This is a genomic window from Streptomyces sp. NPDC088097, from assembly GCF_044741845.1.
GTDB lineage: Bacteria > Actinomycetota > Actinomycetes > Streptomycetales > Streptomycetaceae > Streptomyces.
Genome location: NZ_JBIUTJ010000011.1, coordinates 1 through 56652, shown reverse-complemented (window position 1 = coordinate 56652; position 56652 = coordinate 1). Strand labels below are relative to the sequence as shown.

General features: G+C 72.9%; 52 protein-coding genes (1 of these 52 only partly in view). 29 read left to right on the top strand and 23 right to left on the bottom strand.

The features are described 5' to 3' along the window. Positions 1 to 999, top strand: the end of a protein-coding gene (eccCa, locus tag ACIOD1_RS26070; protein WP_365615239.1) for a type VII secretion protein EccCa. Its footprint begins 3048 nt before the window's first position; 999 of the gene's 4047 nt are visible here — the last part of the coding sequence; its start codon lies beyond the left edge, outside the window; it ends in the stop codon at positions 997 to 999. Beyond that, positions 996 to 2405, top strand: coding sequence for a DUF6177 family protein (locus ACIOD1_RS26065; protein WP_401904924.1), 1410 nt, complete (start codon positions 996 to 998; stop codon positions 2403 to 2405). The genes eccCa and ACIOD1_RS26065 overlap by 4 nt, the downstream gene beginning before the upstream one ends. Before the next feature lie 25 nt (positions 2406 to 2430). Here the strand turns inward: ACIOD1_RS26065 and ACIOD1_RS26060 are convergent, their stop codons facing one another. Both ACIOD1_RS26060 and ACIOD1_RS26055 read right to left on the bottom strand, forming a co-directional pair. Further along, the gene (locus tag ACIOD1_RS26060; protein WP_365615233.1) at positions 2431 to 3099 is read right to left on the bottom strand and encodes a response regulator transcription factor; all 669 of its coding nucleotides are present in this window, start codon (positions 3097 to 3099) and stop codon (positions 2431 to 2433) included. A gap of 12 nt (positions 3100 to 3111) precedes the next feature. Further along, positions 3112 to 4311: a sensor histidine kinase gene (locus ACIOD1_RS26055; RefSeq protein WP_401904921.1), complete on the bottom strand. Its 1200-nt coding sequence runs from the start codon at positions 4309 to 4311 to the stop codon at positions 3112 to 3114. Positions 4312 to 4418: 107 nt separating this feature from the next. On the opposite strand from ACIOD1_RS26055, the gene ACIOD1_RS26050 reads away from it, so the two are divergent. After that, positions 4419 to 5426, top strand: coding sequence for an SAM-dependent methyltransferase (locus tag ACIOD1_RS26050; protein WP_401904918.1), 1008 nt, complete (start codon positions 4419 to 4421; stop codon positions 5424 to 5426). 4 nt (positions 5427 to 5430) lie between these two features. Here the strand turns inward: ACIOD1_RS26050 and ACIOD1_RS26045 are convergent, their stop codons facing one another. The 5 genes from ACIOD1_RS26045 to ACIOD1_RS26025 form a co-directional block, all read right to left on the bottom strand. Then, positions 5431 to 6507 carry an NlpC/P60 family protein gene (locus tag ACIOD1_RS26045; RefSeq protein WP_365615227.1) on the bottom strand — a complete coding sequence of 359 codons (1077 nt, stop codon included), beginning with the start codon at positions 6505 to 6507 and terminating at the stop codon, positions 5431 to 5433. A 49-nt stretch (positions 6508 to 6556) separates the two neighbouring features. Then, entirely contained in the window at positions 6557 to 7039 is a 483-nt protein-coding gene (locus ACIOD1_RS26040) for a poly-gamma-glutamate biosynthesis protein PgsC/CapC (protein ID WP_365615225.1), read from the bottom strand. Further along, positions 7036 to 8571 (bottom strand): poly-gamma-glutamate synthase PgsB, encoded by a 1536-nt coding sequence (gene pgsB / locus ACIOD1_RS26035; protein ID WP_401904915.1) that lies wholly within the window; start codon positions 8569 to 8571, stop codon positions 7036 to 7038. The genes ACIOD1_RS26040 and pgsB overlap by 4 nt, the downstream gene beginning before the upstream one ends. Positions 8572 to 8577: 6 nt before the next feature. Beyond that, positions 8578 to 10818 carry a HAMP domain-containing protein gene (locus tag ACIOD1_RS26030; protein WP_401905078.1) on the bottom strand — a complete coding sequence of 747 codons (2241 nt, stop codon included), beginning with the start codon at positions 10816 to 10818 and terminating at the stop codon, positions 8578 to 8580. Positions 10819 to 10961: 143 nt separating this feature from the next. Next, positions 10962 to 12167 carry a CapA family protein gene (locus ACIOD1_RS26025; RefSeq protein WP_365615219.1) on the bottom strand — a complete coding sequence of 402 codons (1206 nt, stop codon included), beginning with the start codon at positions 12165 to 12167 and terminating at the stop codon, positions 10962 to 10964. 218 nt (positions 12168 to 12385) lie between these two features. On the opposite strand from ACIOD1_RS26025, the gene ACIOD1_RS26020 reads away from it, so the two are divergent. Then, positions 12386 to 13270: a hypothetical protein gene (locus tag ACIOD1_RS26020; RefSeq protein ID WP_401904913.1), complete on the top strand. Its 885-nt coding sequence runs from the start codon at positions 12386 to 12388 to the stop codon at positions 13268 to 13270. Positions 13271 to 13369: 99 nt separating this feature from the next. Here the strand turns inward: ACIOD1_RS26020 and ACIOD1_RS26015 are convergent, their stop codons facing one another. Together ACIOD1_RS26015 and ACIOD1_RS26010 are read right to left on the bottom strand one after the other, a co-directional pair. Beyond that, positions 13370 to 14923 carry a M28 family metallopeptidase gene (locus tag ACIOD1_RS26015; protein ID WP_401904911.1) on the bottom strand — a complete coding sequence of 518 codons (1554 nt, stop codon included), beginning with the start codon at positions 14921 to 14923 and terminating at the stop codon, positions 13370 to 13372. A gap of 255 nt (positions 14924 to 15178) precedes the next feature. Then, positions 15179 to 16303, bottom strand: coding sequence for a DUF5937 family protein (locus ACIOD1_RS26010; RefSeq protein WP_365615210.1), 1125 nt, complete (start codon positions 16301 to 16303; stop codon positions 15179 to 15181). A 166-nt stretch (positions 16304 to 16469) separates the two neighbouring features. Between ACIOD1_RS26010 and ACIOD1_RS26005 the strand changes: the two genes are divergently transcribed. Next, on the top strand, positions 16470 to 16679 hold the full coding sequence (locus ACIOD1_RS26005) for a hypothetical protein (RefSeq protein WP_365615207.1): 210 nt from the start codon (positions 16470 to 16472) through the stop codon (positions 16677 to 16679). Positions 16680 to 16749: 70 nt separating this feature from the next. Here ACIOD1_RS26005 and ACIOD1_RS26000 read toward each other — a convergent pair whose 3' ends face one another. After that, complete coding sequence (locus tag ACIOD1_RS26000) at positions 16750 to 17892, bottom strand: beta-eliminating lyase-related protein (RefSeq protein ID WP_365615204.1); 1143 nt, start codon at positions 17890 to 17892, stop codon at positions 16750 to 16752. A gap of 133 nt (positions 17893 to 18025) precedes the next feature. Here ACIOD1_RS26000 and ACIOD1_RS25995 point away from each other — a divergent pair, with 133 nt between their 5' ends. The 11 genes from ACIOD1_RS25995 (at position 18026) to ACIOD1_RS25945 (ending at position 26357) form a co-directional block, all read left to right on the top strand. Further along, the gene (locus ACIOD1_RS25995) at positions 18026 to 18940 is read left to right on the top strand and encodes a DUF2520 domain-containing protein (RefSeq protein ID WP_365615201.1); all 915 of its coding nucleotides are present in this window, start codon (positions 18026 to 18028) and stop codon (positions 18938 to 18940) included. Beyond that, a complete protein-coding gene (panC, locus tag ACIOD1_RS25990; RefSeq protein WP_401904908.1) occupies positions 18937 to 19944 on the top strand; it encodes a pantoate--beta-alanine ligase in 1008 nt (335 codons plus the stop codon). The genes ACIOD1_RS25995 and panC overlap by 4 nt, the downstream gene beginning before the upstream one ends. Further along, the gene (locus ACIOD1_RS25985) at positions 19941 to 21680 is read left to right on the top strand and encodes an L-aspartate oxidase (protein WP_365615195.1); all 1740 of its coding nucleotides are present in this window, start codon (positions 19941 to 19943) and stop codon (positions 21678 to 21680) included. Before panC ends, ACIOD1_RS25985 begins: the two co-directional genes overlap by 4 nt. 2 nt (positions 21681 to 21682) lie before the next feature. Next, a complete protein-coding gene (gene nadC / locus ACIOD1_RS25980; RefSeq protein WP_365615192.1) occupies positions 21683 to 22651 on the top strand; it encodes a carboxylating nicotinate-nucleotide diphosphorylase in 969 nt (322 codons plus the stop codon). A gap of 3 nt (positions 22652 to 22654) precedes the next feature. Beyond that, a complete protein-coding gene (locus ACIOD1_RS25975) occupies positions 22655 to 23464 on the top strand; it encodes a type III pantothenate kinase (protein WP_365615189.1) in 810 nt (269 codons plus the stop codon). Between the two features lie 246 nt (positions 23465 to 23710). Continuing rightward, complete coding sequence (locus ACIOD1_RS25970; protein WP_365615186.1) at positions 23711 to 23905, top strand: DUF397 domain-containing protein; 195 nt, start codon at positions 23711 to 23713, stop codon at positions 23903 to 23905. An 84-nt stretch (positions 23906 to 23989) separates the two neighbouring features. Then, on the top strand, positions 23990 to 24601 hold the full coding sequence (locus tag ACIOD1_RS25965) for a hypothetical protein (RefSeq protein WP_365615183.1): 612 nt from the start codon (positions 23990 to 23992) through the stop codon (positions 24599 to 24601). A 13-nt stretch (positions 24602 to 24614) separates the two neighbouring features. Continuing rightward, a complete protein-coding gene (locus tag ACIOD1_RS25960; protein ID WP_365615180.1) occupies positions 24615 to 24782 on the top strand; it encodes a hypothetical protein in 168 nt (55 codons plus the stop codon). A 75-nt stretch (positions 24783 to 24857) separates the two neighbouring features. Continuing rightward, complete coding sequence (locus tag ACIOD1_RS25955; protein WP_365615177.1) at positions 24858 to 25313, top strand: BlaI/MecI/CopY family transcriptional regulator; 456 nt, start codon at positions 24858 to 24860, stop codon at positions 25311 to 25313. A 9-nt stretch (positions 25314 to 25322) separates the two neighbouring features. Next, positions 25323 to 25853 (top strand): amino-acid N-acetyltransferase, encoded by a 531-nt coding sequence (locus ACIOD1_RS25950; protein ID WP_401904904.1) that lies wholly within the window; start codon positions 25323 to 25325, stop codon positions 25851 to 25853. A 165-nt stretch (positions 25854 to 26018) separates the two neighbouring features. Then, positions 26019 to 26357: an Lsr2 family protein gene (locus ACIOD1_RS25945; RefSeq protein WP_365615171.1), complete on the top strand. Its 339-nt coding sequence runs from the start codon at positions 26019 to 26021 to the stop codon at positions 26355 to 26357. Here the strand turns inward: ACIOD1_RS25945 and ACIOD1_RS25940 are convergent. After that, positions 26336 to 26962 (bottom strand): SCO3374 family protein, encoded by a 627-nt coding sequence (locus ACIOD1_RS25940; protein WP_401904902.1) that lies wholly within the window; start codon positions 26960 to 26962, stop codon positions 26336 to 26338. The genes ACIOD1_RS25945 and ACIOD1_RS25940 overlap by 22 nt on opposite strands. 452 nt (positions 26963 to 27414) lie before the next feature. Between ACIOD1_RS25940 and ACIOD1_RS25935 the strand changes: the two genes are divergently transcribed. Together ACIOD1_RS25935 and ACIOD1_RS25930 are read left to right on the top strand one after the other, a co-directional pair. Beyond that, entirely contained in the window at positions 27415 to 29940 is a 2526-nt protein-coding gene (locus tag ACIOD1_RS25935) for an ATP-dependent Clp protease ATP-binding subunit (RefSeq protein WP_365615165.1), read from the top strand. A gap of 506 nt (positions 29941 to 30446) precedes the next feature. Next, positions 30447 to 31055: a M23 family metallopeptidase gene (locus ACIOD1_RS25930; protein ID WP_365615162.1), complete on the top strand. Its 609-nt coding sequence runs from the start codon at positions 30447 to 30449 to the stop codon at positions 31053 to 31055. A gap of 63 nt (positions 31056 to 31118) precedes the next feature. Here the strand turns inward: ACIOD1_RS25930 and ACIOD1_RS25925 are convergent, their stop codons facing one another. The 7 genes from ACIOD1_RS25925 to ACIOD1_RS25895 all read right to left on the bottom strand — a co-directional run bounded on the left by ACIOD1_RS25925 (position 31119) and on the right by ACIOD1_RS25895 (position 37543). After that, positions 31119 to 32246: a LamG domain-containing protein gene (locus ACIOD1_RS25925; protein WP_401904899.1), complete on the bottom strand. Its 1128-nt coding sequence runs from the start codon at positions 32244 to 32246 to the stop codon at positions 31119 to 31121. Between the two features lie 108 nt (positions 32247 to 32354). Further along, a complete protein-coding gene (gene cseC / locus ACIOD1_RS25920) occupies positions 32355 to 33668 on the bottom strand; it encodes a two-component system sensor histidine kinase CseC (protein WP_365615156.1) in 1314 nt (437 codons plus the stop codon). Continuing rightward, positions 33665 to 34375, bottom strand: a complete 711-nt coding sequence (cseB, locus tag ACIOD1_RS25915) for a two-component system response regulator CseB (RefSeq protein WP_365615153.1) — start codon at positions 34373 to 34375, stop codon at positions 33665 to 33667. The genes cseC and cseB overlap by 4 nt, the downstream gene beginning before the upstream one ends. A 159-nt stretch (positions 34376 to 34534) precedes the next feature. Beyond that, positions 34535 to 35188 carry a hypothetical protein gene (locus tag ACIOD1_RS25910; protein ID WP_365615150.1) on the bottom strand — a complete coding sequence of 218 codons (654 nt, stop codon included), beginning with the start codon at positions 35186 to 35188 and terminating at the stop codon, positions 34535 to 34537. A 38-nt stretch (positions 35189 to 35226) separates the two neighbouring features. Continuing rightward, complete coding sequence (locus tag ACIOD1_RS25905) at positions 35227 to 35787, bottom strand: SigE family RNA polymerase sigma factor (RefSeq protein ID WP_365615147.1); 561 nt, start codon at positions 35785 to 35787, stop codon at positions 35227 to 35229. A 212-nt stretch (positions 35788 to 35999) separates the two neighbouring features. Then, entirely contained in the window at positions 36000 to 36905 is a 906-nt protein-coding gene (locus ACIOD1_RS25900; protein ID WP_365615143.1) for an A/G-specific adenine glycosylase, read from the bottom strand. A 29-nt stretch (positions 36906 to 36934) separates the two neighbouring features. Beyond that, the gene (locus ACIOD1_RS25895; protein WP_365615140.1) at positions 36935 to 37543 is read right to left on the bottom strand and encodes a phosphatase PAP2 family protein; all 609 of its coding nucleotides are present in this window, start codon (positions 37541 to 37543) and stop codon (positions 36935 to 36937) included. A gap of 171 nt (positions 37544 to 37714) precedes the next feature. Here ACIOD1_RS25895 and ACIOD1_RS25890 point away from each other — a divergent pair, with 171 nt between their 5' ends. After that, positions 37715 to 38524, top strand: coding sequence for a hypothetical protein (locus ACIOD1_RS25890; RefSeq protein ID WP_401904894.1), 810 nt, complete (start codon positions 37715 to 37717; stop codon positions 38522 to 38524). Positions 38525 to 38806: 282 nt separating this feature from the next. Here the strand turns inward: ACIOD1_RS25890 and disA are convergent, their stop codons facing one another. Then, positions 38807 to 39931 (bottom strand): DNA integrity scanning diadenylate cyclase DisA, encoded by a 1125-nt coding sequence (disA, locus tag ACIOD1_RS25885; protein WP_365615134.1) that lies wholly within the window; start codon positions 39929 to 39931, stop codon positions 38807 to 38809. 253 nt (positions 39932 to 40184) lie between these two features. Next, on the bottom strand, positions 40185 to 41603 hold the full coding sequence (gene radA, locus ACIOD1_RS25880) for a DNA repair protein RadA (RefSeq protein ID WP_401904892.1): 1419 nt from the start codon (positions 41601 to 41603) through the stop codon (positions 40185 to 40187). 227 nt (positions 41604 to 41830) lie between these two features. On the opposite strand from radA, the gene ACIOD1_RS25875 reads away from it, so the two are divergent. Further along, positions 41831 to 43612, top strand: a complete 1782-nt coding sequence (locus tag ACIOD1_RS25875) for a hypothetical protein (RefSeq protein ID WP_401904889.1) — start codon at positions 41831 to 41833, stop codon at positions 43610 to 43612. Positions 43613 to 43631: 19 nt separating this feature from the next. Here ACIOD1_RS25875 and ACIOD1_RS25870 read toward each other — a convergent pair whose 3' ends face one another. Continuing rightward, on the bottom strand, positions 43632 to 44480 hold the full coding sequence (locus tag ACIOD1_RS25870) for a hypothetical protein (protein ID WP_365615127.1): 849 nt from the start codon (positions 44478 to 44480) through the stop codon (positions 43632 to 43634). 62 nt (positions 44481 to 44542) lie between these two features. On the opposite strand from ACIOD1_RS25870, the gene ACIOD1_RS25865 reads away from it, so the two are divergent. The 4 genes from ACIOD1_RS25865 (at position 44543) to ilvD (ending at position 49097) form a co-directional block, all read left to right on the top strand. Beyond that, complete coding sequence (locus ACIOD1_RS25865) at positions 44543 to 45469, top strand: Ppx/GppA phosphatase family protein (protein WP_365615124.1); 927 nt, start codon at positions 44543 to 44545, stop codon at positions 45467 to 45469. Positions 45470 to 45583: 114 nt separating this feature from the next. After that, positions 45584 to 46408 (top strand): sugar phosphate isomerase/epimerase, encoded by an 825-nt coding sequence (locus ACIOD1_RS25860; protein ID WP_365615121.1) that lies wholly within the window; start codon positions 45584 to 45586, stop codon positions 46406 to 46408. Between the two features lie 89 nt (positions 46409 to 46497). Further along, positions 46498 to 47124, top strand: a complete 627-nt coding sequence (locus tag ACIOD1_RS25855; RefSeq protein WP_365616175.1) for a TetR family transcriptional regulator — start codon at positions 46498 to 46500, stop codon at positions 47122 to 47124. A 122-nt stretch (positions 47125 to 47246) separates the two neighbouring features. Next, positions 47247 to 49097 carry a dihydroxy-acid dehydratase gene (ilvD, locus tag ACIOD1_RS25850; RefSeq protein ID WP_365615118.1) on the top strand — a complete coding sequence of 617 codons (1851 nt, stop codon included), beginning with the start codon at positions 47247 to 47249 and terminating at the stop codon, positions 49095 to 49097. A gap of 57 nt (positions 49098 to 49154) precedes the next feature. Here the strand turns inward: ilvD and ACIOD1_RS25845 are convergent, their stop codons facing one another. Continuing rightward, positions 49155 to 51275, bottom strand: coding sequence for a protein kinase domain-containing protein (locus ACIOD1_RS25845; RefSeq protein ID WP_365615115.1), 2121 nt, complete (start codon positions 51273 to 51275; stop codon positions 49155 to 49157). A 106-nt stretch (positions 51276 to 51381) separates the two neighbouring features. On the opposite strand from ACIOD1_RS25845, the gene ACIOD1_RS25840 reads away from it, so the two are divergent. The 5 genes from ACIOD1_RS25840 to proC all read left to right on the top strand — a co-directional run bounded on the left by ACIOD1_RS25840 (position 51382) and on the right by proC (position 54898). Next, entirely contained in the window at positions 51382 to 51693 is a 312-nt protein-coding gene (locus ACIOD1_RS25840) for a peptidase (RefSeq protein WP_365615112.1), read from the top strand. Positions 51694 to 51791: 98 nt separating this feature from the next. Then, positions 51792 to 52328: a hypothetical protein gene (locus tag ACIOD1_RS25835; protein WP_365615109.1), complete on the top strand. Its 537-nt coding sequence runs from the start codon at positions 51792 to 51794 to the stop codon at positions 52326 to 52328. Between the two features lie 120 nt (positions 52329 to 52448). Continuing rightward, positions 52449 to 53258: an ABC transporter ATP-binding protein gene (locus ACIOD1_RS25830; protein ID WP_401904885.1), complete on the top strand. Its 810-nt coding sequence runs from the start codon at positions 52449 to 52451 to the stop codon at positions 53256 to 53258. Continuing rightward, positions 53255 to 53992 carry an ABC transporter permease gene (locus ACIOD1_RS25825; protein ID WP_365615103.1) on the top strand — a complete coding sequence of 246 codons (738 nt, stop codon included), beginning with the start codon at positions 53255 to 53257 and terminating at the stop codon, positions 53990 to 53992. Before ACIOD1_RS25830 ends, ACIOD1_RS25825 begins: the two co-directional genes overlap by 4 nt. Before the next feature lie 96 nt (positions 53993 to 54088). Continuing rightward, positions 54089 to 54898, top strand: coding sequence for a pyrroline-5-carboxylate reductase (proC, locus tag ACIOD1_RS25820; protein WP_365615100.1), 810 nt, complete (start codon positions 54089 to 54091; stop codon positions 54896 to 54898). Positions 54899 to 54941: 43 nt separating this feature from the next. Here proC and trpS read toward each other — a convergent pair whose 3' ends face one another. Next, positions 54942 to 55940: a tryptophan--tRNA ligase gene (gene trpS / locus ACIOD1_RS25815; protein WP_365615098.1), complete on the bottom strand. Its 999-nt coding sequence runs from the start codon at positions 55938 to 55940 to the stop codon at positions 54942 to 54944. Positions 55941 to 56652 lie beyond the last annotated feature (712 nt).

Below are 56652 nucleotides of genomic sequence, written 5' to 3'. Positions count from 1 at the left end.
GGTGACCCCTCCGACTCCGCCATCGACCGCAAGCTGTCCGAGACCCTGTCCCCGGACACCCCCGGCCGGGTCCTCACCGACGGCAAGCTGTTCGCGCAGACCGCCCTGCCCCGCATCGACTCCGGCATCGGCACCACCGACCTGGCCGCCGCCCTGGAGGCCGCCGCGGGCACCGTCCGCGCCACCTGGCACGGCGAGATCGCCGCCCCCGTACGGGTCCTGCCCGCGCGGCTGCCCGCCGCGCGGCTGCCCTCCGCCGACGAGGAGCCGTACCGGATCCCCGTCGGCGTGGACCAGGACGTGCTCGCGCCCGTCCTCCTCGACCTGTTCGGCCAGGACCAGCACCTGCTGATCCTCGGCGACAACGAGTGCGGCAAGACCAACCTGCTCTCCCTGATCGCCCGCCAGCTCATCGCCCGCCACGGCGAGGACGAACTTGTCTTCGCCGTCTACGACCCCCGGCGCGGGCTGCGCGGCGTGGTCCCCGAGCCCTATCGGGGCGGTTACGCCCACAACGGCAAGGTCGCCGCCGCCCTGTCGGCCGGCATCGCCAAGGAACTCGACAAGCGCCTCCCCGAGGACGGCATCGACCCCGACGCCGTCGCCGGCGACGGACCGGGCTTCGTCGGACCGCGCATCGTGGTTCTCGTCGACGACTACGACATCCTCACCACCGCCGGACAACAGCCCCTCCAGGCCTTCGTCCCCTACCTGCCGTCCGCCCAGGACATCGGCCTGCACTTCGTGGTGGCCCGGCGGGTCGCCGGAGCCTCGCGGGCCCTGTACGAGCCGCTGATGACCACCCTGCGCGAATCGGGCACGACGGCCCTCGTCATGAACGGCGAACGCTCCGAAGGGCAGCTCTTCCCGCAGCTGTACGCGAGCGCCCAACCGCCCGGCCGCGGCACGCTGGTGCGGCGCGGGCGCCCCCACCAGGTCGTGCAGACCGCGCTGGCGCCGACCCCCCTCGACAAGGAAGCCAACGGGGCCCCCTCGTGACCAAGGACGTCATCGCCCTCACCCCGAAGATGCCCGACACCACCGCCCTGCTGGTGGCCCTCGCGGCGGGCGGCCCGGAACTCGACGCCGCCACCGCCGCCGAGGGAGCGGTGATCCAGCTGCTGGGCGCGGGCGGCCGGCCCCTGGTCTCGGTGGAGGCGCCCGTCCTGGTCCAGGTCCCGGGCGAGACCGAACGGCTCCTCGGCACTCCCTGTGCCACCCCGGTGTGGTGGACCGAGACCCGGGCCTCCACCGCCGTCCCCGAGGCCGCCGCCCTCGCCGGAGCCGTGGCCGGGCGTCTCGCCGAGGTGCTCGGGGGCGAGGTCTGGCCGGCCGGGGCCGGTCGGGTCGGCGCCGTCCCGGTGACCTCCGCGGCCTCGGCGGCGCCCGCGCCCGTCGGGGCCCTGCCCACCGTCGACGTGGTCACCGAGTCCACCGCCGTGGTCCTCGCCGACCGCCCGGTGATCGCGCTGACCGCCTGGCTGTCGGACGTCCTGCGCACCACGGCCGGCTTCGGCGCGGCCCTCCAGATCGTCACCCCCGGCCACTGCCGGCTCAGCCCGCTCCTACGGGCCGCCCTCACGGGCGCGCCGAACCGCTGGGTCGTCCAGGACCCGGAGTGCGGCTACTACGACGGCCTGTCCGGGGCGGTCCTGAGCTGGCAGGACGGCACCTTCGCCCCCGCCCGCGACGCCGCCGGGGCGTCCCGGCCCGCCGCCGCCTTCGTCCGCGCCGACACCTCGGGGGAGCGCCTGCTGACCTTGCGGGTGCGCACCGGGCACTCCGCCGAGCGGGAGCTGCTGCTCGGCCGCTCCCTGGAGGCCGCCTGGCGGGCCCTCACCGGGGGACCCCCCGCCGGCTGGGGCACCGCCGAACCCGTGAACCTGCCCTGGTCGCCCCGCCTGCTCACCGACCTCGCCCGGAGTCGCGCCCCCGAGCCGACCCTGATCACGGCCGTCGGCCGGCCGGAGCGGCCCGCGCTGGCCACCGTACGGATCACGCGCACCGCCACCGGGGTCGAGGAGGACATCACCCTCACCCTCGGCCACGGCCCCGACGAGGAACTCCCGCTCGACGCCCTGGAGGGGCTGGCCGACACCCTGGTCACCGGGCACGGCCTGATCAGCATGCTCGCCACGACCGGACCCGGCCGGCGCGACCTCGGCGTGGGCCCGCACCTGGCCGCGCCCCCGCTCCCGGTGTCCTTCACCCTCGGCAGCGCCGGAGTCGCCGAAGCCACCCTGACGGAGGCCCGGCGCCCGCCGCTGGCCCTCAAGCCCGCCCAGGTGGGACCGGCCCGACGGCCCGGACTGCACTACCCGCTGGGAGCGGGCACCGACCCGGCGGGCTGGGACACCCTCGCCACGCTCCTGACCCACCTGCGCACGGCGGTGCCCACGCTCTAGCGCTCGCGGGCGCCGCCCGGCGGGGTCACATCCCGCCGGCGCGGACCAGCCCCGTCTCGTAGGCCAGCACCACGACCTGGACCCGGTCGCGCAGGCTCAGCTTGGTCAGGATCCGGCCCACGTGCGTCTTCACCGTGGCCTCCGACAGCACCAGCCGGGCCGCGATCTCCCCGTTGGACAGTCCCTGGGCCACGAGCAGCATCACCTCGCGCTCCCGGTCCGTGAGCCGCTCGACGTCCTTGTTCCGCGGCTCGGCGGAGGTCGACGGCAGCATCGGCGCGAAGCGGTCCAGGAGCCGGCGCGTGGTGGACGGGGCCACCACCGCGTCCCCGCTGTGGACCGAGCGGATCGCCGCCAACAGCTCCCCGGGCGGCACGTCCTTCAACATGAAGCCGCTCGCGCCCGCCTTCAGCCCGGAGAAGGCGTACTCGTCCAGGTCGAAGGTGGTCAGGATGATCACCTTCGGGTGTTCCTCGGGCTCACAGATCCGGCGCGTCGCCTCGACCCCGTCGAGCTTCGGCATGCGGACGTCCATCAGCACCACGTCCACCTTCGTGGCCCGCAGCACCTCCAGCGCCTCCAGGCCGTTCCCCGCCTCGGCGACGACCTCCATGTCCGGCTGGGCGGCGAGCACCATCCGGAAGCCCGTGCGCAGCAGCACCTGGTCGTCGACCAGCATCACTCGGATGGACATCGGTGAATACCTCTACCTCTTCTTGAGCGGGAGCAACGCGCTGATCCGGAAGCCGCCGCCGGGGCGCGGTCCCGCGTCCAGGGTGCCTCCGACCATACCGATGCGCTCCCGCATCCCGATCAGACCGTGTCCGGCGCCGTCCGCGCCGCCGTCCTCGTACAGTTCGTGCGCCGCGCCCCGGCCGTCGTCCTCCACCAACAGGCCCAGCCCGTCGTCGAAGTAGACCAGCCGGACGCTCGCCCTCGCGTCCGGACCCCCGTGCTTGCGCGTGTTCGTCAGCGCCTCCTGCACGATCCGGTACGCGGTCAGCTCCACCCCGCTGGGCAGCTTGCGCGGAGCCCCCTCGATCTCGAAGTCCACCGTCAGCCCGGAGGCGCGGACCTGCTCGACCAGCACCTCGATCTGTTCCACGTCCGGCTGCGGCACGTAGTCCTCGGAGTCCTGCGGCTCCCCGGTGCGCAGCACGCCCAGCAGCCGGCGCATCTCCGCGAGGGCCTGGCGGCCCGTCCCCGAGATGGTCTGGAGGGCCTCCTTGGCCTGCTCGGGCGCCACGTCCATGACGTACGCGGCCCCGTCGGCCTGGACCACCATCACCGACACGTTGTGCGCGACGACGTCGTGCAGTTCGCGGGCGATCCGGGCGCGCTCGCCGGCCACCGCCACCTTGGCCTGCGCCTCGCGCTCCTTCTCCAGCCGGTGGTTGCGCTCCACGAGCTGCGCGTAATAGGCGCGGCGGGTGCGCACCGAGTCGCCCATCACCCAGGCGAGGGCGAAGGGGACCATCAGGAACAGGGTGAAGAGGAAGGTGTCGCTGCCCTTGTCGACCTGGTCGCCGAAGCGCACCGCGTACAGCGGGGCGGCGGTCAGGCCGATGCCGAACGCGAGCCGCGACATCCGCCGTGACACGTCGGAGGCGGCCGCCACCGTGTAGAGGACGACGAGCATCGCCAGGTCGAAGGTCTGCACCTGGACCCCGAGCGCCAACTGGTAGGCGCCGGTGGCGACGGCCAGCCAGAACATCGGCACGGTCCACTTGCGGCGCAGCGCCAGGACCGCCGTCAGGGTCAGCACGGGCGGCACGGCGGCCAGCCGCGCGCTCGGACCCGAGGGGATGTCGACGACGCTCAGCAGGGACAGCCCGAGCAGGAGGACCGCCCAGAGGCAGTCGACGCCCGTCGGGTGTCTGCGGATGAAGTCGTAGAGGCGCTGCACGTAACCCAGAGTAGGGAACGGAGATAGGTGCTGGAGTCAACCACAGGTGCGATCCCTGCGACGGGGGCGTACTCCCCAAGGTGGAGGGTGAGCTTAGCCTTTGTGGGATGAGCGCTCAGGGTGGTGTCAGGGGTGGTGGGGAGGACCTGCGGCCGGTCCGGTGGGGTGCGGCGATGGAGGCCGCGCTCTACGGTCCGGACGGCTTCTACGTGCGCCCCGGAGGGCCGGGTCCCGCCGGGCATTTCCGCACATCCGTCCACGCCTCCCCGCTGTACGCCGGGGCCGTGGCCCGGCTGCTGGTGCACGTGGACGAGGAGCTGGGCCGCCCGGAGCGGCTCGACCTCGTGGACGTGGGCGCCGGGCGCGGGGAACTGCTGACCGGGGTGCTCGCGGCCCTGCCGGACGAGGTGGCGGCGCGGGTGCGGCCGTACGCGGTCGAGCGCGCGGCCGAGCCCGGGGCGCGGGACCCGCGGGTGCGGTGGGTGGCCGAGCCGCCCGAGGGGACGACGGGGTTGCTGTTCGCCAACGAGTGGCTGGACAACGTCCCCCTGGACCTCGCCGAGGACGGCCGCTACGTCCTGGTCTCCCCGGACGGTACGGAGAGCCCGGGCGGCCCCCTCGACGCCGCGGACCGGGCCTGGCTGGAGCGGTGGTGGCCCGGCGCGGGGGAGGAGGGCCGTCGGTCGGAGATCGGCCGGACCCGGGACGAGGCCTGGGCGGCGGCCGTCGCCACCCTGGAGCGGGGCCTGGCGGTGGCGGTGGACTACGCCCACACCCGCGCGGCCCGCCCCCCGTACGGCACCTTGACGGGGTTTCGCGAGGGGCGCGAGGTCCCCCCCGTCCCGGACGGCGACCGCGACGTCACCGCGCACGTGGCGCTGGACGCCTGCGCGGGGCCGGGCGCCCGCCTGCTCACCCAGCGCGAGGCCCTGACCGCCCTCGGCGTCTCGGGGGCCCGCCCCCCGCTGGCCCTGGCCTCCACCGATCCGGTGGGCTACGTACGGGCCCTGTCGGCGGCCGGCGAGGCGGCGGAGCTCACGGCGCGCGGCGGCCTGGGCGACTTCGGCTGGCTGGTCCAGCCGGTCGGGATCCCGGCATGGCCGGCGGTGGTGTGAGCGCTCAGAGCCGCTTGGCGCTGCGCAGGGTCGTCGCGTAGTAGCCGTTGCCGTCGAGGCGCGAGGCACCGCCCTTGTCGCCGATGGTCGGGCCGTTGGCCTCTTCGCGGCTGGAGATGAAGATCTTGTGGCCGTCGGCGTCGTTGCCCAGGTAGATGCCCGTGTGGTCGAGGCGGTCCTTGGTGCGCTGGTCGAGCTTGAAGAAGACCAGGTCACCGGGCTGGAGCACGTCTATGGAGGCGGGTCGGTCCGCCGCGCCGACCCCCTTGAGGGGGATGACGTCCGTGCCGAGGGCGGAGCGGGCGATGCCGTTCGCGGTGCGCGGGAGGCCGGCGCCGGGGGTGTCGTCGGGCATCAGGGGGTAGCGGGCCCGGTAGCCGAACACGGTGCGCACGAAGCCCGAGCAGTCGATGGCCCGGTAGCGGGCGGGTGTGGGCTGTCGGGTGACGCCGTTGCGGAAGGCGTACGGCTTGCCGAGGTAGTCGTAGAAGTCCGACTGCTCCAGGCGCAGGTCGTTGCCGACGGAGCCGTTGGGGTTGAGCGGGCCGAAGGAGGCGTCACCGGCGTACGGGACGCCCTGCGCGTCCTTCTTCACCGGGGCCTGGTCGCCGTACTGGAAGGCCGTCGCGAAGATGTCCTCCTCGGTGCTCCCGAAGTACTTCTTGAACCACTCCTTGAACCAGGCCTGGCTCTCCGCACCCTGCTTCCACGGTTGCGGCATGAGCCGCACCCAGTCCTCCGTGACGACCCGGGAGCTGGTGGTGGCGGGCTCGGCGAAGGTGCGGCTGGGGCCGGTGAGGGTGGCGGTGCGGGCGCCGTCGGTGAAGGCGGCCAGGACCCGCCCCGAGGCGTCCCGGAGCACCGACCGGGCGGGGCTCTGGACGCGCTCCCACTTCTCGGCCCCGGCCTCGCCCGTCCCGACGCCGCTCTTGCCGGCGACGATCCGCACGGCGGGCGTCTTGGCCTGCTCCTCGGTGCGCAGGGCGTACGTGAGGTAGGCGCTGCCGGCCAGCAGCGTGAGCACGACGGCCGTGTGCAGCGCGGAGCGGTTGCGGCGGCCCTTCTTCGGCGAGGCGGTCATACGGGTCGCTCCGTGGCAGCGGTGGGTGGGGGCGGGGGCGGGGGAGGGGTCAGGCGGCGGGCATGACGCCGAGCAGGATCCCGGCGGTCAGCACGACGTACGTCATGAGCGTGGCGCTGCCGGTGGCCAGCAGGGTGGCGCCCTTGGGCTGGCGCACGAGCTGGTAGGCGATCAGCCCCGGGACGATGAAGCCGAGGGTCTGGTTCGCGTACAGGAGCGGGAACTCCATCTGGAGCACGATCACCACGGTGGCCTGGAGCAGGACGCCGATGAGGACGACCGCGGCGAACAGGCGCTTGCCGTAGAGGATGACGAACTTCTGCGTGAGCAGGGTCAGCACGTACGTCATCACGGTGATGCCGACGACGAGGGCGGCGCGCTGGAGGTCCTCGATGAGGGTCAGCGCGAGCCAACCCGGGGTGATCATGCCGCCGGGGGAGAGGTTGGTCGTGAGGTAGCAGAGCAGGGAGAACAGCAGGCCCAGCGCGATGCCGATCGCGGCGATCTCGGGGGTGAGGACGGCGGGGATCAACGGGGTTCTCCTGGGTTCTGCCACGGCCCCGGCCGGGCGTCCGGGTGGTGCGGATGCGGATGCGGATGCGGGTTCTGGTCGGGGTGCGGTGCCTGGCCGTAGGGGGCCTGCGGGTGCGGTGCCTGCCCGTAGGGGGGCTGGGCGTACGGGGGCTGGGCGTACGGGGCTTGGGCGTACGGGCCCTGTCCGTAGGGGGTCTGGGCGTACGGGTCGTGGCCGTACGGGGTCCGCGCGTACGGGTCCTCGTCGTACGGATCCTCCGCGTACGGGTCGAACGGGCGGGAGAACACCGGCACCGGCGCCGGCGCCGGTTCCTCCCGCGGCGGCGGGTCCTTGCGGGCCGGTTCGCTCTCGTCCGGCGGCAGCTCCGCCAGGTGCTCCAGCAGGATCTCGCCCTGGCCGTGGATGTTGCCGATCGCGACGAGCGAGGAGTCGGCGCCGAGGTGCCCCAGCAGCTCCCGCATGAACTCCTCGCCGTCGCGCTGGTCCCCGCCGAGGTCCACGGCGCGGTCGCGCCACTCGGCCGGGATCGCGTCGATGGCGCTCTTGGCGGGGTGACCGATCACGAACACCTTGTCCGGCTGGAGTTCCGGGACGATCGATCCCATCTGGCCGTTGCGCTCGACGCGGTCGGGACGGCAGTTGATCACCACGTTGAGCGGGCGGTCCACCGCGCCCAGGTCCAGCAACTGGTTGATGTTCATCAGCGTGGATTCGGGGTCGTTGGCCGCGAACACGTTGGCGAAGCGCAGCCGCTTGCCCTCCGGGGCCAGGTAGCGCTCGACCGACAGCACGCCCGGGTCCGGCGGGGCCTCGTACATCCCGGTGAGGGCGGTGGCCCGGTCGACGCCGAGGAGTTCGGCGACGGTGAGCGCGATGGCGACGTTCTCCTTGAAGGTGAACCAGCTGAATCCGCGCAGCTCCGCGTCGGAGACCGTGTCGGGGTCGGCGTAGATCAACTTGCAGTCGCGGGCGTCCGCCTCCAGTTGGAGCACGTCGAAGCGCTCCTTCTCGGCGGTCACGCAGATCCCGCCGTGCGGCATCGAACGCGACAGGGAGCGCGCGATGTCGTCGAGGGTCGGCCCCATCTCGGCGACGTGGTCCTCGCGGACGTTGCACAGGACGCCGATGGTCGACTGGATCAGCTTGGACTGGTTGATCTCCTGGAGCGCCGGCATGACCGCCATGCACTCCATGACCAGCGCGTCCGGCCGGTACGAGGCCGCCCGCCGCACGATGCCGATCTGCTCGACCACGTTGGCGATGCCGAACTTGCGGTAGACCGGCTCCTCGGTGGCGTCCGGGTGGATGAAGCGGGCGGCCGTGCCCGTGGTCTTCGCGACGGTGGTCAGACCGCCGCCGCGCAGGGCGCCCGCGCACAGCCGGGTGATCGAGCTCTTGCCGCGGATGCCGTTGACGAGCACCCGGTTCGGTATCCGGTCCAGGTTGGCGAAGTGCCGGCGCTGCTCCACGATCCCGGCGACCAGCATGACCAGGCAGCAGAAGAGCAGCACGCAGTAGAGGAAGAGCACGGGGGATCAGTTCCTTCCGGCCGGGGCGGGCGGCTGCCCGGCGGCCTGCTTGCGCTGCTGTTGGAGCTGCTGGAGCTGTTGTCGGATGATTTCCAGGCTGCGGGTCACGGCCCCCACCTCGTCGTGGTGGCGCGGGTAGACCACCGAGCGCAGGTCGCCCTCGGCGAGGGCCTCGGCACGCCGGGCCAGTTCGCGCAGCGGGGCGACGACGACGATCTGGAGCCAGCCCAGGCAGGCCGCTCCGACCGCCAGGCCGAGGAGGCCGGCGAGGACGGTGCGGTTCTGGAGGCTGTACTCCTGGATGGCCAGGCCCTTGGTGGACTGCCAGGTGACGACGGTCCAGTCCAGTGGTTCGGCCGCGCCGCCGCCCGCGAAGGGCGCGGCGGCCGCGATGACGTGGTCGCCGCCGCTGCGGTAGAGGACGCTGCCCGGGCGCGCGGACTGGCCGGCCTTCACGTTGGTGCCCTTGACGAGGGCGTCGAGGCGCTCGTCCCCGAGCTTCTCGAAGGCGCGGTAGCCGCCGTTGGAGCCGATGACCCGGTGCTCGGCGTCCACGACCCGGACCTGTCCGAGCCCCGGCCGCTTCAGCAGCCCGTTGAGGAAGTCGATGCGCAGCTCGCCGACGACGGCGGTGCCCTGCTTGCCGGGGATCGGGGCGGTCGCGATGATCACGGGCGAGTTGCCGCGGTCGTCCAGGGCGACGGTGCTCTTGCGGGGTCCCTTCCCCTCGGCGGCGCGGGGCTTGCCGCCCGCCTGGGCGAGGATCTTGCCGTCGGCTTCCAGGACGTACAGGGACTGGTAGCGCAGGTGCTCCGCGCTGGTGCGCTCCAGGACGGTGGTCATGCGGGCGGCGCTGGTGTCGCCGTCCATCAGGGAGGCCACCGACTGGAGGTCGGCCTGGCTCTCGTTGAGGCCGCGGCGGACCCGGTCGCTGAGGGTGTCGGAGCGCTCGCGCTGGTCGCTGACCAGCTGCTGGGGCACCACGACGTCGGCCCCCGCGCGGTTGACGAGCAGGCCCAGCGGCAGGCACCAGGCCAGGAGCAGCAGGGCGCACAGCGCGAGGAGCGTACGGGCGCCCGTGCGGCGCCCCCGCTTGCCGCGGGAGCGCGGCGCGGGGTCGGCGTCGCCCAGGAGCCGGACGCGGAGCCGTTCCAGGGCGGCGCCGATCCGGGCGGCCTCCCCGCCCCGGGGGACGGTCACGGGCCGGGCGAGGTCGCCGCGGGTCAGCCGTCGGCTCTCCAGGAACAGTCCGAGGAGGGGGCGCTGGACGGTGGCCACCAATAGGGCGACGACGAGCGCGCCGACCACCAGCAGGGCTCCGGCCAGGACCATGGCGGCGAAGGCGTCGGAGGTGCGCGCCGGGTTCTGCGCCACGTTGACCATGGCGACGACGGTCAGGTCCAGGCTGGTGGCGCTGGTGCCGACGCCCGCTTCGGTGCCGGCGAGCCCGGCGTAACCGGCGGCGGCGCGGTCACCGCCGTGTTCGGCTCCGATCAGGCTGCCGCTGACCCCGGGGTAGCCGCCGGATCCGGGTTCCTTGGTGCTGAGCGGGTTGGCCCTGGTCTTCTGGGCGGCGCTCTTCGCGAAGGAGACCAGCTGTTTGGAGTCCCGTTTGACGTCGGCGCGCGCCGACTCGGTGACCATCTCGGGCTCGGGGATGCCGTCACTGCTCAGGACGGCGCCGTCGGCACCGACCACGGCGATGGACCGGAACTTGCCGAGGCTGATCCCGGGGAAGCGCAGGCTGCTGGAGGCCACCAGCAGTTGTTGGGGCTGGTCCTTCCAGTTCAGCAGGGCGAGGGTGATCAGCCGGGTCTCGCCGCCGGGGAGTTTGACCATGCGCGGGGCCAGACCGCCTTCGGCGGAGAGCCGGGTGCTGTCGATGGCCGTCAGCGGGAGGTTCTCCCCGCGGGCGGCGACCAGTCGGCCGGAGCCGATCTCGACGACGGCGGTGCCGCGCCACTTCTGGTAGACGGCGCCGATGCGGTCGAGGACGGCGTCCGCGGGCACGGGCTTGCCGGAGGAGAAGAGGGCGGCCGCCCGGTCGAGGTCGCCGACGCTCTCGTCCAGGGAGGCGCGCAGCGCGATGGCACCGTCTTCGGCGAAGTGCTGCTGCGAGGTGAGCACGGCCTTCGGCAGCCGGTCCTCGTGGACGCTGCCGAGGCTGAACGCGGTGAAACCCGCCAGGGCGAGCAGCAGTACCGACAGCACGGTGATCGGGGGCCTGATGCCGCCGAGCAGTGACATGTCTGCCCTGCGGCGGGCCTTGCGCCGCCGTTGGGTGCGGGATGCGGCCACAGCGGGGTCCTTCCTGGACGGGTGGGGCGGGCGGGCGTACGGGTGGGGCGGTCGTGCGGGGGACGTCGCACGGGAGGGGCGGGCGGAGCGGATCAGTCGGGCAGCTCGTGCAGGGGTTCGAGCCCGTCCTTGCCGGCGCCGCGGTTCAGGAGGGTCCCCTGGGTGCGCTCGAAGGCCAGCCGGTAGCGGGCGCGCTGTTCCGGCGTCAGCTTCGTGTCGGTGCGCAGGGCTTCGGCGATGTCGACGAGCCGGTGGTCGCGCGCGGGGGCCGCGGCGGACGCGGTCCGGCCGGCTTCCCCGGTGGCCGCGGCGGCGGGCGGGATGTCGGTGAAGGTGGGCACGAAGCGGGCCCGGACGTCCCAGCCGCCGTTCTTCTCGGTGAAGTCGAACCAGCCGATCGTGCCCTCCTCGGTGAGTCCGCTGGGGACGTCGTGGCGGGCGAGCTGGTTTCCGAGGCCGTAGGCGATCCAGGTGCCGTCGATCTTCTCCATGGGCTGCACGACGTGTCCGTGGTGGCCGAGGACCAGATCGACCGTCGTCTCGCGGGCGATCCGGCCGGCCAGCTCCACCTGCTGGGTGGTGGGGCTGGGCTGGTGTTCACGGCCCCAGTGGACGGAGAGGATCACCACCTCGGCGCCTGCCGCGCGGGCTTTCCTCTCGGCGGCGGCGATGGCGTCGAAGCTGGTCAGGTTGGCCAGCCAGGGCTTCTCCGGGGGCAGTTCGCGCCCGTTGAAGCCGAAGGTGAAGGAGAGCTGCGCGACCTTGACGCCCTTGACGTCCAGGATGAGGGGCCGCCCGGCCTCCTCCTTGGTGCGCGCCGAACCGGTGTGCTTGAGGCCTGCCCGGTCCAGGGTGTCCAGGGTGCGGAAGACGCCTTCGGGGCCGTGGTCGAGGCTGTGGTTGGAGGCCGTGGAGCAGGTGTCGTAGCCCAGGGACTTGATCGTCGTGGCGATCTGGGGCGGGACCAGGAAGTCGGGGTAGCTCTCGAAGGGTCCGCCGGGCTCGCCGAGGACGGGCTCCAGGTGGCAGATGCCGAGATCGGCCTTGCCGATGACGGGCTTGACGCCGGCCATGATGCGGTCGAAGTCGTAGCCCTGGTGTCCGGCGGCCCGCGCGTCCCGGGCGGCCTGCTCGGTGAGCTGGGGGTGGATGAGGATGTCGCCGGCCGCGGCCACGCTGAAGGCGCGCCCCTTGCCCCGGGCCGAGCCGTTCGCGCCCGGAGCCGCTTCCGTACCGCCGAGGAGACCGCAGCCGGCGAGCACGAGGGCCAGTGGGAGGGTCAGCAGCGAGGAGGGCATTCGGGGAAAGACCGAACGGGGTAGGACTATGCGCACTGAGCTATTTTCGGTCAGTGACGACTGGGAAATTCACAAAATACGTAACGATTGTGGCGATCATGGTTTCAATGATCATCGCGACGGTCGCTTATGTGGCTTTTACTGCTGTTCGCCCGTCGCGTGAACAGGCCAAGCCCCCCACTCCTTCCGCTATCCAGCCCTTGGATCTCCTCGAAAGAGTGTCTGGATTCACTTCCGAATTCGCCGCGAAGGGCGGCTACCGGGTGCCGACGCGGCCGGAGCGCGACGCCCTCCTCGCGGGAGTATCAGCCCTTTTCGACGGTGATGTCGAAAATGCCCGTACGCGGCTCAAGGAGGTGGACTACCGCCTCGACACCTTCACCGACGGGCCCGGCGGACACCGCTTCGCGGAGGTCGCCGACGCGGCCCCCCGCCCCGGCTCCGCCAACCGCGGCTGGGGACGCGTCTACGTGGACCTGGGCGCGCCCCCGCGGTGGTCGGTCCAGGTCCCGCACCCCGTCGCCGACCAGGACACCGAACGGCTGGGGGCCGAGGTGCTGCGCGGCGCGCCCGGCGGGGTCATGGTCCTGGCCGGAGCCCACCGCAAGGCGGGTTCCGGCGGGGACGGGGGTGGTGACGCGGGCTCCGGTGAGGACGACCGGGACTCGCCCTCCGGCGACGTGGCCGACATGGCCCACCGCCCCGAATCCGTCTTCCAGGCCGTCGTCGCCGAACTCACCCGCCGCGGCCTGCCCGGCATCCAACTGCACGGGTTCGCGGACTCCTCGGTCCCCGCCGCCGGCGCCGTCGTCTCCACCGGCTCCGGCGAGGTGGCCACCGAGGAAGCCGCCCTGCTGGCGGACCAGTTGGCCGCACGGGGGATCGAACCCTGCCGGGCTTGGTCCGCCTCCTGCAAGCTGTCCGGCCGCACCAACGAGCAGGGCCGGCTCGCCGCGGAGCGCGGGACGCCCTTCCTGCACCTCGAACTGGCCCGCTCCGTCCGGACGCGGCCCGGCCGCGAACAGGAGGCCGCGCGGGCGATCGAGTACGTCACCACGCGGTGGGCCGGGAACGCGACGGAGGCCGCCACCCCGACGGGATGACGGCCCCTGGCGCGCGGCCGGGCGCTCCGGCAGTGCGGACGCTCCGGCTGCGCGGATGCTCCGGCAGTGCGGGCGCTCCGGCAGTGCGGGCGCTTCGGGTTACTGCCGCGTCTCGTGGTCGTGGCCCGGGCGCAGCCCGCCGCCGTTGCCGGAGCCGGTGGACGGCTGCGAGGCGACCGGCCGGCTCAGCGGGGCCAGGTCGTAGGCGTAGTGGCCGACCGCGTTCGCGATGACGTCGACGTTGATGTCGAGCGCCTTCTGGTCGATGTTGCCGATGTCGTCGCCCTTGCCGTGGTAGTTCACGTCGTAGGCGACCCCGGCCTGGCCGCCGAACTTCGCGGCCTGCTCGGCGGTCTTGATGCCCTCGGCGCCCGTGTCCGTACCGCCGGACGGGATGCCCGCCTCGATGAACGGGCCGTAGTCCGAACGGCCGGTGAAGTCACTGCCCTCGTGCGGGATCTTCTGTCCGTCGAGGAAGTCGGTGATCTGCCGCTCCAGCTGCGCCGAGCCCTCCGGGCCGGGGCCCGAGCCGACCTGGTCGGAGTCGTCGCCGTCGTAGACGAAGTAGGCGGCGTTCGGGGAGGCGATCATGTCGAAGTTCAGGTAGAGCCTGATCTGCTTCTTCTGTTCGGGCGTCAGCGAGGCCACGTACGCCTCGGAGCCGAGCAGCCCGAACTCCTCCGCCGACCACCAGGCGAACCGGACCTTGTTCTTGATCTTTGTCTGGCTGCTCGCCAGCCGCTGCGCGACCTGGAGGATGCCGGCCGAGCCGGAGCCGTTGTCGTTGATGCCGGGACCGGCCGCGACGGAGTCCAGGTGCGCGCCGAGGAAGACGGTGTTGTTCGCGTCGCCGCCCCGGGTCTCGGCGACCACGTTGAAGGTCTTGCGGTTCTCGCGGAACTCGCGGATGTCGAGGGTCAGCGAGACCGGACCGCCGGCCGCCTCGGCGGCGAGCTTCTCGCCCTCCTCCTGGCTGACGCCACCGGTGGGGACCTTGCCCGCCTCGGGATCGCCGAGGGTGCCGTTGAGGTCGCCCGCCGTGTTGTTGTAGATCACCGCGCCGACGGCGCCGGCCGTCGCCGCGTTCGCCTGCTTCACGGCGAAGGTGCAGCCACCGCGCTTGACCAGGGCGATCTTCCCCGTGAAGGCGCCCGCGGCGAAGTCGGTGGGCTCGCACCCGGTGGTGCCGTCCGCGTCGACGGGGACCACGGCGACGGGGGCGGTGACCCCGCCGGTCGGGCCGCTGGCCGTGTACGTCATCAGCTTGATCGGGACGTCGCGGCCGGTGGGGCCGTTCACCTTCAGCTTCTCGGAGACGGTCTCCACGTACACGAAGTCGAACTCGTGGCGGGTGACCTCGTAGCCGGAGGCCTTCATCACGGCCTCGACGTACTGGGCCGACTGCACGTGCCCCTTGGAACCGGCGACCCGGGTGCCCTTGTTGTAGTCGGCGAGGGCCTGGAAGACCTTCAGGTGGTTGTTGGCACCCTTGCCGGTCGCCTCCTTCACCAGCTTCTTGGCCAGCGCGTCACCCCGGGCGGCGTCACTCTGCGGGCTCCCCGTGGCGCCGGCGGGGCCGGCCAGGAGCAGGGGGGTGGCGAGGGCCGCGGCCGCCAGTGCGGCGGTGGCTGCGGCTATACGGCGAGAGGGCATGAAGGTCCTTTCACGGCAGGTGCGCAACGCAGGGTGCAGGGGAGTGGGGCAGGTGCGGGGAGGTGGGGCGGCAAGGCAGTGGACGCACGTTAGGCAGCAACAGGGCCGCCCCGGAAGGGCTTTCACTGCTTCCGGTTCGTGAAATCCGCATATCGGTGCGTCTGCGCCGGCCAATTCAGGCCATCGTCCGGCGACCGTCCGGCGATATTCCGGCGGCCGGGTGCCGACCGGGTGCCGGCCGGCGGCCGGAGCGACTCAGCGGAGAATGCCCTCGATGAAATCGGCGCCTATTCGTGCCACCACGGACAGGTCCAACTGGTGCTGGACATAACGCCCTTGCCGCTCGGTGCGCATCAAGCCGGCCTTCTTCAACACGGCCAGGTGCCGGGACACCTCCGGGGCGGACAGCCCGTAGACCCGGGCGAGTTCGCTCGTCGTGTACGGGGCCCGGGCCAGGCTGCGGCACAACCGCATCCGCATCGGGTGCGCGAGCGCCTCCATCCGGCGCTGGAGCAGCTCGACCGACCCGGGGGCGGGGCCGAGCCCGGCCGCGTCCAGCGGGTAGTGCACCACCGGGATCCAGCCCGGCGCGTGCAGGACGAGCAGGTGCGGCCAGCCGAAGTTCGTCGGTACGAAGACCAGCCCGGCCCCGATCGCCGGATCGGTCGCGGTGGTCTGCCCGTTGACCATCTTGTCGGCGGTGATCGTACGGAGCCCCTCGTCCACCCCGAGCGCCCCCGACACCTCCTTCAGGGCGGCCGTCAGCCCCTTGCGGCGCAGCACCTCCGTCTTGTGCCGGACGTCCGCCGTCTGCCGGGGCTCGATCCGCCGCCAGGTCTCGGCGAAGAACGCCTCGTCGCAGTCCTCCAGCAGCCGGCGCAACCAGACCCGTACGGCCGCGGTGTCGTCCAGCAGCCGCAGGGAGAAGTCCAGCTGCCGGGGACCGCGCGCGGCGGCCGCCTCCAGCGCCTTGGTCCGCGCCGCCGGATCGCGCAGCGGGGAGGGTCCGCCGCCCTCGTTGTAGAGGGCCAGCCAGCAGTGCTCCAGGGCGGCCATCACGAACCGGTCGTCGTCCATCCGGTCGAGTACGTCCAGCTCCTCGGCCAGCGTCGCCGCGGGACGGCCGCTGCCGCCGGGGATCCCGGCGAACGCCATGAAGATGTCGGAGAAGGAGCTGCGCCACATGAAGTCGGCCTCCATCAGCCGGCCCGCGAGCGCGGGGTCCAGCGAGGCGGCCGTGGCGGTCGTCCAGGAGTGCAGGGCCGGGTGGTGGGAGGGCTGCGAGAGCGCGTGCAGGGCCATGCAGAGCTCGGCGAGCGGGGACGGCGCGAAGCCGATCCGCTCCGTCGGGAGCCCTGCGATGTCGATGGTCACGCCCATCGCCCCATTCTGGCCGGTCCGGCCCGCGGACGGGAGGGCGGGGGTGGCGTCCCGCCGCCGCCGTCCGGGCGATGGGGGCGGGGGCTCCGCCGCAGGTGGGAGGCGTCGATTGACGGGGCTCGTCAATCATCGCGCCGCCGACCGCCGACGGAGTGAGGCTGGATGCATGACCGCCATCGAGCAGTACCTCGTCGACACCTACAGGGCGGCCCAGCACGGGACCCCGCCACCGCCCCCGCCGGGCCGCGACGACCTCGCCGTGCTGCGCGCGGCCCGCACGGGCGCCCAGTTCCGAGCGGTCCTGGACGGCTGCCCGGCGACCCACCCCTGGCGCCACGCCCTCCACCGCCTCATGGGCGGCCCGGGGACCCGGTAGGGGGCGCCGGGCCGGGGCCGAGGTTCCCCCCGATGTCCGCCCCTGCGGGCCACCCCGTCCCCCCGCCCCCTCAGGCTTCCTCGACGCGCTCCAGGAAGGCCGTCAGGGCGGTGCGGACGTCCTGCGGGGTCCAGGAGAGGCCCGGGGCGGTCACCGTGACTTCCGTGGCCGACAGGCCCGGGGCGCCCTGGGGGGACCACTCCCGGAACAGGACCGTCCCGGTCTCCTCCGCCAGCCGGACCCCCGCCTCCGTGAGGCGGTCCGCCGGGTACGGCAGCCACACCTGGAACTGGTGCGTGTGCGGCACCTCAGGGTGGACCCGGAACCACGGGACGCCGGCCTGCGCGAAGCCCTCCCACAGTGCCCCGGCGACGACCCGCGCCCCTTCCACGTAGGACGGCAGCTTCGGCAGTTCCCGCTCCAGTCCCGCGAGCGCGGACAGGGCCTGCGGGAACTGGCGGAACACCTGGCCCCCGTACCGGTGGCGCCACACCCTGGCCTCCTCCACGAAGCCCCGGGGCCCCGCCAGCGCGGCCCCGCTCAGCCCGCCGAGGGACTTGTAGAAGGAGACGTAGACGGAGTCCGCGAGGGCCGCGATCTCGTCCAGCGGCCTGCCGAAGTGGACGGTGGTCTCCCACAGCCGGGCCCCGTCGAGGTGGACGACGGCCTCCCGCTCGCGGGCGGCGTCCACCACCGCCTCCAGCTCCTCCCAGGACGGCAGCACGAACCCCGCGTCGCGCAGCGGCAGCTCCAGCATCAGGGTGCCGAAGGGCTCCGTCAGGCCGGTGACCTCGGCCGCGGTGGGCAGGCGGGGGTCCTGCGTCGGGTGTGCGGTGCGCAGCCCCGAGACCACCGACAGGGCCCCGCCCTCCCAGCGCTCCGGGTGACTCTCCGGGTGGAGGGCCACCACCGGGTTGCCGGTGCGCCCCGCCCAGCAGCGCAGCGCGATCTGCTGGGCCATCGTCCCCGTGGGGAAGAAGGCCGCGTCCTCGGTGCCGAGCAGCTCGGCGACCCGTCGTTCCAGCTCCTCGACGATCCCGCCGCCGTACAGGTCGCCCGGCTCGTCCAGGTCGTACCCCGCGCCGGCCGCGGCGTCGGTCAGCTCGGCCAGCAGCTCGGCGACGGTCGGCTCCCGCAGCCCCGTGGAGAGGGACCGCTCGGCCCCCCGGCACGCCGCCACCAGCCGTTTCCTGCGTTCCGCGTCATCCGTCATGGCCCCGATCATGCCCCGCCCGTGCCCCGGTCGGGGCCCCCGGCGGCCGCCGGACCGGGGCGGGCCCCAGGGGCTAGCATGGCGACGTATCGTCCGGTACCCCCCGCGGACTGGAACGGAAGGCATTCCCCGCGTGAACTCATCCCAGCAGCCGCGCCCCGCCCGGCTCTCCGTCGGCGTCGTCGGCGCCGGCCGGGTCGGCCCCGCACTGGCCCGCGCCCTCCAGCAGTCCGGACACCACCCCGTCGCCGTCTCCGGGGTCTCCGACGCCTCCGTGCGCCGCGCGGCGCGGCTGCTGCCCGACGTGCCTCTGGTGACCCCCGCGCAGGTCCTGGAGCGCTCCGACCTGGTCCTGCTGACCGTCCCCGACGACGCCCTCCCGGGTCTGGTCGAGGGCCTCGCCGAGACGGGCGCCGTCCGGCCCGGCCAGCTCCTCGTGCACACCTCCGGCCGCTACGGCACCGCGGTGCTGGACCCCGCCCGACGTGCGGGCGCCCTCCCGCTGGCCCTGCACCCCGCGATGACCTTCACCGGGACCGAGGTCGACGTACAGCGCCTGGCCGGCTGCTCCTTCGGCGTGACCGCCCCCGAGGAGCTGCGGTTGGCCGCCGAGGCCCTGGTCATCGAGATGGGCGGGGAGGCCGAGTGGATCGCGGAGGAGAGCCGCCCGCTCTACCACGCGGCCCTGGCGCTCGGGGCGAACCACCTGGTCACCCTGGTCGCCCAGTCGATGGAGCTGCTCCGCACCGCCGGTGTGGAGCGCCCCGACCGGATGCTCGGCCCGCTGCTGGGCGCGGCCCTCGACAACGCCCTGCGCTCCGGTGACGCGGCCCTCACCGGCCCCGTCGCCCGCGGGGACGCCGGGACGGTCGCCGCGCACGTGTCGGAGCTGCGCAGGCACGCCCCGGCCGCCGTCGCCGGCTACCTCGCGATGGCCCGTACGACCGCCGACCGCGCCCTCGCGCACGGCCTGCTCAAGCCCGAACTCGCCGAGGAGCTCCTGGGCGTGCTCGCGGACTCCGCCGAGCCGGAGGGGGAGGCCCGATGACCGGCCCGACCACCGGCCCGCTCCTGTTGGGCACCGCCGCGGAGCTGGAGGAGTTCCCGCGCACCGGCCGCCGGGCCGTCGTCATGACGATGGGCGCCCTCCACGAGGGCCACGCGACCCTCGTCCGCGCGGCCCGCGAGCACGCCGGCCCGGAGGGTCAGGTCGTGGTCACCGTCTTCGTCAACCCCCTCCAGTTCGGGGCGAACGAGGACCTCGACCGCTACCCGCGCACCCTCGACGCGGACCTGCTGATCTCCCACGGGGCGGGCGCGGACGTCGTGTTCGCCCCCGCCGTGGACGAGGTCTATCCGGGCGGCGATCCGCAGGTACGGATCGCGGCGGGGCCGATGGGCGAACGCCTCGAAGGGGCCACCCGGCCCGGCCACTTCGACGGGATGCTGACCGTCGTCGCCAAGCTCCTCCACCTCACCCGCCCCGACCTGGCCTTCTTCGGCCAGAAGGACGCCCAGCAACTGGCCCTGATCCGACGCATGGTGACGGACCTGAACTTCCCGGTCGAGGTGGTCGGCGTGCCGACCGTGCGGGAGGACGACGGTCTCGCCCTGTCCTCCCGCAACCGCTACCTCTCCCCGCAGGAGCGGCGCACCGCCCTGGCGCTGTCCCGCGCGCTGTTCGCGGGCCGCGACCGGCTGGCCGCGCAGGCCGCCCTGCGCGCCCGCGCCGAGGCGTTGCCCACCAGCGACGAGCGCGCCGCGGGCCTGGCCCGGCTCGGCGAGATCCGCGCCTCGGCCGACGCGCACGCCGTCTCGGTCGCCGGGTCCGGCCTGCCGGACGCCGTACGGGCCGCTGCCCGGCACCTCCTGGAGGAGGCGGCCCGGCACGATCCGCCGCTCGCCCTGGACTACCTGGCGCTGGTGGACCCGCGGGACTTCACCGACGTCGGCCCCCGCTTCACCGGGACGGCCGTGCTGGCCGTCGCCGCGAGGGTCGGCACGACCCGGCTGATCGACAACATTCCATTGGAGTTCGGAGCACACCCGTGAGCACCACAGGCACAAGCCCCGCAGGCGCGGGCACCGGGACCGGCATACGGCTGCACGCCCCCGCCCCCGGCTGGTCCGTGGAAGCGGACGTCGTGGTCGTCGGCTCCGGCGTCGCCGGCCTGACCGCGGCGCTGCGCTGCGCCGCCGGGGGCCGTCGTACGGTCGTGGTCACCAAGGCCCGCCTCGACGACGGCTCCACCCGCTGGGCTCAGGGCGGCATCGCCGCGGCCCTGGGCGACGGCGACACCCCCGAGCAGCACCTGGAGGACACCCTCGTCGCGGGCGCCGGCCTGTGCGACGAGGCCGCCGTACGCCTCCTCGTCACCGAGGGTCCCGACGCGGTCCGCCGGCTCATGGCCACCGGCGCCGTCTTCGACACCTCCGCCGAGACCGGCGAGATCGAGCTGACCCGCGAGGGCGGCCACCACCGCCGCCGGATCGCGCACGCGGGCGGCGACGCCACCGGCGCCGAGATCTCCCGCGCCCTGGTCGAGGCCGTCCAGGCCGCCGGGATCGAGACCGTGGAGAACGCCCTCGTCCTGGACCTCCTCCAGGACGCCGAGGGCCGCACGGCCGGCGTCACCCTGCACGTCATGGGCGAGGGGCAGCACGACGGCGTCGGCGCCGTCCACGCCCCCGCCGTGATCCTCGCGACCGGCGGCATGGGCCAGGTCTTCTCCGCGACCACGAACCCGTCGGTCTCCACCGGTGACGGCGTCGCGCTCGCGCTGCGCGCCGGAGCCGAGGTCTCGGACCTGGAGTTCGTCCAGTTCCACCCCACCGTGCTGTTCCTCGGCGCGGACGCCGAGGGCCAGCAGCCGCTGGTCTCCGAGGCGGTCCGCGGCGAGGGCGCGCACCTGGTCGACGCCGACGGGGTGCGCTTCATGCTCGGTCAGCACGAGCTGGCCGAGCTGGCCCCGCGCGACATCGTCGCCAAGGGCATCACGCGGCGCATGCAGGAGCAGGGCGTCGAGCACATGTACCTGGACGCCCGGCACTTCGGCGCCCGGATGTGGGAGCAGCGCTTCCCGACCATCCTGGCCGCCTGCCGTTCCCACGGCATCGACCCGGTCACCGAGCCCATCCCGGTGGCCCCCGCCGCGCACTACGCCTCCGGCGGCGTACGCACCGATCTGCACGGCCGCACCACCGTCCCGGGCCTGTACGCCTGCGGCGAGGTCGCCTGCACCGGCGTGCACGGCGCGAACCGGCTGGCCTCGAACTCCCTGCTGGAGGGCCTGGTCTTCGCCGAGCGCATCGCCGACGACGTCGTCGCGAACGCCGCGGCCGGCAGCGGCCCGGGGATACCAGTCCCCGCGACCGGCCCGCTACAGCCCGTCGAGGCCCGCCACGAGATCCAGCGGATCATGACGAACGGCGCGGGCGTGCTCCGTTCCGCCGACTCGCTGGACACGGCCGCCGCCGCCCTGGAGGACCTCTACGCGAGGGCTCTGGGCGAGCTGGAGACCCACGGGAAGACCGCCGTGCCGGGCGTGGACACCTGGGAGGCGACCAACCTGCTGTGCGTGGCCCGCGTCCTGGTCGCCGCCGCCCAACGGCGCACCGAGACCCGCGGCTGCCACTGGCGCGAGGACCACCCCGACCGGGACGACGCCGCCTGGCGCCGCCACCTCGTCGTCCGGCTCTCCGCGACCGAGAAGCGGGCGCTGGTCGTCACCCCCACCGACTCCGCGGACCTTCCGTCCGTACTCCACCCCCTCAGCCAGGAGCACTGACCGTGAGCACCCCCGAACTCCCCCTGATCGACCAGAACGAAGGCGGCTGCGGCGACGACTGCGGCTGCGGCGAGGGCGAGGAGACCGGCCTCGACCCGGCTCTGGCCCAGCTCCTGGAGGACGCCGGCCTCGACCCGATCGAGGTCGAGGACATCGCGCACATGGCGCTGTCCGAGGACCTCGACGGCGGGGTCGACGTCACCACCGTCGCCACCGTCCCCGAGGAAGCCGAGGCCGTCGCCGACTTCGTCGCCCGCGAGGCGGGCGTCGTGTCCGGGCTGCGCATCACCGAGGCCGTCTTCTCGGTCGTCTGCACCGAGGCCTTCGAGGTCGAGCGGCACGCCGAGGACGGCGACGCGGTCGAGGCCGGGCAGCTCCTGCTGTCGGTCCGCGCCCGTACCCGCGACCTGCTGACCGCCGAGCGCAGCGCCCTGAACATCCTGTGCCGCCTGTCGGGCATCGCGACGGCCACCCGCCGCTGGGCGGACGTCCTGGAGGGCACGGACGCCAAGGTCCGCGACACCCGCAAGACCACCCCGGGCCTGCGCTCGCTGGAGAAGTACGCGGTCCGCTGCGGCGGCGGCGTCAACCACCGCATGTCCCTGTCGGACGCGGCGCTGGTCAAGGACAACCACGTGGTCGCGGCCGGCGGGGTCGCGCAGGCCTTCAAGGCCGTCCGCGAGGCCTTCCCGGAGGTCCCGGTCGAGGTCGAGGTCGACACCCTGGCCCAGGTCACCGAGGTCGTGGAGGCCGGCGCCGACCTGATCCTGCTGGACAACTTCACCGTCGAGCAGACCGCCGAGGCCGTCGCCCTCGTCGCCGGCCGCGCCACCCTGGAGTCCTCGGGCCGGCTGACCCTGGACACCGCCCGCGCGTACGCCGAGACCGGGGTGGACTTCCTCGCGGTCGGCGCCCTCACGCACTCCTCGCCGATCCTGGACATCGGCCTCGACCTGCGCGAGGCGGTGTAACCCGTGCTCCTCACCATCGACGTAGGCAACACCCACACGGTCATGGGCCTGTTCGACGGTGACGAGATCGTCGAGCACTGGCGCGTCTCGACCGACCCGCGCAGGACGGCCGACGAGATGGCCGTCCTGATGCAGGGCCTGATGGGCATGCACCCGATGCTCGGCACGGAGTTGGGCGACGGCATCCACGGCATCGCGATCTGCGCGACGGTCCCCTCCGTCATGCACGAGCTGCGCGAGGTCACCCGTCGCTACTACGGGGACGTCCCCGCGGTGCTGGTGGAGCCCGGCACCAAGACGGGCGTGCCGATCCTGACGGACAACCCGAAGGAGGTCGGCGCCGACCGCATCGTGAACGCGGTCGCCGCCGTCGAGCTGTACGGAGGCCCGGCGATCGTCGTGGACTTCGGCACGGCGACCACCTTCGACGCGGTCTCCACCAAGGGCGAGTACGTGGGCGGGGTGATCTCCCCGGGCATCGAAATCTCGATGGAGGCCCTCGGCGTGCGCGGCGCCCAGCTCCGCAAGATCGAGCTGGCCCGTCCGCGCAACGTGATCGGCAAGTCCACGGTCGCGGCGATGCAGTCCGGCGTGGTCTACGGCTTCGCGGGCCAGGTCGACGGGATCGTCGCCCGCATGGCCAAGGAGCTGGTCGGACCGACCGGGGAACCGGACGAGGTCCGCGTCATCGCGACCGGCGGGCTCGCGCCGATCGTCCTCGGCGAGGCCTCCTCGATCGACGACCACGAGCCCTGGCTGACCCTGATCGGCCTGCGCCTGGTCTACGAGCGCAACGCGCCCACCTTCGAGTGACGCGCGGCCCCCGCCCCCGCCGGCCTCCTCCCCGCAGGCCCGGGGCGGGGGCCGGCGCCGCTTCCCGCGCACGCCTTCCCCGTCGCATGACGCGGGGGTCGGGTCGCCCGTCGAACCACGCGCGGCAGGAGGGGGACGCGTGAGCGAAGCGTATGTTTTTCCCCGAAGTGGCCGGACAGTGCCCCCGTCGGGGATACCGTCTCGCCCGAGAACGACCGCGACCTCGTCCACCGTGGAGGAGACACCATGACCGCGAACGCCCGGCCCGACTGGCGGAAGTCGTCCTACTGCGCGAGCAGCGGCGACGCCTGTGTCTACGTGGCCGCCGCGCCCGGCACCCTGGTGCGGGTCGCCGACCGCGCCGACCCCGCCCACCTGGTGATGGCCACCACGCACGCCGCGTGGGCCGACTTCGTCAGGGCCGTCAAGGAGACCGGCTGACCGGCGGCGGCGGGGCCGCCCTCCGCCGCGCCGCATTCCTCCACCCTCAGGGGATTTTGTCCGATTAGCGCGTATCTTCGGCGCATGCCCACGCCCTACGGATCCCGCGGCGGCATGGCGTTCAGCGCCGCCGAGCTGCGCACGCTCAGGCGCCTCCTCGCCCACGCCCTCCAGCCCTCCTCGGCCGCCCTGCCGGCCGCCGAGGTCCAGGACTGCCTGCGCCTCGCCGCGTCGGTGGACGAAGCGGCCGCGGAGGCGGGCAGGCTCAGGGCCTTCCTCCTCGCCGACCTCGCCCGCTACCGCGAAGCCCTCCCCGGGAGCCTGTCGGGGTACCTGGAGCTCCTCCAGGACGCCCTCGCCGCGGGCTACGAGCCACAGCCCGACGACCTCGCCGCCCTGCGCGCCCTGCGGGCCAACCCGGTCGCCGCCGCCGTCCTGGAGCGGGCCCAGGGCGTCGCCGAGCGCTCCGTACGCCGCCGGCTGTCCGCGACCCCCGCGCCCCGCACCCGGCTGCTGTCCCTGGCCGGAGGCCGCGAGGAGCCCCGCGGCGCCGCGGACCCGCGTCCGCCCCGGCCCGCGCCCAAGGAGCCCCCGGCCCCCGAACGGCCCGGGCGGCCCGTCCCCACCCCCGGCGAGGTCTTCCCGCCGCGCCGCAAGCCCACCCCGCCCCCGTCGTCGGGTCGAGCGGTCGGATAGCTACGCTGGGGGCATGGACTACGTCTCCGCGCTCGTGCCCCCCATCGTGATGGCCGCGTTCTTCATCGCCCTCGTCGTGACGATCGTGAAGAGCCAGGGCGGCGCCAACAAGGCCAAGGAGGACGCCGCCGTCGACGCCGTCCTCTCCCGCGCCGAGACCGCCCGGCAGGCCCAGAAGTAACCGCCGCGCGGTTTCCACCGCGCGTTGCCGCCGAATAGTCGGGCAATTCACCGCAACCCGCACTATCGTGCTGTTGTGCCTCGCCCCCTGGGAGAACTCGAAGACGCGGTGATGACGCGGGTGTGGCAGTGGAACCGCCCGGTCACCGTTCGCGAAGTCCTGGAAGACCTCCAGCAGGTACGGTCCATCGCGTACACGACGGTCATGACCGTTATGGACAATCTCCATCAGAAGGGCTGGGTCCGCCGGGAAGCCGAAGGCCGCGCCTATCGATATACGGCGGTCTCCACCCGCGCCGCCTACTCGGCCGCACTGATGAACGAGGCCTGGTCCACCAGCGACAACCCGGCGGCCGCCCTCGTCGCCTTCTTCGGCATGATGTCCCAGGAACAGCGCGAGGCCCTGCGCAACGCCATCCGCGTCGTCCAGACCGACGCCCCGGATCCGGCCGGCCCCACCGCCTCCGAGAGCGCGCCTTCCCCCGCCCCGGAAGGGGAGTCCGGCGCACACGGGACCGACCCGGGGCGATAACGTCCGGGTATGGGAGAGCTTTCCACCGCAGACACGAAATCAGTGACGATCCGCCGCGCGCGCACCCGTGATGTTCCGGCGCTGCGCCGCCTCCTCGACCAGTACGTGCAGCAGCGGATCCTGCTCGACAAAGCCCCTGTCGTCCTTTACGAGGACATCCAGGAGTTCTGGGTCGCGGAACGCGACTCCGACGGACAGGTCATGGGCTGCGGCGCTCTCCACGTCATGTGGGAAGACCTCGCCGAAGTCCGCACTCTCGCCGTCGACCGCGAGTTGAAGGGTTCCGGCCTGGGGCACCAGGTGCTCGCCAAGTTGTTGGAGACGGCCCGCCTGCTCGGCGTGAGCCGGGTTTTCTGCCTCACCTTCGAAGTGGACTTCTTCGCGAAGCACGGGTTCGTCGAGATCGGCGAGACCCCGCTGGAGACCGATGTCTACATGGAGCTGCTGCGTTCCTATGACGAGGGCGTCGCGGAGTTCCTCGGTCTCGAACGAGTGAAGCCGAACACCTTGGGCAACAGTCGGATGCTTCTGCACCTCTGATGGATCAGGACGGCTTTTCCAGGCCTCTGCCCGCCTGTGGCCTATGTCCGAATCGCGCACGTTTCCCGCCCTGTTGAGGTCCTGAACCTCTCACCGGGGGTTTGTGTTTTCCAGGCAAAAGCGGTTTCCTTTCCGCGTACTGCATTTTCGATGAAAGGAAATCCGGTGGCACAGAAGGTTCAGGTCCTTCTTGTCGACGACCTCGACGGTGGCGAGGCGGACGAGACCGTGACGTTCGCTCTGGATGGCAAGACCTACGAGATCGACCTCACCACCGCCAACGCTGAAAAGCTCCGCGGTCTGCTCGATCCGTACGCCAAGGGCGGTCGCCGCACCGGCGGTCGTGTCTCCGCGGGTCGTGCCAAGGGCCGCGCCGCCGCGTCGGCGGGCAATCCCGACACCGCTCTCATCCGCGCGTGGGCGAAGGAGAAGGGCTACAACGTGAACGACCGTGGCCGCGTTCCCGCCGAAATCAAAGAGGCCTACGACAAGGCCAACGGCTGAGGCGTACGCCTTCGCAGCCGTGCCCGGTGACATTCCGTCGCCGCCGCGGCCACCAGGCGTACGAGATCGGGCCCGACAACGCCCCTCGGGGGCCTGGGCCCGGTACCCCGCCCGGTGACGGGCAGGGCCGGAAGGAACGCCTCGCACCCCGGCTCGGGGGGCCGCAACCACACGGCGGCCCCCTGCGGGACCTCTCCGGACGGCCTCCCCGGCATCAGCTCGGGCGGCGCCGGAGCGGTGATCGAGCCCCCCTCGCCCAAAGCGGCGAGATCCAGGGCCACCCCGCCCCATTCCAGCCAGTCCAGCAGTCCGTCGAGCTCCTCCGCACCGCCCGGAGCGACCAGGAAGCGCATCCTGCGCCCCGACGCCGCCACCGGACCGGTCACGACGGGTCCGCGCAGCAGCGCCGCCCCCGCGTCGGCCGGCAGCTCCAGGACGTCGAACGTGACCCCCGTGACGAGCCGCACGGGCGGCCCGCCCGCGAGGGTCCAGCCGAGCGTCCGCTCGTACCACTCGCGCCACTCGTACCGGCAGACGTACGCGTCCGGCCCGGGAGCGGGACGGGGCGAGGGGACGCGGAGGGAACCCACGGGGTCGAGGACCATGAACGGAGCAACTCCGCGCCCCGCCGCGGGGTTACGCAGCGCACCCGCTCGAATGCGGAACGTAAACATCCGCGGAGTGGAGCGCGACATTCGGGACGCGGGCGTGTTCGCCCGTAGCGGAGGGAAGGGTGCCCATCGGCATGGAGTGTCGGTCCTTACGGGTAAGACATTCCTAGTGGATCGGGGCGACACGCTGATTTGGCCGGGTCCCGTTCGCCATCGGCGTACACGCGTGACGGGTATCTGCCTGGCCTGCGGGAACATCGTCTCCCACTATCGGGTTGGAGCAGTTGTCGGCTCTTCAAGCCGGTTTTCCTTCACCGATGTGGGGGTGAGCCGCGGACGGATGTCGGCAGTTGGAATGAGCTGTCCCGCCCCGCGGGACTAGCATGCGGAAGGACAGGGCGGGGACCGACCCCGAACTGCCCGACCGCTCTGAGGAGCGATAAACGATGTTCGAGAGGTTCACCGACCGCGCGCGGCGGGTTGTCGTCCTGGCTCAGGAAGAAGCCCGGATGCTCAACCACAACTACATCGGCACCGAGCACATCCTCCTGGGCTTGATCCACGAGGGTGAGGGTGTCGCCGCTAAGGCCCTGGAGAGCCTCGGGATTTCGCTCGAGGCTGTTCGTCAGCAGGTTGAGGAGATCATCGGTCAGGGCCAGCAGGCCCCGTCCGGGCACATCCCCTTCACCCCGCGGGCGAAGAAGGTCCTGGAGCTTTCGCTCCGAGAGGCCCTCCAGCTCGGCCACAACTACATCGGCACCGAGCACATCCTGCTCGGCCTGATCCGCGAGGGCGAGGGCGTCGCCGCCCAGGTCCTCGTGAAGCTGGGCGCCGATCTCAACAGGGTTCGACAGCAGGTCATCCAGCTGCTCTCCGGCTACACCGGAGGCGGCAAGGAGTCGGCGACCGCAGGCGGCCCGGCCGAGGGAACCCCCTCGACCTCGCTGGTCCTGGACCAGTTCGGCCGCAACCTCACCCAGGCGGCCCGCGAATCCAAGCTCGACCCGGTCATCGGGCGCGAGAAGGAGATCGAGCGGGTCATGCAGGTGCTGTCCCGCCGTACGAAGAACAACCCGGTGCTCATCGGCGAGCCCGGCGTCGGCAAGACCGCCGTCGTCGAGGGCCTCGCCCAGGCGATCGTCAAGGGCGAGGTGCCCGAGACCCTCAAGGACAAGCACCTCTACACCCTTGACCTGGGCGCGCTGGTCGCCGGTTCCCGCTACCGCGGTGACTTCGAGGAGCGCCTGAAGAAGGTCCTCAAGGAGATCCGCACCCGCGGCGACATCATCCTGTTCATCGACGAGCTCCACACCCTGGTGGGTGCGGGCGCCGCCGAGGGCGCGATCGACGCCGCGAGCATCCTGAAGCCGATGCTGGCCCGTGGTGAGCTCCAGACCATCGGTGCCACGACGCTCGACGAGTACCGCAAGCACCTTGAGAAGGACGCGGCGCTGGAGCGCCGTTTCCAGCCGATCCAGGTGGCGGAGCCTTCCCTCCCCCACACGATCGAGATCCTCAAGGGCCTGCGCGACCGCTACGAGGCCCACCACCGCGTCTCCATCACGGACGAGGCCCTCGTCCAGGCGGCGACGCTGGCGGACCGGTACATCTCGGACCGCTTCCTGCCGGACAAGGCGATCGACCTGATCGACGAGGCCGGCTCCCGGATGCGCATCCGTCGGATGACCGCACCGCCGGACCTCCGCGAGTTCGACGAGAAGATCGCGGGCGTGCGCCGCGACAAGGAGTCGGCCATCGACTCCCAGGACTTCGAGAAGGCGGCTTCCCTCCGTGATTCGGAGAAGCAGCTGCTCGCCGCGAAGGCCAAGCGCGAGAAGGAATGGAAGGCCGGCGACATGGACGTCGTCGCCGAGGTCGACGGCGAGCTCATCGCCGAAGTCCTCGCGACCGCGACCGGCATTCCCGTCTTCAAGCTCACGGAGGAGGAGTCTTCCCGCCTCCTGCGCATGGAAGACGAGCTCCACCGTCGCGTCATCGGCCAGAAGGACGCCATCAAGGCGCTCTCCCAGGCCATCCGCCGCACCCGTGCGGGTCTCAAGGACCCGAAGCGTCCCGGTGGCTCGTTCATCTTCGCCGGCCCGTCCGGTGTCGGTAAGACCGAGCTGTCCAAGACGCTCGCCGAATTCCTCTTCGGCGACGAGGACGCGCTGATCTCCCTCGACATGTCGGAGTTCAGCGAGAAGCACACGGTTTCCCGTCTCTTCGGTTCGCCCCCCGGCTACGTGGGCTACGAAGAGGGCGGCCAGCTGACCGAGAAGGTCCGCCGGAAGCCGTTCTCCGTCGTCCTCTTCGACGAGGTCGAGAAGGCGCACCCGGATATCTTCAATTCCCTGCTCCAGATCCTGGAAGACGGTCGCCTGACCGACTCCCAGGGCCGGGTCGTGGACTTCAAGAACACGGTCATCATCATGACGACCAACCTGGGTACGCGGGACATCTCCAAGGGCTTCAACCTCGGTTTCGCCGCAGCCGGCGACACCAAGACCGGTTACGACCGGATGAAGGCCAAGGTCAACGACGAGCTCAAGCAGCACTTCCGGCCTGAGTTCCTCAACCGTGTCGACGACACGGTCGTCTTCCACCAGCTCACGCAGGAAGACATCATCCAGATCGTCGACCTGATGATCGCCAAGGTGGACCAGCGCCTCAAGGACCGCGACATGGGCATCGAGCTCAGCGGTGAGGCGAAGCAGCTCCTGGCCAAGCGCGGCTACGACCCGATCATGGGTGCGCGCCCGCTGCGCCGGACGATCCAGCGCGAGATCGAGGACCTGCTGTCGGAGAAGATCCTCTTCGGCGAGCTGCGTCCCGGTCACATCGTGGTCGTCGGTGTGGAGGGTGAGGGCGAGGAAGCCAAGTTCACCTTCCGCGGCGAGGAGAAGTCGGCTCTGCCCGACCACCCTCCGGTCGAGGCCACGGGCTCCGGCCCGGACCTCACGAAGGGCGCGTGAGCGGCTAGCCGCTCGTAGAGACGCAGAGGGGCGGGCCCCGGGACATCATGTCCCGGGGCCCGCCCCTTCGTCGTGTCCGGGCCCGGTACGGCCTCCTGGGCCCCGTCGGGCCCCTCGGGGGGCGCGGGTGCGGGTGCGGGAGCGCGCGGGCCTTCGTCGGGGGTGGTGGGCGCGGCCCCGTGGGCGGGGGTTTTCGGGGTGACCGCGGTCACTGGGGGCCGTGCGCGCCGGTGACAAGCCGCACAGGGCAAAACGGACCTACTAGGAGGTCTCGTAGATTTTGCCGACCGATTTGTCCACCCCCCGCCCTAGTGGTGCCACCGTCAACAGGCCGGACAGCCCCGGTGCTCCTACGAGCCCCGGTAGTAACGGAGGTGTTTGGGGAAGCCGGGGGGCCCGGGTTACCAAGGTGGAGCAAGCCCGGCAGCCACGGCCAACGGTCGCAGCACGTCGGGTCCTTTCTTGCCCGCAGCACGTCCTTGTCCCCGGCCTCGGAGGTCCCCCAGATGTTCGCGAAGCGCGTCAGCACCCGTCGTACCCGTATCGCCCTCGCCGCCACCGGTCTCGGTGCGGCCCTGGCCCTCGGTGCGGGGACGACCGCCGCCTTCGCCGACGAGGCCCCCACCCTGCCCGCCGCCGCCGAGCAGGTAGCCCTCCAGGCCCAGGCGCAGGCCCAGGCCGCCGTCGCCAAGTCCGGCCTGTGGGACAAGCCCGTGAAGGGCTACACGCTGTCCGCCACCTTCGGCAAGGGGGGCACCATGTGGTCGCACAAGCACTCCGGCCAGGACTTCGCCGTCCCCGTCGGCACCCCGGTCAAGGCCGCCTCCTCCGGCACGGTCGTCAAGGCCGGCCCCAACGGCGGCGGCGACGGCCCGGCCTACGGCAACGCCATCGTGATCAAGCACGCGAACAACACGTACTCCCAGTACGCGCACCTCTCGAAGATCCAGGTCAAGATCGGCCAGAAGGTCGGCAAGGACCAGCGGATCGCGCTGTCGGGCAACACCGGCAACTCCAGCGGCCCGCACCTGCACTTCGAGATCCGCACCACCGCGAACTACGGTTCGGCCGTCAACCCGGTGGCCTTCCTGCGCAACGTCGGCGTCACGGTCTGACCCGCTGACCGCCCGGCCCGCCGCCCTTCCGGCCGCGGGCCTTCCGGCCTTCCGGCCCCTCGGTCAGATGAGCCAGGAGTGCGTCTGCTTCGACTTCTTGTCGACCTTGTTGTTCTTCAGGCCCGTGACGGCCTCCTGGGTCAGCGCCGTGTCGAAGACGCGGACGTGGTCCAGCGGCCCGTCCCACGCCGCGCTCCAGATGCCGTGGTGACGGGCCCGCCCCAACTGGAGCGGGCCCGGGCCCGCCCAGACCCCGGAGACCGGCGCCTGACCGGCGAGCTTGTCGTCCACCCACAGCGCGATGGTCTTCTTCTCGGCGTCGTAGGTCCCGGTCAGCAGCACCCAGTTCCGTACGGTGTCCACGTTGTCCGCGACGACCTGCTGGGCCGTCGCCGCCTGGCCCTTGTCGCCGGTCTGGACCCGGAAGACCCACGCCTTCTTGCCGTTCACGACCTCGAAGCCCAGCTCGAAGGAGTACGAGACCCCGTCGCCCTGGCTGACCGCCATCCGCGAACCGGTCTCGGACACGTTGTAGGCGCGCGTGGAGACCGTGAAGCTCTTCGTGACGTCGACGGCCGCCTCGGCGCCCTGCGCGTACGACTCCGCCGTCCCCTTGAACCGCACCTCGGTCCGCTTGGCCAGCTCGCCCAGCGAGGCGCCCGGACCGAGCGCGATGCCCATCCTGCCCGTGCGGTCGCGCAGCAGGTTCGGCTCGCCCTCGACGGTGGGGGAGTCGTCCTCCGGGGCCTTCGGGTCCGCCGACTGCTCCCCGCTGCCCGACGGGCTCGGTGAGCCCGAGGTGGCCACGACCGGCTTGTCGTCCGGTTCGTCGGAGCCGCCCAGTACGAAGAACCCCGCGCCCGCCGCCACCACGACGACCACCAGCGCGCCGATCCCGACCTTCAGCGTCCGACGCTTGCGCTGCTGTGCCTCGGTCCGGTCGGCCAGGGCCTGCCAGTCCGGCTGCGGGGTGGAGCTGAAGGCCTCCACCTGCTGCTGCGGCGGGGGCTGGAGCGGCCCGAAGCCCTGCCCGGGGCCCTGGGCGGGCTCGGGCTGGTACGGGTTGGGCTGTGCGGGCCCGGGGTAGCCGTACCCGTCCGGTATCCGCCCGGGCGGGTATCCGTAACCGCCGCCGCTCCCGGAGGCGGGGTCGGGCTGGGGGCCGTGCGGGTGATCCGTACCGTCAGTCATGGCACGGATGCTAAAACATCGCGGTCGACAGGCGAACGCCCGATGGTTCCGATACGGCCGCGAACGCTCCGCCGGGACTCGCCGCGGCGGGTCCCGGGGCCCTTCCGCTCAGCCCGGCAGCTTGATGATCGGGAAGCTGCCCGTCGCCGTCGGCGCGTGTTCCGGCAGCCACAGCACCGCCACCGCGCCCGCCGCCGAGCCCTCCGATTCCGCTCCGCCCGGCGCCGCCACGTTGCGGAACGTCAGCCGCGCCCCCAGCACCCGCGCCTGGCCCTCCGCGATGGTCAGCCCCAGCCCGTGCCCGACCCCCGCACGGTCCGTGGACCCGGTGCGGAAGCGACTCGGACCCTCCCGCAGGAGCGCCTCGGGGAAGCCCGGCCCGTGGTCCCGCACGCGGACGACCCGGCCCTCGATGTCGACCTGGATCGGCGCCCGCCCGTAGCGGGCCGCGTTGGCGAGGAGGTTGCCGAGGATCCGCTCCAGCCGGCGCGGGTCGGTGCTGACGATCTCGTCCGCGACGATCCGTACGGTGGCCTCCGGCATCAGCGCGCACACCCGGCGGCTCACGAACTCGCCCAGCGCCACCTCCTGGAGTTCGGCCCGCTCCGACGCGCTGTCCAGCCGGGCCACCTCCAGCACGTCCTCCACCAGGGCCCGCATCGCCTGCGCGCGGTCGCGCACCAGCTCGCTCGGGCGTCCGGGAGGCAGCAGTTCCGCCGCCGTGAGCAGGCCCGTCACCGGGGTCCGCAGCTCGTGCGCGATGTCGGCCGTCACCCGCCGCTCGGCCTCCAGCCGTTGCTGGAGGGCGTCGGCCATGGCGTCCACGGCCCGCGCGAGGTCGTCCGTCTCGTCCCGTACGACCCCGCCCACGGCGTCCCGTACGCGGACCTCGCCGTCCCCGTGGGCCATGCGCTGCGCCGCCGCAGCGGCCTTGCGCAGCCGGCGGGAGATCTGCCCGCCGATGAGCACGCCGAGCGCGGAGCCGCCGATCACCACGGCCAGGGAGCCGACGACCAGGGCCCGGTCGAGGTCGCGCACCATGTTGGCGCTCTCCCGGAACGGCAGGTGCAGGGAGAGCACCTGTCCGTTGCCGAGCGGTACGGCGGCCCACACCTCGGGAACGCCCCTGGGGTTCTCCTGGATGAAGGTGCCCCGGCGGCCGGACTGGGCCTTGCGGCGCAGTTCGCCGGGCAGCTCCGGGTCGTTGAGCTTGGCTCCCATGGGGGGCTTGCGCCCGGCGTCGGCGTTGCGGGCGATGAACTGCACCCGCTCCAACTGCTGGTCGCGGGCGCTCTCCAGCATCGACACCCGGGCAGCGCTGTGCACCACCAGGCTGAGCGCCAGCGCGGTGAGCGCGCCGACGGCGGCGATGGCGAGGGTGATCTTCCAGCGGATGCCCGTGCGCAGGGTGAAGCGGCTCATGCCTTGAGCTTGTAACCGAAGCCGCGGACGGTCTCGATCCGGTCCTGTCCGATCTTCGTGCGCAGCCGCTGGACGTGGACGTCGACGACGCGGGTGTCGCCGCCCCAGTCGTAGTCCCAGACCCGCTCCAGGAGCCGGTCGCGGGACAGGACGGTGCCGGGCGCGGAGGAGAACTCCAGCAGCAGGCGCATCTCGGTCGGGGTGAGGGCCACGGAGACGCCCGCCTTGCGGACCTCCATGCCCTCGGTGTCGATCTCCAGGTCGCCGAAGGACAGCACGCCGTGGATGCCGTCGTCGTCCGCGTCGCCGTTGCCCGAGCCGCCCCGGGCGCCGCCGGCGTGGCCGAAGCGGCGCAGGACGGCGCGGATGCGGGCGACCAGGACGGAGCCGTCGAAGGGCTTGGTGACGTAGTCGTCCGCGCCGGCCTCCAGGCCGAGGACGACGTCGATGGAGTCGGCGCGGGCCGACAGCATGATGACGGGGACGGTGGACTCGTCGCGGATGCGCCGGCACAGGCTCACGCCGTCCATGCCGGGGACCATCACGTCGAGCAGGGCGATGTCGGGGCGGTTCGCGCGGAAGGACTCCAGGCCGGACAGTCCGTCGGGCATGGCGGTGACCACGAACCCGTCGCGTTCCAGCGCCAGGGTCGTGGCCTCCCGGATGACGTCGTCGTCTTCCACGAACAGCACATGGGTTTCGGCCATGCCGCCCATCCTCACTTCACTTCGTACGTCGCTTCGAGCCGCGGGCGCTCGGGCTGCGGTCGCTTCGGGCTCGTCGCTTCCCGGCGTCTGCGCTTCTCGGCTTCTGGGGCTTCCGTGCTTTCGTGCTTCTGGGCTTCCGGGTTTATCGGCTTCTTCGGGTCAGTTCTTCGGCGTGACGGCCGGGGCGGGCGCGTTCCCGCCGTCGACCACGTTGCTGTAGTCCGAGTGCACCCTGTCCTGCTCGGTGAACTTCTCGCCGTCCCAGCGGTAGGTGATCACGTCCTCGCCGGAGGGGTAGGCGAGGGCGTCGCTCTTCCCGTAGACCGGCTTGTTGACCACCAGGTCGCCGCGGTCGATCTCCGCGTAGACGGGAGGCTGCTCGTCCGCGAAGACATTCTCGTACTTCGTGCCGTCCGCCCGGTACACGTACGAGCCGCGGCCCAGGGCGTCGGCGCAGGACAGGACGTTGACGACGATGTCGACCTCGCTGCTCCCGGTGACCTTCCCGTAGCTGACGTCGATCGGGTACTCCTTGCCCGAGCAGGGCTTGAGGTCCCGCTTCACCTCGGGGCTGACCTTCGGGTCGGCCTTCAGCAGGGCCACCGGGTCGACCTTGCCGGCGGGGTTGCCGGTGACGGTCGCGGGGGAGTGCCCCGGGGCGGCGGGAGCGCTGTCCGCGCTGCCCGACGGCGGCATGTTCCGGGACACGGACTCGGTGCGGGCGGGGCCGCCGTCGCGCAGGCCGGTGCCTCCGCTGGAGCATCCGACCGCGAACACGACCGTGCCGACGAGGACGACCGTCCCCGCCGACATCAGTACCACCGAGCTTCTGCCGCTCAGGTCTTGGCCTTTCAGGCCGCGCACCGCTCCCGCCCCTCGTAACGGCTGGTGTGGTCGCCGCGCTCCAGGGCACGCATGTCCAGGTCCCGGCTCTCCAGCTCCTGGCGGAGCCGGGCCAGTGCGCGGTGCAGGGTGCTCTTCACGGTTCCCGCCGACATGCCGAGCGCCGCGGCCGTCTCCTCGGTGCTCATCTGCTCCCAGTGTCGCAGCACGACGACACTGCGCTGCTTGGGCGCGAGAACCTTCAGGATGTCCATGAGGAGGGCGCGGTCGGCGCGCTGGTCGGAGCCGTCCTCGACGGAGGCGTCCGGGAGCTGCTCGGTGGGGACCTCGTCGAGCTTGCGGGCCCGCCACCACTCGGTCCGCGTGTTGATCATGACGCGGCGCAGGTAGGCGTCGGCCAGGGACTTGTCGGCGATGCCGTCCCAGCGGCCGTAGGTGCGCACGAGGGCGGTCTGCAGGAGGTCCTGGGCGTCGGTGGGGTCCGGGACCAGGCGCCGGGCACTGCGCAGCAGGGCGTCCTGCCGGGTGCGTACGTACTCCTCGAATTCGAGTACCTCGCCGTGCGCCATCTCAGACCCTCCGCTGCCGTTCGCCACGTCTCCGCCGTCTTGCTGATCCGAAGGTACGGAGGGGTTGTCACGGCACTGTGCGGGTCAGCCTTCGGTGGGCGCACGGACACCCGTAGGTTGTGTAACAGCGCCTGTGAGCTGCGGTTTCCCGGCTCGAAGCGGAATCGGTGAGTCAACTTCGAGCCGGGCGTCGGGCCCCGGGGGTACGCCCCTCAGCCCTGCGGCAGGCGGTACATGGCGTGCGCGAGGGGTTCCACCAGGCCGTCGGAGACCAGCCCGTCCAGCGCCCTGGCCCGTTGGACCGGCTCGTCCCAGACGGTGTCCAGCACCGCCTGCGGAACCGCCCCGACCGCCTCCCGCAGCACCGCCAGGAGCTTGCCGCGGACCTGCCGGTCGGTCCCGGCGTACGTCTGCCCGCGCCGGGGCGGACCCTCGTGCGCCGGCTTCCCCGCCAGGCGCCAGGCGCACAGCGTCGCCACCGGGCAGCGGGCGCAGTCCGGGCTCTTGGCCGTGCACACCAGCGCCCCGAGTTCCATGGAGGCCGCCGCCCAGCGGGCCGCCGTCCCCTCGTCCTCGGGCAGCAGCTCGCGCGCCAGGCGCCGCTCGGCGGCGGTGGTGGCGTTCGGCGGGTACTCGACGCCGGTCGCGGTGCGGGCGAAGACCCGGCGGACGTTGGTGTCGAGCACCGCGTGGCGCTGCCCGTACGCGAAGGAGGCCACGGCGGCGGCCGTGTACTCGCCGATCCCGGGCAGCGACAGCAGGGCCGCGTGGTCACGGGGCACGTCGCCCCCGTGCCGTTCCGTTATCGCCACTGCCGCGCCGTGCAGCCGCAGGGCCCGGCGGGGGTAGCCGAGCCGCCCCCAGGCGCGTACAGCCTCGCCCGGCGCCTCGGCGGCCAGGTCGGCGGGGCGGGGCCAGCGGGCGAGCCACTGTTCGTAGACCGGCAGGACTCGGCTGACGGGGGTCTGCTGGAGCATGAACTCGCTGACCATGACCCCCCAGGGGCCGGCCTCGGGGCGGCGCCAGGGCAGGTCGCGGGCGTGCTCGTCGAACCACGCGATCACGGGGGTGTGCAGCGCGGTGGACGGAGTGGGTGAAAGGGATGCGGATGCAGTCATGGCAGACGGCATCCTGACACGTTTCGGGCTCAGCGCGCCGGGCCCGGTCCGGTGAACCAGACGACGACCCCGTTGCCGCTGCCCCGCATGGCGGCGACGACCCGGGTCAGGGGCCCGGCCAGGGCGAGGACGGCCAGGGTGCCCAGGGAGGCCCCCAGCAGCAGGCCCATCGCCACGTCGTGCGGGTAGTGCGCCCCGACGTACACCCGGGAGAAGGCCATCAGCAGGGCCATCGGCAGGGTCAGCCACGCGAGGCGGGGCACGGCGAGTGCGAGGGAGACGGCGGCGGCCGCCGCGATGGCGGAGTGGTTGGAGGGGAAGGACCAGTCCCCGGACGGCGGGCACGGTAGCAGCGGGGCGAGCGCTCCGGCCACCGCGCGGCAGGGCCGCTCCTCGTCGACGGTGGACTTCACCAGTTCGGAGGCGACGTACGCGAGGGCGGTGACGAGGGGGGCGAGGACGGCGAGCGCCACCGCCCGGGGCCCGTCGTCCGCGCGCGCCCGCCACCAGACGGCTATGTAGAGCAGGCCGAAGAGGAGGAGGCCGTACTCGCTCCAGACCTCGAAGGCCGACTGCACCCAAAGGGGGGTGCCATGGGCGAAGTCGGTGATGTCGCGATAGAGGTCGGAGCTGTCCATGGTCACAGACGGTACTCAAGCGGCTGTCGCGGTCGCATCAGACCCCTGGCCGGTTCCGGGCGGTCCTTCGGGGTCCACGACTGGGCCTCCAGGATGATCATCGGCAAAACCTGTCGGGTGCGCGGCATGTGGGGCACGGATCGCGGCGCGAGTTCTCGTAAGGTTCGGTGCGTGGGATCACTGCGCAATCCGGTCGGGCCGCTCCCCTCCTCCATTTACTGGCGACGGAGGGCCGTTCTGGCGTCCGTAGCGGCGCTGCTCGCGCTCATCGCCGTATGGGCCATCAGTTCCGGCGCCGGGAAGACGAGTACGAACGGCAAGGGCGACGGCTCCGGGCCCGTCCGCACCATCACCCCCGGGCCCTCCGGCTCCGGGCCGGCGATCAGTCAGGCGCCGGGCGGACGCGGTGACTCGGGCACGGGTTCCGCTTCGGGCGGTTCCGGCGCGGGCGCAGCGGCCGGTACGGGCAAGAACGGCGAGCCGGGCTCCGGCGCGGCCACCGGCGGCGACTCCGGCTCCGCGGCGGGCGCGGGCGTCGGTTCCGGCGCGGCCCAGGTCCCGGCGGACTCGCCCCTGCCGACGTGTGCGCCGAGCGCGCTGCTGTGGAAGGTCGAGAGCGTCAAGAACGACTACGACCCCACCGAGAAGCCGCGCCTCGAACTCACCGTCAGCAACACCTCGGGCGGCAACTGCAAGATCGGACTCGGCCCGAAACAGGCGGTCGTGACGATCTTTCAGACGACCGGCGCCAAGGCCGTCTGGTCCTCCGCCGACTGCCCCGGTGACACGGACGACCTCTTCTTCCGGGTGCCGGCGCAGGGCGACACCAAGCAGACGGTGGAGTGGGACCGGAAGTTCAGTGCCCCGAACCAGTGCCAGACGCCTCCGGCGGGCAGCCCGACGCCGGACACGTACGTGGTCGAGGTCAAGTCCCCGGGCCTCCCGGTGGCCCGCACCTCCTTCGTCCTGAAGCAGGACTGAACCGGCGCGCCACCGAACCGGCGCGCCACCGAACCGGCGCGCCACCGAACCGGCGCAGTAACGAACCGGCCGTGGGGGGGGGGCCCCGGCGGGGGGGGGGGGGCCCCCCCCCGGGGGGGGGGGGGGGGGCGGGGGGGGGGCCCCCCCCGCCCCCCCCGCCGCCCCCCCGGGGGGGGGGGCGCCCCGGCGGGGGGGGGGGGGGCGGGCCGGGGGGGGCCCCCCCCCCACGGCCGGTTTCATAGGCGGGTCACGGGGCGGGCCACAGGACGGACCGCGGCCGGATCAGACGTAGCGTTCCAGGATCGAGGACTCCGCCAGGCGGGACAGGCCCTCGCGCACGCTCCGGGCGCGGGCCTCGCCGACGCCGTCGACCGTCTGGAGGTCGTCCACGCTCGCGGCGAGCAGCTTCTGCAGGCCCCCGAAGTGCTCCACCAGCCGCTCGATGATCGCGCCCGGCAGCCTCGGCACCTTCGCCAGCAGCCGGTACCCACGCGGCGACACCGCCGAGTCGAGGGTCTCCGGCGAGCCGGTGTACCCGAGCGCCCGCGCCACGATCGCCAGCTCCAGCAGTTCCGGATGCGTCAGCGCGTCCAGCGCCGGCAGCGCCTCCTCCACGGTGCGGGAACGCTTCGCCGTCGGCTCGGGGACGTAGTCCCGGATCACCAACTCCCGTTCCTGCTCGATGCCGACGGTCAGCTCGTCCAACTGGAGCGACAGCAGTCGTCCGTCCGTGCCCAGTTCGACCACGTACTCGGCGATTTCCGTCGCGATCCGGCGGACCATTTCCAGCCGCTGGGCGACCGCCGTGACATCGCGGACCGTCACCAGGTCCTCGATCTCCAACGCGGACAGCGTTCCCGCGACCTCGTCGAGGCGCAGCTTGTACCGCTCCAGTGTGGCCAGGGCCTGGTTCGCGCGGGACAGGATCGCCCCGGACTCCTCCAGGACCCGGCGCTCGCCGTCCACGTAGAGCGCGATCAGTCGCATCGACTGCGAGACCGACACCACCGGGAAGCCGCACTGCTTGGAGACGCGGTCCGCCGTGCGGTGCCGGGTGCCGGTCTCCTCCGTGTGGATCGAGGCGTCGGGCACCAGCTGCACGCCGGCGCGCAGGATCTTGGTGATGTCCTTGTCGAGGATGAGGGCCCCGTCGAGCTTGCACAGTTCGCGCAGCCGGGTCGCGGTGAACTCCACGTCCAGGACGAAGCCGCCGGTGCACATCGCGTCGACGGCCTTGTCCATGCCGAGGACGATCAGCCCGCCGGTGTTGCCGCGGACGATCCGTTCCAGGCCGTCGCGCAGCGGCTGACCGGGGGCGACCGCGCTCAGCGAAGCGCGCATCAGCGCATCGTGCTTGGTGCTCGCGCCGGACTTTCCGGGCGCTGATGCCCCGTCCTTGGCTGCCACTGCACTCCTCCGGTCGCGGGTGGTTCCGCCGGTGTACAGCGGGCGGACCAGCACAAAGTCTACCGGCGCAGCCTGTGCGCCCGCCGAGCCTTGGCGCCGGCGGCCGACGCGCGGGGGTGCGCCGGGTCTCCGATCCGCCCCCTGACCTGGCGTCGGACCCCGCGCGGTGATCCTTCGGCGGACTCTCGGAGTCCGTTTTCGACCCCCCGTACGCCCCTCGTACGTCCGCCGCACGCCGCCCCGCGCCCCCCGGCTACTCCGCGGCCCGCTCCTTGGCCGGCGTACGGGAGCGCCCGCGCGGCAGGACCCGCAGCGCGTCGCCGATGTCCGCGACCTCCGTCACCTTCATCCCGGCCGGGACCTTGCCCGGATCCACCGGGACCAGCGCGTGGGTGAACCCGAGGCGGTGCGCCTCCGCCAACCGCCGCTGCACGCCGGTCACCCGGCGCACCTCGCCGGCCAAGCCGACCTCGCCGATGGCGACCAGGTTCGTCGGCAGGGGCACATCACTGGCGGCGGAGGCCAGCGCCAGCGCGATCGCCAGGTCGGCGGCCGGTTCGGTGAGCTTCACCCCGCCCACGGTGGCGCTGTAGATGTCCCGCTTGCCCAGCGCGGTGATCCGGCCGCGCTGCTCCAGCACCGCCAGCATCATCGAGACGCGCGAGGTCTCCAGGCCCGAGGTGGTGCGGCGCGGGGAGGGGATCTGGGAGTCGACGGTGAGCGCCTGCACCTCGGCGACCAGCGGGCGCTTGCCCTCCAGGGTCACGGTGAGGCAGGTGCCCGGCACCGCCTCGGTGCGCCGGGTCAGGAACAGCCCGCTCGGGTCGGCGAGGCCGGTGATGCCCTCGTCGTGCAGCTCGAAGCAGCCGACCTCGTCGGTGGCGCCGTAGCGGTTCTTCACGCCGCGCACCAGGCGCAGCCGCGCGTGCCGGTCGCCCTCGAAGCTGAGCACCACGTCCACGAGGTGCTCCAGCAGTCGGGGGCCGGCGATGGTCCCGTCCTTGGTGACGTGGCCGACGAGGAGGGTGGCCATGCCCCGCTCCTTGGAGGCGCGGATCAGCGCCCCGGCCACCTCGCGCACCTGGGCCACGCCGCCGGGGGCGCCGTCGATCTCGGGGGAGGCGATGGTCTGTACGGAGTCCAGGACGAGCAGGGACGGCTTGACCGCGTCGAGGTGGCCCAGGACCGCCGACAGGTCGGTCTCGGCGGCGAGGTAGAGGTTGTCGTTGAGGGCGTTGATCCGGTTGGCGCGCAGCCGGACCTGGCTCGCGGACTCCTCGCCGGTGACGTACAGGGTGCGGTGGTCGCCGGTGGCCGCCTTCGCCGCGACGTCCAGGAGCAGCGTCGACTTGCCGACGCCGGGCTCGCCGGCGAGGAGGACGACGGCGCCGGGGACCAGCCCGCCGCCCAGGACGCGGTCCAGTTCGTCGACGCCGGTGCTGCGGGCGGTGGCGGTGCGGCCGTCGACCTCGCCGATGGGCAGCGCGGGCGAGGAGACCCGGCCGGCGGCGGTGGTCCGTACGGCGGGCGCGCCGCCCATCTCCTCGACGGTGCCCCAGGCCTGGCACTCCGGGCACCGGCCGAGCCATTTCGCGGTCGTCCATCCGCACTCGGAGCAGCGGTAGGAGGGCCGGTCCTTGGCGGACGAGCGGGAAGTGCGGGCAGCGGCCATGCGGCCCACCGTAGTCGCCGCCACCGACAACGCGGCGCCGGCGGCGGGGTCCGGGCGGTGGGGCCCCCGGCGGGAGCCCCCAGGAGGCCCCGCGGGGGCCCGCGGCGGCGTCGCGGAGGTGCCCGCGTCAGGGGCGCTGTCAGCCCGGTGGCGATCTGTTCACCCGTAAGGGCTAAAACTGCTGAAGGCTTCCGGGGCGTCACCGGCGCGCCGCCTACGGTCGCCAGGTGAACAGCATCAACCAGGGAACCCCCGTAGCGCGCACCGGCGCACACCGGGCGCACGGGCGCACGCCCCGAGCGGGTCAGGCCTCGGCCCCGGGCGGCGCCGACGCCGCCGCGGCCGCCGCCTCCGAAGAGGCCCAGCAGCCTCCCGCCTCCCGCCACGAGCCCTACCTCGACGGCCTGTTCACCTACTGCCTCTCGGTCCTCTGCGACCACGACACCGCCACCGACGTGCTCGGCGACGTACTCGCCGTGGCCGAACGCCATCCGGGCCGCTGCCCCGACGAGGGGGACCGCCGGGCCTGGCTGTACGCCCTCGCCCGCTGGGCCTGCCTGCGCAGCCTGGCCGAACAGCGCCGCGCCCGGCAGGGGGCGCACTCCGGTCGGCGTACGCCGGAGCACCCCGACCCCTCCCATGCGCCCCAAACGCCCCCCGGCCTCGACGTGAGCGCCTACCGCCGCACCGAGCTGGCCCGCCTGGCCTGGCCCGAGGCGGCCGGAACCACCCCCGAACAGCGCGAGGCCCTGGAGCTGGCCGTCCGCCACCGGCTCGGCGTCGGCGAGCTGGCCTCCGTCCTCGGCACGCCCCCGGCCGCCGCCCGGGAGCTGCTCTCCGGCGCCGCCTGCGAGGTGGAGCGCACCCGCGCCGCCCTCGCCGTCGTCGAGACGGGCAACTGCCCGGCGGTCTCCCGCCTCACCGGCGAGGGGCGCGACGGCGACGGAGGAGGCGGCGACGTGCTCCTGTCTGGCACCCTGCGCGCCGAACTCGTCCGGCACGTCGACGACTGCCCGCGCTGTCGCCGCGTCGCCGAACGGGTCGGCGCGGCCGAGCCCTGGCCCGGCAGCGCCGGGATCAGCGCCGCGCTGCCCCTCGTCCCGGCCCCCCGCAGGGCCGTCCACGCCGCCATGCTGCGCTCCGGCCGGCGCCGGGGCGGCCGGAGCGGCCCGCGCTTCGACCGCGGCGGCTTCCCCATGGACCCCAAGGACCGCGCCGCCCGCCGCGACCGGATCCGGGCCCGCGCCGTGACCACCACCGTCGTCGCCACCGTCGTCGCCGCCCCGGTGATCGCCCTGTGGGCCGCCTACCGCGGCGCCCCCGTCACCGCGGAGCCCGTCGGGGGCGAGGGCATCCGGATCTCCGCCGGAGAATCGCAGATCCCGCCGCCGCAGGCCGCGGGCCGGCCGCTGACCGCGTACGAGAACACCGGCAACGCCGCCTTCACCTCCGACGAACCCGGCTTCGCCGCCGGCAGCGCCGCCCCCGACGTCTCTGTCGAGGTCATCAGCACCGGCGCCCCGGCCACCCCGGACGCCTCCGGCCCCGGCGCCCCCGGCCGGCTCACCGCGACCGCCACCACCCGGGGGCCGGTCACCCTGCTCACCCTCACCGCCTCCGGCGGGAGCCCCGTCCACTGGCGGCTCTGGTCGGACGCCCCCTGGCTGCGGGCCGCCGTGACGGCGGGCACCCTGGCCCCCGGAGAATCGGTCACTCTGCGCATCACGGTGGACGCCGAGGCCCAGCCCGTCGGCGCCTGGTCGGCCCGGGTCGGAGTGGACCCCTCCGGGGCGGTGATCTCCATCCAGGGCCGAGGCCGCCCGGCCCCCACGCCGCCGCAGCCGCCCGTGACCCCGCCGCCGGACCCCACCCCGACGCCCACGCCGACCCCGACGCCCACACCCACCCCGACTCCGACGCCCACCCCCACCCCCACGCCGACCCCGACGGAGTCCGCGACGGCGGAGCCGCCCGCAGGAACGGTTTCCCCGACCCCGCCGCCCGCCTAGGCGGGCGGCGGGAGCGCCCTCAGCGCTGCGGGTCCGCGGGGTGCGGGGCCATCGGCAGCAGGGAGGACAGCCGCGCCTCGCACAGCCCGACGAGGACCTCGTAGGCCTCCTTGCCCATCAGCTCCGTCAGCTCCGGCCGGTACGACTCGTACACCGGCTTGCCGGCCCCGTGCGCGGAGGTCGCCGAGGTGCACCACCAGTGCAGGTCGTGGCCGCCCGGGCCCCAACCGCGCCGGTCGTACTCGCCGATCGACACCTGGAGGATCCGGGTGTCGTCGGGGCGCTCGATCCAGTCGTAGGTGCGCCGGACCGGCAGCTGCCAGCAGACGTCCGGCTTGGTCTCCAGGGGCTCCTTGCCCTCCCGCACGGCCAGGATGTGCAGGGAGCAGCCGGCCCCGGCCGGGAAACCGGGCCGGTTCAGGAACACGCAGGCCCCGTCCCAGCGCCGGGTCTGCTTCTCCCCGTCGTCGTCGAACTGCGTCCAGCCGGTCTCGCTGCCGACGTCGTGGAACTGCCACACCTCGGGGGTCAGCCGTGCCACGTGCCCGGCCACGCGCTTCTCGTCGTCCTCGTCGGAGAAGTGCGCGCCGAGCGTGCAGCAGCCGTCGTCGGCGCGACCCGCCTGGATGCCCTGGCAGCCGCTCCCGAAGATGCACGTCCACCGGGAGGTCAGCCAGGTCAGGTCGCAGCGGAAGACCTGCTCCTCGTCGGCCGGATCGGGGAACTCCACCCAGGCCCTGGGGAAGTCGAGGCCCTTCTCGTCCGGCTCCTTGCCGACCTTGGCCGGGGCCTTGACCTTGCCCTTGGCCTTGCCGTCGCCCTGGTCCGTCTTCGACCGGGCCTTGTTGGCCTTCTTCGTATTTGGCACAAACCCCAGCCTAAGGGCCCCTTACTCCACCGCCGCGCGTTCGGCCCAGTAGCGTTTCCCGCATGAGACTCGGTGTCCTTGACGTGGGTTCGAACACGATCCATCTGCTGGTGGTGGACGCGCACCCCGGCGCGCGCCCGCTGCCCGCGCACTCGCACAAGGTGCAACTGCGTCTGGCGACCCTGCTCGACGAGCGCGGAGCGGTCGGCCCCGAGGGTGTCGAAGCCCTCGTCTCGGTGATCGGCGAGGCGGTCCGGGCCGCCGAGGACAAGGGCTGCGAGGACCTCCTGCCCTTCGCGACCAGCGCCGTGCGGGAGGCCACGAACGCCGACGAGGTCCTCGCCCGCGTCAAGGCCGAAACCGGCATCGACCTGCCCGTCCTCAGCGGCGAGGACGAGGCCCGGCTGACCTTCCTGGCCGTTCGGCGCTGGTTCGGCTGGTCCGCCGGCAAGCTGCTGGTCCTGGACATCGGCGGCGGCTCGCTGGAGATCGCGTACGGCATCGACGAGGAGCCGGACACCGCCGTCTCCCTCCCGCTGGGCGCGGGCCGGCTCACCTCGGCCTGGCTCCCCGGCGACCCGCCGGACCCCTCGGACGTACGGGCGCTGCGCCGTCACGTACGCGCCCAGATCGCCCGCACGGTCGGCGAGTTCAGCCGCTTCGGGGCGCCGGACCACGTGGTGGCCACCTCGAAGACCTTCAAGCAGCTGGCCCGGATCGCGGGCGCGGCCCGCGAGGCGGACGGCCTGTACGTCCAGCGCGACCTCACCCGCAAGTCCCTGGAGGAGTGGGTCCCGCGCCTGACCACGATGACGGCGGCGGAACGTTCCACCCTCCCCGGCGTCTCGGACGGCCGGGCCGGACAGCTCCTGGCGGGGGCAATGGTGGCGGAGGCCACGATGGACCTCTTCGGCGTCGACGAGCTGGAGATCTGCCCGTGGGCCCTGCGCGAGGGCGTCATCCTGCGCCGCCTGGACCACCTGGGCTGACCCTGGCGAGGAGGCGCCCCCGCCACCCGGCCCTGCCTGCGCCCGAGCCCCGGCCCCCGCCCCCTCCCGGGGCCGGGACGCCCGGGCCGCGCGGTGGGCCCGTAATCTGTCCCCGTGGCAGAACCAGTCCGTATCCCGACCACCCGCACCCCGAAGGTCGCCCTGTCCACCGCCTCCGTCTACCCGGAGTCCACGGCCACCGCCTTCGAGACCGCCGCCCGCCTCGGCTACGACGGCGTCGAGGTCATGGTCTGGACGGACCCGGTGAGCCAGGACGTGGACGCGCTGCGCAGGCTCTCGGACGACCACGGGGTCCCGATCCTCGCCATCCACGCGCCCTGCCTGCTCATCACCCAGCGCGTGTGGTCCACCGACCCGTGGACCAAGCTCCAGCGGGCCCAGACGGCGGCCGAGAAGCTCGGCGCCTCCACCGTCGTCGTGCACCCGCCGTTCCGCTGGCAGCGCCAGTACTCCCGCGACTTCGTCAGCGGGATCTGGCGGATGGCCGAGGAGACCGACGTCCGCTTCGCCGTCGAGAACATGTACCCCTGGCGCTACCGCGACCGCGAGATGCTCGCCTACGCGCCCGAGTGGGACGTCACCAAGGACGACTACCGGCACTTCACCGTCGACCTCTCCCACACCGCGACCGCCCGTACGGACGCCAACGCCATGATCGACCGGATGGGCGACCGGCTCGCCCACATCCACCTCGCCGACGGCAACGGCTCCGCCAAGGACGAGCACCTCGTCCCCGGCCGCGGCACGCAGCCCTGCGCCGAACTGCTGGACGGCCTCGCCCGGACCTCCTTCGACGGCCACGTGGTCATCGAGGTGAACACCCGCCGGGCCATGTCCTCCGCCGAGCGCGAGGCCGACCTCGCCGAGGCCCTCGCCTTCACCCGCCGGCACCTCGCGAAGCCGGCCCGCCGCCGATGACGGAGCCGACGGACCAGAGCGGTCCGACCCAGCCGACGGACACGAGCGGACCGACGGAGCCGACGGACCAGCCGGGACCGGCCGAGCCGATGGTGCCGCCCGCGCACCCCCCGAAGCGGCGGCGCGGCCCCGGCCGCCCCCGGCAGGACGAGGTCGACGAGGGCCCCGGCACCCAGGAGCGGATCCGCCTCGCCGCCCGCGAGGTGTTCGCGGAGCGCGGGTACGACAAGACGTCCGTGCGCGGCGTCGCGAAGGTCGCCGGAGTGGATCCGGCCCTGGTGCACCACTACTTCGGCAGCAAGGACGACCTCTTCGCCGCGGCCGTCGAGGTCAGCCTGGAGCCCGCCCTGGTGGTCCCGGCGATCATCGGCGACGGCCCCGACGGCATCGGCGAGCGCCTGGCCCGCTACTTCCTCGGCATATGGGAGAACCCGGTCACCCGGGCCCCGCTGCTCGCCGTGATGCGCTCCGCCCTCACCCACGAGGCGGCGGCGAAGGTGCTGCGCGGCCTGATCCTGCGCCGGGTCCTGGAACGCGTCGCCGCCGACCTCGACGTCCCGGACCCGACCTTCCGGGCCGAGCTGGCCGCCTCCCACATGATCGGGATCGCGGTGCTGCGCTACGTGGTCCGGGTGGAACCCCTGGCCTCCGCCGACACCGAGGAGATCGTGGCCCTCGTCGCTCCCACGCTCCAGCGCTACCTGACCGAAGAATGATCCTGCCGTCCCGACATCCGGACCACCTGTCCGGATCGCGGGCGGTGGGCGTAGCCTCGTAACCGAGCCATATCCACAGTCGCGGCCGAACGCAGAGCCGCACTCATGGGGAGTGAAACCGCATGCCCGAGCTGAGGTCCCGCACCGTCACCCACGGCCGCAACATGGCAGGCGCGCGTGCGCTCATGCGCGCCTCGGGCGTAGCGAGCGAGGACATCGGGAAGCCGATCATCGCGGTGGCCAACTCCTTCACCGAGTTCGTCCCCGGCCACACCCACCTGGCCCCCGTCGGCCGGATCGTCTCCGACGCCATCCGCGCCGCGGGCGCGATCCCCCGCGAGTTCAACACCATCGCGGTCGACGACGGCATCGCCATGGGCCACGCCGGCATGCTCTACTCCCTGCCCTCCCGCGACCTCATCGCGGACAGCGTGGAGTACATGGTCGAGGCCCACTGCGCCGACGCCCTGATCTGCATCTCCAACTGCGACAAGATCACCCCGGGCATGCTGATGGCCGCCCTGCGCCTCAACATCCCGGTCGTCTTCGTCTCCGGCGGCCCGATGGAGGCCGGCCAGGCCACCCTCGTCGACGGCACCGTCCGCAAGCTCGACCTGATCGACGCCATGGTCGACGCCTCGAACGAGAACGTCTCCGACGAGGACATCCTGCGGATCGAGGAGAACGCCTGTCCCACCTGCGGCTCCTGTAGCGGCATGTTCACCGCCAACTCGATGAACTGCCTCGCCGAGGCCATCGGCCTGGCCCTCCCGGGCAACGGCTCGGTCCTCGCCACGCACACCGCCCGCCGCGCCCTGTACGAGGACGCCGGCCGTACGGTCGTGGAGATCACCAAGCGCTACTACGAGGGCGACGACGCGTCCGTCCTGCCCCGCAACATCGCCACCCGCGAGGCCTTCGAGAACGCCATGGCCCTCGACATCGCGATGGGCGGCTCCACCAACACGATCCTGCACCTGCTGGCCGCGGCGCAGGAAGCGGGCCTGGAGTACGACCTCACCGACATCGACGCCGTCTCGCGCCGCGTCCCGTGCCTGTCCAAGGTCGCGCCGAACGTGGCGCCCGGCGGCACGTACTACATGGAGGACATCCACCGCGCCGGCGGCATCCCCGCCATCCTCGGCGAGCTGCACCGCGGCGGTCTCCTCAACAAGGAAGTCAACACGGTCCACTCCGACGGCCTGGAGGACTGGCTGGCCAAGTGGGACGCCCGCTCCGGCACGGCCACCGACACGGCCATGGAGCTGTGGCACGCGGCCCCCGGCTGCAAGCGCTCCGCCACCGCCTTCTCCCAGTCCGAGCGCTGGGAGACCCTGGACCTCGACGCCGAGGGCGGCTGCATCCGCTCGGTGCAGCACGCGTACTCCAAGGACGGCGGCCTCGCCGTGCTGCGCGGCAACATCGCCGTCGACGGCTGCGTCGTGAAGACCGCCGGCGTCGACGAGTCGATCTGGACCTTCGAGGGCCCGGCCGTGGTCTGCGAGTCCCAGGACGACGCCGTCGACAAGATCCTCCGCAAGGAGGTCAAGCCGGGCGACGTCGTCGTCATCCGCTACGAGGGCCCGCGCGGCGGTCCCGGCATGCAGGAGATGCTCTACCCGACCTCGTTCCTGAAGGGCCGCGGCCTCGGCAAGGTCTGCGCCCTGGTGACGGACGGCCGTTTCTCCGGCGGCACCTCGGGCCTGTCCATCGGCCACGCCTCCCCGGAGGCCGCCTCGGGCGGCACCATCGCGGTCGTGGAGGACGGCGACCGCATCCGCATCGACATCCCGAACCGCTCCATCGAGCTGCTGGTCGACGAGGCCACCCTCGCCGCCCGCCACGAGGCCCTCGGCGGCGTGTACGCCCCGAAGGACCGCGAGCGCAAGGTGTCCGCCGCCCTGCGCGCCTACGCGGCGATGGCCACCAGCGCCGACAAGGGCGCCGTCCGCGACGTCAGCCTCCTGGGCTGATCCGCCCGCGGCCCTCCGGGGCCGCCCCGCACGCCAGTCGCGACCCCGCCGGAAGCATCACCATCCGGCGGGGTCGCGCCCGTCCACGGCGAAGACCGTTCCGTCGGGCGCCGACCCGAAGACCCGGCCGTCGCCGAACACGGGCGTGGGGATGGCGGAGCTGACGGAGCCCTGCCCCGAGGCCAAGCGGGTCCCGGTCTGCCCGACGAGGTGCCCGGTGGTCGCGTCGACGGCCAGCAGGCGCCCGTCCGACACGGTCAGGTGGACGCGGCCGTCCGCGTACGCCGGGCTCGACGCACTCGCGGCGCCGGTCTCCAGGCGCCACAGCTCCCGGTCCGCGCCGATCGCGACGAGGGTGCCCTGGGTGGCGAAGGCGTACGCCGTGCCCTTCGGATCCACCGTCGCCTGGGCGGCGTACAGGGGAGCCGACAGCCGGACCCGGTGGACCGCGCGGGTCGTCGTGTCGATCCGTACGACGGCCACCGCGTGCGTGCTCGCGTCGTTGTCCAGCAGGAACACCGAACCGTCGGTCGTGCCGAAGGGCTGGAGCCGGCCCTCGCCGCGCACCTGCCAGCGCACGGCCCCGCTCGACGCGTCCACCTCCGAGACCTCCGTCGACCGGCCGTTGGCGTCGGGCGTCGAACGGTAGAACACCGGCGCGCCCCCGGGCCCCGGCCCGCCCCACCATCCGGACCCCGCCGCAGCGGGCTTGCTCCAGCGCGGGGACCCGCTCGCCGCGTCGAGCACCGTGGCGGTGCCGTTCGCCGCCGCCAGCAGGACCCGCGCACCGGCGGCCACCACCTGGGTGCCCGCCGACAGTCGGTACTGCCAGCGCTCCGTGCCCGTCTTCGCGTCCAGGGCCCGGAGCCGTTCGCCGCCGTCCGCCACGACGAGGACCAGCCCGCCGACGGCCAGCGGAGCCATGGGCGTGGCACCCGGCCGGTCCGGGGCGCCGGCCGGGAGGGACCACAACACCGCGCCGTTCGCGACGTCGAGGCGGGCGGCGCTCAGGTTCCGCCCCGCGCAGTACAGCCCGCCCGACTCCGCCGAGCAGGACACGGTGTGCCCGCCCAGCGCCACCGACCAGGGGGTCACGGGCGCGGGCCCGGCGGCGCTCGCCGCCGACGGACGGGGCCCGGCCCCCCGGGACGCCCCCGCGTCGGAGCCCGACCACAGCAGTCCGCCGGCGACACCGGCCGCCAGCAGCAGGGCGACCGCCCCCGCCACCACCACCCGCGTCCGGCCGGGCCCGCGCCGCGGGGCCTCGGGGGCGGCGGGCGGCGCGTTGCGATGGTGGGTGTCCTCTTCGTCGGGCACCGGCGGGCGCGGTCGCGGTATGAAGGCCTGGGTGTCCTCGGAGATCGGGCTCGTCACGGCCCGGATCTCGGCGATCAACGCGTGGGCGGTCGGCCGTTCCTCGGGATCCTTCGCCAGGCAGCGGGCCACGATCGGGACGAGCCGCGCCGGCAGCCCCGTCAGATCGGGCTCGCTGTGCACGACCTGGTACGCCACGAGGTAGTGGCTGTCGGAGTCGAAGGGGCCGTGCCCCGTCGCCGCGTGCACCAGCACCGCGCCCAGCGCGAACACGTCCGCGGCCGTCCCCACCTCGCGGGGCCGCTGGAACTGCTCCGGCGCCATGAACGGCGGCGTTCCTATCAGCTTGCCGGTCTCGGTGCGCAGGTCGCTGTCGGCCGGGCGCGAGATGCCGAAGTCGATGACCCGCACCCCGTCCGCGGCCATCAGCACGTTGCTCGGCTTCAGGTCCCGGTGGACGACCCCGGCCCGGTGGATGTCCCGCAGGGCCTCCGCCAGCCCGGCGGCGAGCCGGGTCAGCTCGACGGCGTCCAGCACCCGTTCGCGTACCCGCTCGGACAGCGTCGGAGCGTCGACGAACAGGGTGGCCATCCAAGGCCGTTCGGCGTCCGGGTCGGCGTCCACGACGGGCGCCGTGAAAGCCCCGCTCACCCGCCGCGCGGCCGCGACCTCCTGCCGGAAGCGCGCCCGGAACTCCGGGTCCACCGCGTGTTGGGCGTGCACGACCTTGACGGCGAGTTTCAGCCCGGAGCTGGAGGCGGCCAGGTGGACGACGCCCATGCCACCGGAGCCGAGCACGGATTCGAGCCGGTAGTGCCCGGCGTACTCCGGAAGCCCGGCGTAGTCCGCGCGCCGCGATCGCACCGCTCACCACCCCCGCCGGAGCCTAGTCCATGGTCCGTGCGGATCTCCAAGGTCCTGCTACCCTGCGCGCGTTGCGCAGGGCAACACCCATGGGGGGAGCTTTCACATGTCCGTTGAGAACGATTCCGGCCACATCCAGAGCCTGGAGAGCGTGGCGGTGAGCGGCAGCCTGCCGATGTACCAGGTCGCGCCCGGCTACCGCGTCAACGTCCGCAACGGCCCCGGGACCGGCTACGCGATCGTCGACACCCTGCCGCTCGGCGCGAGCGTCTCCATCCGCTGCCAGTGCCCCGGCACGACGGTCTCCGGTCCGTACGGCACGACGGACATCTGGGACTGCGTCGGCAACGGCCGGTTCATCTCGGACGCCTACGTGAAGACCGGCACGGACGGCTACGTGGCCAGCCGCTGCGACTGAGGCAGGGGCGGCGGGCGCGTCCGACCGGGGCGACGTCACCCGTTCCGCCACGCGAGACGCCCCCGGCGCCGGCGCCGCGCCGGGGGATAATCGCCGGTGTGAGCGACGACGACCAGCGAGACCAGAGCCCGACCACCCCGCCCGCCACCCCGGCGGCGCCGGCCCCCGGGCCGCAGCCCGAGGCGATCCGTTTCTTCGGCACCACCTGGGTGGACCACTCCGGCGGCTACACCTGGCGCCGCGTCGCCGTGGCCGCCGGCTCGCTGCTCGGAGCCGTGGCCGCCGCGTACCTGCTGCGCTTCGCCTACGAGGGCCTGGAGATCGGCAACGTCGGCCCCTTCCTCAGCATCTCCGTCGTCGTCCTCTTCGCGATCGCCAGTTCCATCGCCTTCGTCAAGACCTGGGACTCCTTCGGCCGCCGCCCCGCCCCGTCCTCCGACGAGGCCGCCCTCAAGGGCCTCAAGGCGATCGGTTTCATCGGCTCCCTCATCGCGTACTTCCTGCGCTGCTTCGTCGAGGCGCCCGGCGAGAAGCTCCGCCGCACCGAGTACGAGCGCGCCGCGGCCGAGTTCGCCCGCCGCCGCGGCAGCCGTACGGGCAACCCGGCCGCCCGCCGCCCCAAGCGCAAGAAGTAGCCCCTCCCGGGGCCCGGACCGGACTCCCCGACAGACCTCCCTCCCGAAAGACCTCCCTCCCGACAGACCTCCGCCCCGGCGGATTGACGTCCCGGCACCGCCAGGAGCATTATTCATCACATGATGAATAACCCACCGGACAGGCCGCCGACCCCCGCCGCCGCAGCCGTCCACGCCCGCGACCTCACCGTCCGCCGCGGCGCCGGCCGCACCCCCCGCACCGTCCTGGACGCCCTCGCCTTCGACGTCCCCCGCGGCCGCATCACCGGCCTCCTCGGCCCCTCCGGCTGCGGGAAGTCCACCCTCCTGCGCTCCGTCGTCGGCACCCAGGCCCACGTCACCGGCACCCTCGACGTGCTCGGCCGCCCCGCCGGTCACCCCGAGCTGCGCTCCCGCATCGGCTACGTCACCCAGGCCCCCTCCGTCTACGACGACCTCACCGTCCGACAGAACCTCGACTACTTCGCCGCCGTCCTCGACCCCGGCCGCGCCGCCGCCGACCGCCGCCGGGTCACCGTGGACCGCGCCATCACCGACGTCGACCTCACCTCCCGCGCCGGAGCCCTCGCCGGGAACCTCTCCGGCGGCCAGCGCAGCCGGGTCTCCCTCGCCGTCGCCCTCCTCGGCGCCCCCGAGCTGCTCGTCCTCGACGAACCCACCGTCGGCCTCGACCCCGTACTGCGCCGCGACCTGTGGAACCTCTTCCACGACCTCGCCACCGGCCGGGGCGCCACGATCCTCGTCTCCTCCCACGTGATGGACGAGGCCGAGCGCTGCCACGACCTCCTCCTCATGCGCGAGGGCCGCATCCTCGCCCAGGACACCCCCGACGCCCTGCGCACCCGCACCCACCGCGCCACGGTCGAAGAGGGCTTCCTCCACCTTGTCGACGAAGCGAACGCCCTCGCAGCCCAGGAGCAGAACCGATGAACACGGCCCGCACCGCCGCCACCGCCGCCCGCGTCCTGCGCCAGCTCCGCCACGACCCGCGCTCCATCGCGCTGATGCTGCTGGTCCCCGTCCTGATGCTGACCCTGCTCCGCTACGTCTTCGACGGCAGCCCGCGCACCTTCGACAGCATCGGAGCCTCGCTCCTCGGGATCTTCCCGCTGATCACGATGTTCCTCGTGACCTCGATCGCCACCCTCCGCGAGCGCACCTCCGGCACCCTCGAACGCCTCCTCGCCATGCCGCTCGGCAAGGGCGACCTCATCGCCGGCTACGCCCTCGCCTTCGGCGCCGTCGCCGTGGTCCAGTCCCTGCTCGCCACCGGCCTCGCGCTCTGGGTCCTCGGCCTGGACGTCGTCGGCTCCCCCTGGCTGCTCCTGCTGGTCGCCCTCCTCGACGCCCTCCTCGGCACCGCGCTCGGCCTGTTCGTTTCCGCCTTCGCCGCGTCCGAGTTCCAGGCCGTCCAGTTCATGCCGGCCGTGATCTTCCCGCAGCTCCTCCTGTGCGGCCTCTTCGCGGCCCGCGACACCATGCAGCCGGTCCTCTCGGGCATCTCCGACGTCCTGCCCATGTCCTACGCCGTGGACGGCATGACCCAGGTCCTCACCCACACCGACATGACCGCCGACTTCGTCCGCGACGTGGTCATCGTCGCCGCCTGCGCCCTGCTCGTCCTCGCCCTCGGCGCCGCCACCCTGCGCCGCCGCACCCCGTAGGGCGCCCAAGGACCGGACAGCCACCGCGCCCGCGCCCGCCCGGGTGCGACGATGAGCCCGTACGTCCTTACGTTCGTTCGGCGAGGTGAATCCGGCATGACCCAGACAGTCGCAGTCCTCGGTACCGGCAAGATCGGCGAGGCCCTGCTCAGCGGGATGATCCGGGGCGGATGGCCGGTCGACAAGCTGCTCGTCACCGCCCGCCGCCCCGAGCGCGCCGAGGAGCTCCGCACCCGTTACGGGGTCGAGGCCGTCGGCAACGCCGAGGCGGCCAAGCGCGCCGACACCCTCATCCTGACCGTGAAGCCGCAGGACATGGGCAAGCTCCTCGAAGAGCTGGCCCCCCACGTCCCGGCCGACCGCCTGGTGATCAGTGGCGCGGCGGGCGTGCCCACCTCCTTCTTCGAGGAGCGGCTCGCCGCCGGCACCCCGGTCGTCCGCGTCATGACGAACACCCCGGCCCTCGTCGACGAGGCCATGTCCGTCATCTCCGCCGGCAGCCACGCCACCGCCGACCACCTCCTGCACACCGAGGAGATCTTCGGCGGCGTGGGCAAGACCCTGCGCGTCCCGGAGTCCCAGCAGGACGCGGCCACCGCCCTGTCCGGCTCCGGCCCCGCCTACTTCTACTTCCTCGTCGAGGCCATGACCGACGCCGGCATCCTCCTCGGCCTGCCCCGCGCCCAGGCCCACGACCTGATCGTCCAGGCCGCCATCGGCGCCGCCGTGATGCTCCGCGACAGCGGCGAGCACCCGGTCAAGCTCCGCGAGGCCGTCACCTCCCCGGCGGGTACGACGATCAACGCCATCGTCGAGCTGGAGAAGCACGGCGTACGGGCGGCCCTGATCGCCGCGCTGGAAGCGGCCCGCGACCGCAGCCGCGAGCTCGCCTCCGGCAACAGCTGACCCGACGGACGCGGGGGAGCGGACCGCAGGGCGTACGGAGTCGTCAGGGGGCCAAGAGCCCGATGGCCTCGTACGCCCGGTCCACCACCGGCCGGGCCAGCGCCCGCGCCCGCCCGGCCCCCTCCCGCAGCACGCGCTCCACCTCGCCCGGATCGGCGGAGATCTCCGCGTGCCGCTCGCGCAGCGGCCGAAGCAGCTCCACCACGGCATCGGCGACGTCCCTCTTCAAGGGCCCGTACTGGGAGTACTCCCGCGCCAGCTCCGCCGGCTCCCCGCCCGTACAGGCGGCGAGGACGTCGAGGAGGTTCGCCACCCCGGGTCGTGCGGCCCGGTCGTAGACCACCGCGCCGTCACCGCTGTCGGTCACGGCCCGCATCACCTTCCTGCGGACCACCTCGGGCTCGTCGAGCAGGTAGACGATCCCCGCCCCGTTCGCATGGGACTTCCCCATCTTCGAGGTCGGGTCCTGGAGGTCCATGACCCGGGCCGCCACCACAGGGAGCGTCGCCTTCGGCACGGTGAAGGTGTGTCCGTACCGCTGGTTGAACCGCGCGGCCAGGTCCCGGGTCAGCTCGACGTGCTGCCGCTGGTCCTCGCCCACCGGCACCTCGTCCGTGTCGTAGGCCAGGATGTCGGCGGCCATCAGCACGGGATAGGTGAGCAACGACAGCCGTACTCCGTCCCCCGAGGCCTGCGCCGCCGCCGCCTTCTCCCGGTACTGGATCATCCGCCGCAGCTCCCCGTCGGACGCGGTGCACTCCAGCAGGTAGGCGAGCCGGGTGTGCTCGTCCACGTGGCTCTGCACGAACAGGGTGCACGCGTGCGGCTCCAGCCCGGCGGCGAGCAACAGCGTCGCGGCCTGCCTGCTGAGCCGACGCACCCGCGCCGGATCGTGTTCGACGGTGAGCGCGTGCAGGTCGACGACGCAGAACAGCGCGTCGTGCGGCTCCCGCTCGGCGGCGACCCACTGCCGCACGGCCCCCAGGTAGTTCCCCAACGTCAGATGCCCGGTGGGCTTGACCCCGCTGAAGATCCTCGTCATGTCCCGCTCTCCCTCTGTCTGTATGTGGTGTCGGCGCCACCGCGTCGGGCGACCGAGCCACTCCCGGGGAGGGGAGAAACGAAAACGGCCGCCGAAGCGGCGGCCGTGAGCGCATGCGAGCTACGCGTGGAAGTCGGCCGCCGTCAGGCGGCCCACCAGCGAAGGCTGGACGTGAGCGCATGCGTAGTCATGCGGAGCAGCCTAGCCCGCAGGTCATGAGGAGTGCGGGAGGTTTCCCCCAGGTCAGCCGGGGGTTGACACACTCGTACCAGGTCCGTAAGGTTCTTCGAGTTGTCCGTGAAGTGAGCGCCGACCCCGGTCGGTCCCCGGACAGCCATCCCGCACTACACATTCGAACGAACGATGCACCGTGTCGTCTCGTTTTCATGCGTATTTGCGAATGAGGAATCCGCGTTCCAGGACGTAGCCGCCGATTCGCTTCGGGGGCAGGGAATCCGCTACTGTCTCACTCGCCGGAAGGGCCCAACAGCCCGGAACGCAAATCCCGTTGACTGGGAGTCAGGCCCGAAAGGATCTGATAGAGTCGGAATCGCCGGAAAGGGAAAACGCGAAAGCGAAGAACCTGGAAAGCACCGAGGAAGTCGGACACGAAAGAGTCTGATAGAGTCGGAAACGCAAGAACAGAACGAAAAGCCCGGAGGAAAGCCCGAGAGGGTGAGTACAAAGGAAGCGTCCGTTCCTTGAGAACTCA

Excerpts from the sequence above, each read along its gene's own strand:
- ACIOD1_RS25855 (WP_365616175.1), top strand. The coding sequence starts at position 46,498 with ATGGTGCCGCCCGCGCACCCCCCGAAGCGGCGGCGCGGCCCCGGCCGC.
- trpS (WP_365615098.1), bottom strand. The coding sequence starts at position 55,940 with ATGACGAGGATCTTCAGCGGGGTCAAGCCCACCGGGCATCTGACGTTG.
- radA (WP_401904892.1), bottom strand. The coding sequence starts at position 41,603 with ATGGCCGCTGCCCGCACTTCCCGCTCGTCCGCCAAGGACCGGCCCTCC.
- ACIOD1_RS26005 (WP_365615207.1), top strand. The coding sequence starts at position 16,470 with ATGACCGCCATCGAGCAGTACCTCGTCGACACCTACAGGGCGGCCCAG.
- ACIOD1_RS25900 (WP_365615143.1), bottom strand. The coding sequence starts at position 36,905 with ATGACTGCATCCGCATCCCTTTCACCCACTCCGTCCACCGCGCTGCAC.
- proC (WP_365615100.1), top strand. The coding sequence starts at position 54,089 with ATGACCCAGACAGTCGCAGTCCTCGGTACCGGCAAGATCGGCGAGGCC.
- ACIOD1_RS26010 (WP_365615210.1), bottom strand. The coding sequence starts at position 16,303 with ATGGGCGTGACCATCGACATCGCAGGGCTCCCGACGGAGCGGATCGGC.
- cseB (WP_365615153.1), bottom strand. The coding sequence starts at position 34,375 with ATGGCCGAAACCCATGTGCTGTTCGTGGAAGACGACGACGTCATCCGG.
- ACIOD1_RS26015 (WP_401904911.1), bottom strand. The coding sequence starts at position 14,923 with ATGCCCTCTCGCCGTATAGCCGCAGCCACCGCCGCACTGGCGGCCGCG.
- ACIOD1_RS25905 (WP_365615147.1), bottom strand. The coding sequence starts at position 35,787 with ATGGCGCACGGCGAGGTACTCGAATTCGAGGAGTACGTACGCACCCGG.
- ACIOD1_RS25935 (WP_365615165.1), top strand. The coding sequence starts at position 27,415 with ATGTTCGAGAGGTTCACCGACCGCGCGCGGCGGGTTGTCGTCCTGGCT.
- ilvD (WP_365615118.1), top strand. The coding sequence starts at position 47,247 with ATGCCCGAGCTGAGGTCCCGCACCGTCACCCACGGCCGCAACATGGCA.
- panC (WP_401904908.1), top strand. The coding sequence starts at position 18,937 with ATGACCGGCCCGACCACCGGCCCGCTCCTGTTGGGCACCGCCGCGGAG.
- ACIOD1_RS25865 (WP_365615124.1), top strand. The coding sequence starts at position 44,543 with ATGAGACTCGGTGTCCTTGACGTGGGTTCGAACACGATCCATCTGCTG.
- ACIOD1_RS25925 (WP_401904899.1), bottom strand. The coding sequence starts at position 32,246 with ATGACTGACGGTACGGATCACCCGCACGGCCCCCAGCCCGACCCCGCC.
- ACIOD1_RS26060 (WP_365615233.1), bottom strand. The coding sequence starts at position 3,099 with ATGTCCATCCGAGTGATGCTGGTCGACGACCAGGTGCTGCTGCGCACG.
- ACIOD1_RS26030 (WP_401905078.1), bottom strand. The coding sequence starts at position 10,818 with ATGTCACTGCTCGGCGGCATCAGGCCCCCGATCACCGTGCTGTCGGTA.
- ACIOD1_RS25940 (WP_401904902.1), bottom strand. The coding sequence starts at position 26,962 with ATGGTCCTCGACCCCGTGGGTTCCCTCCGCGTCCCCTCGCCCCGTCCC.
- ACIOD1_RS25895 (WP_365615140.1), bottom strand. The coding sequence starts at position 37,543 with ATGGACAGCTCCGACCTCTATCGCGACATCACCGACTTCGCCCATGGC.
- ACIOD1_RS25825 (WP_365615103.1), top strand. The coding sequence starts at position 53,255 with ATGAACACGGCCCGCACCGCCGCCACCGCCGCCCGCGTCCTGCGCCAG.
- ACIOD1_RS26050 (WP_401904918.1), top strand. The coding sequence starts at position 4,419 with ATGAGCGCTCAGGGTGGTGTCAGGGGTGGTGGGGAGGACCTGCGGCCG.
- ACIOD1_RS26000 (WP_365615204.1), bottom strand. The coding sequence starts at position 17,892 with ATGACGGATGACGCGGAACGCAGGAAACGGCTGGTGGCGGCGTGCCGG.
- ACIOD1_RS25950 (WP_401904904.1), top strand. The coding sequence starts at position 25,323 with ATGGGAGAGCTTTCCACCGCAGACACGAAATCAGTGACGATCCGCCGC.
- ACIOD1_RS26025 (WP_365615219.1), bottom strand. The coding sequence starts at position 12,167 with ATGCCCTCCTCGCTGCTGACCCTCCCACTGGCCCTCGTGCTCGCCGGC.
- ACIOD1_RS25960 (WP_365615180.1), top strand. The coding sequence starts at position 24,615 with ATGGACTACGTCTCCGCGCTCGTGCCCCCCATCGTGATGGCCGCGTTC.
- cseC (WP_365615156.1), bottom strand. The coding sequence starts at position 33,668 with ATGAGCCGCTTCACCCTGCGCACGGGCATCCGCTGGAAGATCACCCTC.
- ACIOD1_RS25840 (WP_365615112.1), top strand. The coding sequence starts at position 51,382 with ATGTCCGTTGAGAACGATTCCGGCCACATCCAGAGCCTGGAGAGCGTG.
- ACIOD1_RS25930 (WP_365615162.1), top strand. The coding sequence starts at position 30,447 with ATGTTCGCGAAGCGCGTCAGCACCCGTCGTACCCGTATCGCCCTCGCC.
- ACIOD1_RS25910 (WP_365615150.1), bottom strand. The coding sequence starts at position 35,188 with ATGTCGGCGGGGACGGTCGTCCTCGTCGGCACGGTCGTGTTCGCGGTC.
- ACIOD1_RS25965 (WP_365615183.1), top strand. The coding sequence starts at position 23,990 with ATGCCCACGCCCTACGGATCCCGCGGCGGCATGGCGTTCAGCGCCGCC.
- ACIOD1_RS25830 (WP_401904885.1), top strand. The coding sequence starts at position 52,449 with ATGATGAATAACCCACCGGACAGGCCGCCGACCCCCGCCGCCGCAGCC.
- ACIOD1_RS25970 (WP_365615186.1), top strand. The coding sequence starts at position 23,711 with ATGACCGCGAACGCCCGGCCCGACTGGCGGAAGTCGTCCTACTGCGCG.
- ACIOD1_RS26045 (WP_365615227.1), bottom strand. The coding sequence starts at position 6,507 with ATGACCGCCTCGCCGAAGAAGGGCCGCCGCAACCGCTCCGCGCTGCAC.